This window comes from Enterobacter mori LMG 25706 (assembly GCF_000211415.1).
Lineage (GTDB): Bacteria > Pseudomonadota > Gammaproteobacteria > Enterobacterales > Enterobacteriaceae > Enterobacter > Enterobacter mori.
The window spans coordinates 715,465-773,135 of record NZ_GL890776.1; the positions used below are offsets into that span (position 1 = coordinate 715,465).

Here is a 57,671-nt window from a genome sequence, read left to right on the forward strand (position 1 = left end):
AGTCAGCATCTCATAATTGAGTTCATCCAGAGCAATCTGCGCTTTCTTCTGGTTTTCCAGCAACGCTGTCATTTTCAGCTGTTCCTGTATGAGTAAGCGGTTATCTTTTGCATCAACGCAAAGTAACGTTGCACTGCCTGGGTGAAAATATATCTGAGGGCCATGCTCTCCGTTGACGACAGTGTTTTTACTCACGTTATCCAGGCTACTTTGCCGTGTACCTTTAGTCATTTTCTAACTGTTTGAATTAGCCCTTTACACAGCTTCGATATTCGATTCATATAAGCATCATTAGATCTAAATCTAATAAACCTGAAAATATGGATAATCATTTATTGATCACGCAGCGAAAAACACCAATGTCATAGTCATAATCTTCATCTTCTGGTTTCGTATTAGATGGGGAAGATTGTCTGAAAATCGTTAACGCATACTGATCATCTCCACCAACAGCTCCCCGCTGCACTTTTTTTATTCCTTTAGTTGGCCCTTGCGGGTCTTTCAATTGCGAATGAGAATAATAATCTGATGCATACCAGTCATTTGTCCACTCTTTTCCACTTAATCCCATATCATACAGACCCAGTGGGTTTGGCGAGTATTTGCCAATTGGATAAATTGGAAGCCCCAGCCCATCAGTATATTTATCTAACTCATCATATGTTGGATAATTTCTCCCACGCTCAATCTTTCCATTGTCGGTTGCAAAGGGCATGTATTTTCCTTCTGATCGAGCGGCATATTCCCATTGAGCTTCCGTTGGCAAATCTATTTTCTTACCTGAGCGTTCCCCAAGCCATTGACAATAATCTTTGGCTTTTTCCCAAGTGACATACGCTGAATAACCCCCCCCTTGTAATGAAGGATGTTTTTTAGCCAGAATAAACAATGGCGACTTTTTAATGCCAGTCAAGCTCAAGTATTCATTATAATCATCATTAGTCACTTTGTATTTTGAGATTAAAAAATCACTTAATACAACTTTATGCAATACTTTATCATCTTGCTGAATACTAAAAGGTAATTTCTCTCCAACTAATGGACCAAAGTCTCCCATTAAAAAATCGCCGCCTTTAACCGGGATCATATTTGACACAGATTTTTCCACAAATTTATTGGCAGTGTCTGAACTTTGTTTTAGCGATGCATCATCACAACCAGTCATAGTTAAAACAAAAATAATGTATGCCACATTCACGCAGCTATTTTTCATTTACATTCGCCTTATGCCATTGCTGTATTTGAAGAATGCTGTTGATAAATCAAAGCAGTATACTCTTCAATCTGCTCATCTGGGATATGTTTGAAGGGTTCATCGGGTTCTACAGTATCAGGAAGCCTGTCATAAAGAAGACCAAGATTTCTTTCGTATTGAGATGAGTATTCATCTAATACTCCAAACTCAGTAAGCCCCATAAATTTTAATAGTACCTTATCATTAGTATATACGTCCCCTTTTTCTGCCGCAGGGCTAGTAGTCATATGTTGCATCACATTATTATAGTCAGCTTTACTCTGCACCCATTTAAAACAATACATTACTGCCATTTTCCTCTTCTGCATTACCCCCCATTTTTTGGTGTTTCGCTTTTGGTTTCGAGGGTCAATAACATCCAATGCTGTCACATCTATTAATTGAGCAATAATTGTACCTTTCGTCTCTGGCGGGGTATATTTTAACTGATCCGGATTGGCTATAATACGATTCATCAGTGCAACCCTTTTTTCTTCATTGTCCAGCGCGTTATCAAGTTGAATCAAAACCTCTTGAGCTTCACCTTTAATGCTATTGAACATATCAACGCCAATTTGAATTTTTTCGGCTGCTAAAATTATTGGGATTGCGCACAAAGCTCGAAATGAATCACGAGGCATCATGTCCTCAAGTTTCTGATAATCCACATTCCTAAGCATATACATAAAACCCTTCATAAATGCCGCAAATGAATTCCCATCCACTTCAAAACCTAATGAACCTTTAGCTCCAACTCCCCAGCACAATGCAGCCTTACAATAAATTCTGAACCGACTGTTAATATACGTTACGTAGAAAACAGCAGTTCCTCCGGCCCCGGCCTGAGCGGTTACCCCCAAAGATAAGGTGGCTATTGCTGTGAATTTCTTCTCTTTGGCAACAATTGGCTTATTCTCTTCATGCTTAACATTACTGTCATCATCCGGATGTGGGTCAAACCATTCAATAGCACCGCTGACATTGCCACCTGCCTGAACGCCGGCAAAAGCGCCAATTTCTCCGCCAGCCTGGACATCAGGCTGTGGGATAGTGAGATTAATTTGTCGCTGGCCTGGAGGCGGCGGTGGGGTCAGCCGTGCCGGGCTACCCTTAATCCCATAGCCCTTTGCCATTTCTCCACTAAAATCAGCTTCTACACCCAGCTCAATCCCCAGGCTTGCTCCGGCATTGCCGGATAACACCGCATTAATGGTGTAGCGAATGGCCCCCATGTTACAGACTCCACCTACTGCGCCCGAAGATGCTCTGGCAGGAAACAACAATGCGATACCAAGTCGATCAGGAATAAAAAGTTCAGCGGATGCCTTCGCCTCTCCCAGAGCAAAACTGGCATGACCTTCCATCTTCGCGGAGGCTTTCCCTTCTAAAGGGTTAAATTCTGAAGATAGCCCCGCTCCCTGGCTATAGCGCATCAGTTGAGCCTGTGCACTGATGTCGACATACTGATGGTAAGCTGACTCATCATCTGGTTTATCATTTTCATTGGGCCAGGTAAGCCCTTTATTCATTTTTTTCGCCCAGTCCGTCAGAACAACATTACTGTCTTCTAACAGTTCATCTTCAAATTTAAGACTGAAGGATGCTTTTTTTAATTGTTTCCTGAGCTCTTCGATATCTATTTTCCCTGACCTGACTGTTTTTTTTATCTCATTACCATCCGCATCGATGCCAGTCACTTCTTTATCTTCATATTTAATGAAGCTGGCTTCACCACTTTCCTTATCTACATCGCTGAGTTTGTACTTCCGCCAGTGGCCGCGAATTTTATCAGAGCGAACGTAAGTACTCTTAAATCCGGCAGTCTTCTGAAGGGGGATCAACTCCATAAGTCCGATAGCTGAACCTGTGGAGTTCTCATCGAGCAGCTCTCCCTCAGGAACACTTGCGGTAAGGGCTTTGAGCTCTGCCTTTAATTTTTCGTTAGCGTCATTGAGTTGTTGGTATGTACTCTGTAGCTTACTGTCATAAGCACGTTGTGGTTTTTTACCTGCCTGAGTCAGCATCTCATAATTGAGTTCATCCAGAGCAATCTGCGCTTTCTTCTGGTTTTCCAGCAACGCTGTCATTTTCAGCTGTTCCTGTATGAGTAAGCGGTTATCTTTTGCATCAACGCAAAGTAACGTTGCACTGCCTGGGTGAAAATATATCTGAGGGCCATGCTCTCCGTTGACGACAGTGTTTTTACTCACGTTATCCAGGCTACTTTGCTGTGTACCTTTAGTCATTTTCTAACTCCCTGAATTAGCCACCGAGCAGTTCAATATTGATTTTGCTTTTTGCCGCACCGAATATTTCAGCCGTCTTACCTTCACTGTCAGTGCGCCCTTCATAAACAGAGCCATCAGCAGTGGTGATCCGATATCGCGTGTTTGCCAGGATATCGCCGGACTCCTTATCCTGTGCAACAAAGTTCTCGCTATATCCTTGGGGAAGTTCCGGTTTAGGTGCGTCATAATCCGCACTTCCTATTTTCTGGATATTGGCACATTTCAGTAAAATATTGCCTGGAGCCCCAAGCTCCATATTTCCACCTGCCAGTTTCATAAATGCACCGTCACAGTTAACAACCAGCTCTGTTGCACCCGTGATGACCACTTTGCCTTCCACACTTGTCACCGTTACGTCTTTCTTCGCAATGGCCTCCAGCACATCATCCTGCGCCTGGATTTCCACTTTTCCTTTGGCAGCAAAGAGCTTCATCCCAGCTTTTCGGGCCAGAATACTCACGGCCTCGCCCGCAGCCACCGTAAAGCGCTTCAGAGCACTGATATCAGTATTCTGCTGGGACATAATTCCTACGCTGGCGGTACCAGAAGCTACACACACTGCCTGAGGACTGGTGATACTCACACCTTCAGGCGCATTCAATATGATCCCTGGTTTAGCAAGCTCTTTGAGAGCTGTGTTAAGCGTCTGCTGACTTGCAGTATCTGCTGGTAGGGCGTCAGCCCCTTCAGCAGCTGATGACAAACTTTTTGCTATCGTCAGAGCATTTTCAAGCTGGGTAATAGCCTCTTTCATAGAGAGCATCTTGTCCCCAGCAAACGGCTGTTTATCTGCTGTGATAAACACCCCTGCCCCACCGCGAATGGAAACGTGTCTGTCAGTACGAAGCTCAGCACCTTCGCCGCGAAGTTTCCTGGAAGCGTCTACATTGTGCCCTAAATTAAGTTGGGTCTTACCCCCGTACTCAGTACTGAGCTTAACGTGCTCTTCACCGCGCTTGTCCTCCATCCGCAGCTTGTTCAGCCCAGCTGTTCTGATAACGTTTCGCGTGCTGTTAGCTTCACTCACATGGTCAACGTGACGGGAGTCGTGCATCGCGTGTGCTATATACGGACGATCCGGATCGCCTTCATGGAACGCAATGGCGACTTCAGTGCCCCGTATCAGGGGGAAGTGGAAGCCGTACTTGTCGCCACCGTAAGGTTTGGCAAAACGAACCGGCATACTTTCCATACCCTGACGTTTGTCATCGCGATCGGCATCAAACTTCACCCGGTACATGCCCGAGGCATCCTGCCAGGCGTAGATATCGTTATCTTTGGCGCTGGTGACGCGCGCCATCAGAGTGCCGCTGACCACCGGGCGTTTTTTAGGAGCCGGACGCCAGCAACGGTTTTCGTAATAAGGCATCCCTTCCCACGTCACTAACAGGGCATTCTTACGGCTGGCAGTATAACCCGTGCGGGTAATGATAATGCCGTTGTCCGTTTCGGAGGGTAAAGTCGGCGGGATCGCCACTTCACTGATGGTCAGCACCTGAGCCGGAGAAAGCAGGGCATCATTACTGCATCCGCTGACCGTCGTTTGTCCGGACAGAAAACGCTCATGCTCGAGGCGGGCCCAGAAGTTGCCGGTTTCTGCGGAAGGTGTGATTTTATCGCCACGTTCAAGATGACGCGGCAGGTAGTGATAAACCTCGCCGTAGGTCACACCGTCACCATCACCACGGGTCATGTCCGCAGGTGCAGAGGTCAGTACATTCTGGGCTTCACGGTGATTGTAATCACTGGCGGTGACAGAACGCTCAACGACGTTTTGCCGGACGTTTACGCCCCACACTGAATCGGCTTTATTGTCATTCATCCCTGACGGGCTGTTCAGAGGCAGCGTTTTACCGAAGATCCATGCACTCTGCTTGTCCGCGAAGTGTACCACTTCGGTTTGCGTGTCCGGTTGCAGAGTGAAGAAGTAGAAAATCCCCACTTCGGCCAGCAGACGCTCAATGAACGCGAGGTCACTTTCCTTGTACTGGTTGATCTGCTCGCGCTTTGGATAGCCAGCTTTGAGGGTAAATTCATACTCCCAGCCTTTCAGGCCATGCTCCTGCAATACTTCGGTGACAACTTCCGGTACCGACTTATTAACGAAAAAGCGGTGGGTACGGAACTGCTTGCGCAACAGGGAAAGGAACGGCTCAATAATAATCTGGTATGTTGCCTGGTCGCGTGAACCACTGATACGCTTAAAATGCGTCACCACGCCATGCACCACTTTCTGCCCGGTTAGCCCCATCAATGGCCCGGTCCCCATGGTCAGCGTGGCAGGTTTGGTCAACAGTTGTGCCGAACTAATATTCTGATCGCTGCTGGTGAACAAGATGGTGTAGTGGTAAAGCTCGCTCATGAACTCTTTACCGGTAAAAGTCTCAACATCCAGTGAAGCCGTACAGGATGGAATGTCGAGACGGTAGCGGTTCAACCCGCCCTCCGTAAGAGCAGATAGGGTGTTCTTCAGCGTATCGGTCAGACTCATGATATTGACTCCATGGAATAACCTGCTGTCCATGACGCTATTGCCGACAAGCACATTGCAGGTTTAATCGGGTTACTCAGCGAGTACGAAAAAGGGTGATTACGATTCCAGCCCGAGGGCGCAGGCGAGGATTTTCTTCAGCAAAACGGTCATTTCAAAATTATCTATCGTATATTTCCCATCACCACTAATGTGAATAAAATGCTTAACAAACGTATAAATAAAAGCATCCGAAAAAAACAGCATTTCCATCATAGCCAAAGTAATAAAGATTAAAATTTTTGCAATTTTACATTGAGACACTATTCGGAAACTTGAATTGAGCCATAAGGCCTTGCGAACTCGCGATCCGTCAAAGGAAAATTATACACTTGATTGTCATTAATACCGACACCAACGACAAAACTTCTAGCCCCTTTATTATCAAGCGTTGGATGAAGTACAAATTCAACAATGTATTTAGTGTTATCTTTAAAATGATAAAATGACGAAGGAACACACAATTCATTATTTTGAATTAAAAGTGAGGGCTTATCAAAAAACTCTTGTTTCTTCGGAGGCGTATTCCTTGGGTTTATCGCTATAATGACGAGCCGATAACCTTGCGCATTGTCAATGGAAAAACAAATATTATCATCAATCAACTTAACTTGAGTCGTTTCATCAAACCGAAATCTATCTCCCTGGCCTGGACACCCAGCTAACAGGAAGGCACATATTAAAGTTACAGAACACAAAAATAATCTTCTATATTCTTTAATCACCATGGAAAACCTCTTAATGCCATTTTATAGCATTCCCGAATGACTTCTTCTGAAATATCACCATCAAGAGTGACATTATTCGACCTTCGTAAGATAATCCAATGCTTATAACCATGTGTCTCCAGAATGAAATTATCCGCAATAATCTGCGCCTGCTGCTCCATAGCATATTCGCTTAAAAGACGACCATCGAGGGTGTAATGATAGCTTACCATCCAGCTAACCAGCCCTCTGCCAATAACGTTCATTCCTTGTGCTCGTTGCCAGACATGACTCATTTCATGGATGAACATATGTTGAAGATCGTCAGTTACCTGGGAAAAATCATCGCTATATTGCTCACGAAAATAGATCTCCCCGTCCGGCGTCATCGCCGTATTCTTATCCTGTAAATTGAAAGGGAGGTAACTTTCCCTGTGGATCCATACTTTCGAATAATCAATAGTGGATAAAAAAACAGAGTGTGCCAGCTGTATCTCACCCGTCGTAAGTAGCCTGACACCACCTTCTTTAATTCTGAACGGATCCTGAGTTTCTTCAGTCATGTTTAAACTCCAGCCCAACCCCCTCTTCATCACTCCAGCCTAACGCCAAGTGCTGCGGCTTCTGCCCCGCCGCCATATGACTTAACAGTTGCTGGCTCAGTACCGGCAGTATCTGCTGATTGAGCAGGCTGTCGACGTTGCGCGCCCCGGTGTCAGGCAGCAGACAGGCGACGGTCAGCGCGTCATACAGGTTCTCATCAATGTGCGTGGTCAGGCCGTAGTGACGGTTCAGGCGCCTGCTGACCTGTGACAGCTTCATCTCAACGATGGTACGCATGGCCGCTTCCGCCAGTGGGCGATAAATCACGGTCTGGAAGCGGGCCAGCAGAGCCGGCTGGAAATGGTCACGCAGGATCGGACGCAGCAGCTCGTGCAGGTCGCCTTCGGTGGCGTCCGGCTGTTCATCCAGCAGTTGCATCAGATGGTCGCTGCCGAGATTGGAGGTCATCAGGATGACAGTATTGCGGAAGTCGATTTCGCGCCCTTCGCCGTCGCGCATAAAGCCGCGGTCGAAGACCTGATAGAACAGGTTCATGACGTCGCGGTGCGCCTTTTCCACTTCATCGAGCAGTACCACGCTGTACGGGCGCTTGCGCACGGCTTCGGTGAGGATGCCACCCTGACCGTAACCCACGTAACCCGGAGGCGAACCTTTTAACTGGGAAACGGTGTGCGGCTCCTGGTACTCGGACAGGTTGATGGTAATCAGCGATTTTTCACCGCCGTACAGCACGCCCGCCAGCGCCAGCGCGGTTTCGGTTTTCCCGACGCCACTCGGGCCGATCAGCAGGAACACGCCCTGCGGACCGTTTTCTGACGTCAGCCCGGTTTTGGCTGCCCGCAGGCGCCGGGCGATGGCGGTCAGCGCCACGTCCTGCCCAACCACACGCTTGCCGATTTCGTTTTCCAGGGTCAGCAGTTCGGTTTGCTCGTCTTTCATCAGGGAGGACAGCGGTACGCCGGTCCAGTCGGCAATCACGTTGGCGACGGTGCGTACGTCCACATCCACACAAAGCAGCGGGTTGCTGTGCTGAATGCCATTAAGCGCCTGCTGTAACTCAAGTGTCTCACTCTGACGGGAGATATCCTGGCGGCTTCCCACCAGTTGTCCGGTGAGTTTCAGCTCCTGCCCGTCCTGAGTTTCAAGCTCGTCGAGTGCAACGATAAGGTCGTTCTCTTCCTGCTCAATGACGGTCAGGCGTTCACCATGGTTCTGATTGCCGACAGCAATATCTTCCAGCAGCGCCTGCTTTTCCATTTCCAGCGAAGTGATATCCGAGCGGATGCGGGTCAGCTGTTCCGGCACTATGTCGAGGCTCATACGCACACGCGCAGCGGCGGTGTCGAGCAAGTCAACCGCCTTATCAGGCAACTGGCGGCCAGTCAGGTAACGACGAGAGAGCGTGACTGCAGCGCGAACCGCATCGTCAGTAATATGCACATTGTGGTGCTCAGCGTAGCGGGATTTCAGACCACGCAGCATCAGACACGCCGTATTATCATCCGGCTCGTCCACTTTGACCATCTGGAAGCGGCGCTCCAGAGCAGCATCGCGCTCAAAATATTGTTTGTACTCGGACCAGGTTGTCGCGGCGATGGTACGCAGTTCACCGCGGGCCAGCGCCGGTTTCAGCAGATTTGCTGCATCGGCACCGCCCGCCTGATTACCGGCACCAATAATGGTGTGGGCTTCATCGATAAACAACAATATCGGCACCGGTGACTGCTGCACCGCGTCAATCACGTTTTTCAGGCGCTGTTCGAACTCGCCTTTCACGCCCGCTCCCGCCTGCAACAGGCCGAGGTCGAGGGTGCGCAGCACCACTTGCTTGAGCGATTCCGGTACGTTGCCCCCGGCGATACGCAGCGCCAGGCCTTCGACCAGCGCCGTTTTGCCGACGCCAGGTTCGCCGACCAGGATCGGATTGTTTTTCCGGCGACGGGAGAGAATGTCCACCATCTGGCGAATTTCGGTGTCACGGCCAAACACCGGGTCGATTTTGCCCACTTTCGCTCTGGCGGTGACGTCGAGGGTAAATTTATCCAGTGCATTCTGTAGCGCCGGGTTCCGTTCACCGTCTTTTATCTCTGCGCCGATCGGACGTCCGACAAATTCCACTTCACCACCGTGATTTTGTGCCAGTTCTGCTTCTTGCTGTACATCTGGACGCTCATCAGACTGCGCGTCCAGAAGCCCGCGAAGACGATCAAGCTGGCTCTGGCCGAGCGTAATCAAAGGCCACATACCGTCGCAGCGCGCCAGTTTAGGCTTACCAACCAGCACCATCAGCAGATGGACACTGCGGATGTGCTCTTCGCCGTTAAGGGAGGCAATCAGCCAGGCTTCCTGCATCAGTATCTGGATATCAGCGGACAACTGCGGGCGACTGCGTACCGAACGCGGTTGATTATCCAGCCAGCCGAGCAAATCCTGCCATAGCGCATCCATATCCCACTCGTAGCGACGCGCCAGCACCGTCAGGTCACCTTCCCCTTGCTCCAGCAGCTTCAGAAGCCAGTGCTCCGGCAAAATTTCCGCATGCGCGCGGGTCTGGCAGAGCGAGGCTGCCCCTTCCATCGCACGGGCACAGTAAGGGTTCAGACGTCGCAGCAGGATGGCTGGATTTTCCATGACTTTCTCTCTATATCGGTTCCTGGACACGCTACCGCCCATCGCTGTTTCCCGTGAAGGGGACCAAAGCGCATGAGGTCGGGCTGGCAGATTGTGGGTTTCTTTGCTCAACGCCCGTTTGAGACAGGCACTCAGCAAAAAACTGCGGACAGGAAAACCCTGCCCGCATCAGGATTACGCGGTGGCGCGTTCATTCCATGAGTCGGAATGAATGATGTTGCCGTCTTTGTAGGTCCAGGTGATTTTTTCGTAACGCAGTTCTACGCGCTCAAGATGGTTGTGCTTCTCTTTGGAAGCCTCCTTGATGTCGTACATTTCAGGATTCACTTTCACCACTTTTACGTTCTCGAGTTTGGTGTTGAAGTACTCAACTTCCTGGCCCGCGTCGTTGATTTTGTACCATTTGAATTCCGCAGACTTCAGGGTCTGACCGGTGGTCACGGCTTTGTACAGGTACGGGCTGGACGAATCGATTTCCTTGGTGAATAGGAACGGCGTGTGGATACGGGTACCGGTCAGCTTGCCGGTGTTGTTATCGGTCGGGATGTACAGGTTATGCTCCTGCGCCACCACTTCGATGCTGCCTTCACGGTCCTGAACGTCAACAGATCCTTTGATGTCCGCGCCGCCGTCGTCTTTCAGCCAAAGATAAACAGGAATTGCCATGAAATTACTCTCCATTGTGTAGTGAAGCGCCATCATCCTGCGATGACGCTGAGGTTTTGCCGGGTATCTGACAGGCATTCGCCTGCGGTACCAGACTGATTTCGACACGGCGGTTAAGCGCACGGCCTTCCGGGGTGTCATTGGTTGCGACAGGGCGGCTTTCGCCATAGCCCTGTACCGCAAAACAGCTTTCGGGCACGTCGCCGGTGTCACGCATCCAGTTGCGCACGGACTCCGCGCGCTTAAGCGACAGCACCTGGTTGGATTTGTCATCCCCCGTACTGTCGGTATGGCCCGCCACCACAATCAGCCAGCCTGGTTTCGCCTTAGCGCCTACCAGGGAGTTCACCAGCATTCTGGAGGAGCCTGACTTGAGGTCGTACTTGCCCGAGTCGAACAGCGACATGCTGTCGAGGCGAATGGTTTTCGGACCCCGAATAATTTTCTTAATGACCGGAGGAGGTGGTGACGGAGGTGCCCAGTCGCTGACGGCGGCCTCAACGGGCGGAACCAGACGCAACCCCTGATACAGTCCCAGACGATAACGCAGTGGCTCCCCGCGGCGCTGCCAGTCGTCCAACAATGCGCCATCGGCTCTCAGGCGCTGTTGCGCCCGCAGTTTCGGTGCAACCGGCGTGCCGGTGAGATGGTGGTATAACGCAAGATGATCGCCAACATTACGGATAAGACGCTGGTTGTTCACCCATGACGCCACCATCGCCAGCGCGAGAAAAATCCCGCCCAGTAATCCTGCGTAACGCCAGAACAGCATCCGGCGACTCACACCACGTCGTCGCGGTAACCCTGGCAGCAGCTGTTCAGGCAGTGGCAGTGGCTCTGTAGTCAGGACGACATCCGGTGGCAGCGCGGTCACAGCGGTGATGTGCTGTTGCCAGAGATTGCACTTGGTACCGCTCACCGGAACCATGCACATGCCCTGCACGCAGGGTTTCATCGCCGGTAATTCACCCCTCCTTACCGACAGCAGCTCATTGACCGCGCTGTTCTGCCAGGCAAGCAGACCGTCCAGCCACAGACCCTGACTCAGACGCGAAAGACGCCCGTCTGCACCGGTCTCTCGGATCCACTCAGTCAGTGACACATTGCCCTGACCAGGCTGATACACCTGAATACCGATCCGCTGGCTTACCGTGCTAAACCAGACGGGCTCAGCCTCCGCACAGGCCGCAGGTGGAGATACCCAAGTCACGGTCCACAGCGGAGGGATCATGCCGAATGCCGCACGGCACTGGACGACAGCCCGCTGCCATCCCCGCAGGGACTGGGTAAAATCATCATCGGATGTGTGCAGCTCGGGTACCACCGCCAGCATGACCGAGATTTGCGATACCAGGGCCGGGCGAGCAAGGCTCAGGTGCTGCGCAAAGAGTGGCAGCTGTTCCGCATCCTTCACCCACAGATACCAGCCCTGCCGGGTTTCCCGGAAACGGGCTCCGGACACAAACAGAGGAGTGTTGTCGCCAGAAACAAGGATCACCGCCCCCTGAAAATCTTCCGGCGGTAGGTTTTCATCCGCAATCTCGCGTAGTGCGCTCGCCCGCGCCTGAGAAGCCCGGCGCTGACGCCAGAACATCACCCCGGACACCAGAGCAACAAGCAGGGTGAGTGCCACACGGCTCACCGTTGACAGTGGCCAGAATCCGAGGATGAGCCACAGCGCCAGTACGGCACCCAAGGCAGTTAACAGACTTCGGTACACATCCCGCATCGCTTACCCCGGCCTGACAGTCTGGCTTACCAGCTCGGTAAGCGAGGACGAGAGGAAGAACCAGAGTGCCGCCAGAGCGACAGCAGCCACAGCCCAGGTCAGCCAGTACCAGCGGCGGCCGCTGCGCAAGCTTGATGCGCGGGCAATAATGGGGGCGTCCTGTGCCAGTGTGAAAGCCGGAACCCGTTCAGCGAGTGCGAGAACAACATCTTCCCGTCGCTCATCATCCTGGGCACGATACTGACCAACGAACCCCAGTTGCAGGGTCCGGTACATGCAGGTCAGGACGGAGGAATCAGGGGCGGTTTCTTTCAACAGATTGCGGATCCGTTCCCATAACTCCTCACCGCCATTGAGGGTGCCAAAGAAATGCGCCTGCAGCGGATCACGATGCCAGGCCAGGTAGCCATCATCGGTGGTTCCCCGGTTCATCACGCTCTCATCAAGCAGTGCACACAGGGCATACACCATATGGTCACGGCTGATGTTGCTGTAACCTGCCTCCGTGAGTGCAACCTTCGCATCCTGCACCAGACGACGGGCCCGACGATAGAGCCCTTCTCCGTCACGGACTTCCTGACCGCCCCGCAGCTGGCTGACCATAAGCCAGCCCGGGTAGAAGATACGTTCTGTCTGAATGAGTTCAGATTTTTTCATGTGCGCAGCACCGCAAAGAGTTCAAGTTTCACATCCCCCAGTGAGCGCGGGGTATAGAAGGTGCAACTACCCATTTCAAGCATCGTACGTGCCGCCTCAGTACTCAGATCCAGCGAGAAATACTGGTTCTCAAGACGTAACGGGATAGCAGCTGGAACATGCGTCAGAGGTTTGATAAGCATCCCGCTCAGTGCCACATTCACCACATCCGAAACATCATCAAAGCTGCCCGCTTTACACAGCTGCGGGAATTTCGTCTGAAGCTCATGGTTCGGCATGGATGAGCGTACGGAGAGGTAGAAGTCCGCCCCTTCGCGCAGGCGCGCATCGTGCAGGGCACCTTTCCAGATCTGGTCCTGATGCTCCAGGTGGATACTCACGACCCGCGACGGCAGGCTGGCTTCCAGCAGTTTATCGAGCAGCGTCAGCAACGGCGGGAATACCCGTTCCGGTTCATCGTGCAGATAGGCAGGAATGTCACTGACGTCATGCTCCAGTGAGAAGGTCAGCAGGCTGCCAGCCAGACGGGTCAGTTCGCGGTACAGCAGTTCCGGGTGACGATCCGGTGTCTGCAGTAGTTCCGCCAGCACCGGCTCGGCACTGTTCAGGGCATTGAGAAGCCAGAACAGGGAGACATCCGCGACAGCAAAGTCGGCCATCCTCTCATTGCTTTCGCGTCGCATGGCCATCAGGCGACGGCGACGAACCTGCAGGCGGATCAGCAGGTCACCCAGTTCTACGGTCAGCAACGGGCTTGCAGAAATGGAAAGCATCGGCGGAATGAAATCCGGGTCTCTGCTCCACTGTCCCTGTGCATTACGCACCAGACGGGCTACCGGACAGGTCAGGTAAGCCGTATTTTCCTGACTGGACAGACGCAAGGTCAGAGCATGACGCAGAATGGCGAGTTCTCCACTTTCATGGCCCGCAAGCTCCTGCACCACCACACGTTCGGCTTTCCAGCGACGCGGGCGTTCACTGTCCTGCCCGTTATCGAGATTGCCACCACTGGCGCTCATCAACGGCAGCGCGACAACCACGTCAACAGCCTCACTGCTGGCTGCAATAGACACATCGCAAACCGGAGGAAGATTGTCTGCCAGGTTCGTATCAACAAGAGTACCGTCCTGAAATCGCACCACCAGACGCGTGGCATTCAGGCGCGAGAGCGCCAGTGCAGCATCATCAAATTCCGCCGCAATCACGCCCCATGGATGAGAAATACCCATCCGGGCGACCATACTGGCTACGTGCTCACTCCATCGGGCCTGCTGCTGGAACTGTTGCGGGGCCAGAGCGGCCCCATCCTCCCAAAGCGGGCGGTAAATTTTCATCCCTGATTTCTCCCCGCCTTACGCTTTCGCTTTCGGCATCTGGCTCACCAGCGACAGGTTCACGTCCATGCCTTCCACCTGGAAGTGTGGCACCGCGAACAGCTTCACGCGGAAGAAGCCCGGGTTGTCCTCGATATCTTCCACCACCACTTTCGCATCGCGCAGCGGGTGTGAGGCCTGCAGCTCGTCGCCCGGATCGGTCATTTCAGTCACCAGCCCACGCACCCAGGTGTTGAGTTCAAGCTCCAGCAGACGGCGATCCTTGGTGGTACCGATGTTTTCGCGCTGAATAAGCTTCAGGTAATGCGCAATGCGCGACAGCAGGAAGATGTATGGCAGACGCGCGTTGATGCGGCTGTTGGCGGTGGCATCCGCGGTATCGTACAACGCCGGTTTCTGGGCAGAGTTAGCCGAGAAGAAGCAGGCATAATCGCGGTTTTTGTAGTACGACAGCGGGATAAAGCCCAGGTTGGCGAATTCAAACTCGCGCGTTTCCGGGATCATCACCTCCGACGGGATTTTCACCTGGTTACCGGTGCCAAGGTCATACAGGTGGATCGGCAGATCTTTCACCGCGCCACCGGCCTGCGGGCCACGGATCTGCACGCACCAGCCATTATTGATGAAGCTCTTCACCATGTTCGAGGCGAAGGAGAATGACGCGCTGGTCCACAAATACTTATCGTGATCCGGGCCCTTCACCTGCTCGACATAGTTGAAGCTACGCACCGGCACGGTGTCCGGACCGTACGGCAGACGCCCCAGCACGCGCGGCATCACCAGGCCGATATAGCGTGAGTCGTCGGTGTCACGGAAGGATTTCCACTTAATATACTCAGCGCGATCGAAGTAGTTGCCGATATCTTTAATCGCTGCAACTTCTTCCATGGAGTCTTTCAGGAAGAATTTCGGACCGACGGCACCGATAAACGGCATATGTGCAGCAGCAGACACTTTAGAGATGTTGCGCAGCAGTGCCACGTCCTGCGGACTGGCATCGAACTCATAGGAGGAGATCACCGAGCCAATTGGCTCTCCGCCAGGGGTGTCATATTCGGCGGTATAAGTGTGCCAGTAGAGTCCGCTCTGGATCAGTTCCGGCGCATCTTCGAAGTCCTGACGCAGATCGTCTTTCGAGACGTTCAGAATTTCAGTCTTCACGTTCTGGCGGTAGTCAGTGCTGTCCACCAGCTGCTTCAGGCCGCGCCACAGTGATTCCACCTTCTGGAACTCTTGATGGTGCATTACTGCGTCCAACTGGCGACTGATCTGGAAATCCAGCTCAGCGATGTGGTGGTCAATCAGCGTCTTGTCGAGCTTTTCCACCTGTTGTCCGGACTTGCGGATGCAGTCCATAAACACCTGCATCGCGGCCGTCAGGCGCTCACCTGCCGGAGCGTCAGACAAAGCGGCATCGTCGAGGAAGTCGTTAATATCACCCAGGCTGGATGCCGGGGTCAGATGAATTTTTTCAAACAGGGAGGCGTAAACGCTCTCTTTTTCCAGTACGGTGGTCTGCCCCTGCGCGGAGGCGGTTTCAGAATTTACAGACATCAGCATATTCCCGGTTAATCCATTAAATAACGCACGCCGCTTATTTCGGGGCCAGTGCACTCATTTCGTCGCGTAATTCCTGAGACAGCGCCGGGTCTTTAAGAATTTTCTCGAGTTCTTTTCTGAAAGTAGCGTTATCAAGGAGATTAGATTTCAGATCGCGTAATAAATTACGCATCGCCAGCATGGCACGGAGTTGAGGGATCTGACGGGCCACCTGTTCCGGTTCGAAATCTTTAATATCGGAGAAACTCAGCTTCACGTTCTCTTCCGAACCATCCCCTGCCAGCGTATTCTGCACACTAAGGTTTACTTCCGGGTTAAATTCCGAAAGTACGCTATTAAAGTTATTTTTATTGACGTTGATTTTTTCTCTTTCAGATAATGGACGACTTTCTTTGCCATTACTGAAATCACCGACGGTGAGGAGTTTCAGCGGCAGTTCGACTTTCTTCTGTGCGCCACCAGTGTGCAGAGCCAACTTTAAATTTATGCGTGCCTTCGGCACCTCGTTCTGGAACGTATCGGCCATAGCGGTCCCTTTCCTTAAGGAATGTTTGTTGAAAATAACGACGTTTCTTTACAAATCCATAGTAGAACAAAAAACCATTCAAGATCAACTAAACAGATCATAGATCTGACATAAGACTTTTATTAAGAATTTTAATCCATTAACAATTAGCACATAACGCCATTTAAACAAAAACAAAACACAGCATTAACTTTTTAATTACAGAAGGGTGAAATTAAAATCCACTCGCGATGAAAACATCCTCTTTATATCAAAGAACACGCATATTATTGATATAAATCAATGAATGAATACAGCGGCAGATACCCTCACGCTTGAGGGATTTCTGAATCCGCAAATAACAGCACGATATTTTTCTTAAAAGTATCAGCAATAAAAAAGTCCAATACTGGACAAGAAATAATTCCGAGAACGTAATAAAAATATATTTATCATTCGCGATGTGAATGTATTATTCAAACGAAGACCTTTCCAAATAGTAATCGTACCTCAGATACCTGATAGTAATAGCTCGTAAGAGTCAACGAAAGGTTTATTCCATTTGTGGCGCGATTGTCAATATAAAAACGTCATAATAAGATTCCCCAGGCTTAATTGCTGGGTACCATTCGTCGGATGTCGTTGCGGCGGGAGAGGGTCAAATAAAGAGACTGGCGCTGTAAGCGCGCCAGCTCAGGTTTAGCGGTAGTAGCCTTAGGCTAACAGGCAATGATCAGTGCTTTTCGATATACATCGTCCGGCTATAGGCTACGTCTTCGGGGTTATTAATCGGATAACCTTTCACCCACGGCTTGATCAAACGTCCATTGGTATACTGATAAATCGGGGCTATCGGGGCTTTCTCGGTCAGGATTTTTTCCGCCATGTTGTAATCTTCGTTACGCGCTTTCTCGGTGGTTTCAAGCGTCGCCTGGTTGATAATCTTGTCGTAAGCCGGGTCCTTGAAACGGGAAATATTGCCGCTGTGGGTTGAGGTCAGCAGCGAAAGGAACGTGGAGGGCTCGTTGTAATCCCCTACCCACGACGCGCGGATCACATCAAAATTACCGGTGTTGCGGCTGTCAATGTAGGTTTTCCACTCCTGGTTTTGCAATTTGACATCCACACCCAGGTTCTTCTTCCACATTGATGCCACGGCGATGGCAATTTTCTGGTGGTTTTCTGATGTGTTGTACAGCAGAGTTAGCTTCAGCGGACGCTGCGGACCGTAGCCTGCCGCCTGCAAAAGCGTCCTTGCTTGTGCGTTTAACTCCTGCTGCGACATCTGCTCAAAAGGCGATGTCTCCGGCGTAAAACCTGCCGTGACGTCAGGAGTGAAGTGCCAGGCTGGTTTTTCACCTGTACCCAGTACTTTTTCCGCCATAATACGCCTGTCGATTGTCATGCTCAGTGCCAGGCGCACGCGGGCATCAGCCGTTGGGCCTTTCTGCGTGTTGAACGCATAGTAATAGGTGCCCAGCTGCGGCGGCGTATACACCTGCCCCGGAATATCCTTCAGCAGCTTCTGATACATATTTTTTGGGAACGACTCGGTGATATCAATATCGCCAGCCAGATAACGTTTTGTGGCTGAAGACTCCTGGTTAATAGGCACAAAAGTGACTTTTTTCAGAACCGTTTTGGCGTTATCCCAGTAGTGTGCATTCGGCTCCACCACCAGCTTCTCGTTGACCACACGATCTTTCAGCACATACGCACCGTTCCCCACAAGGCTGCCCGGACGCGTCCACTCTTTACCACTCTCAACATTGGCTTTCTGGACTGGATAAAACGCAAAGTTAGCCGTCAGGTTGCTGAACCAGGGCAGCGGCTTATCCAACTGTACGCGCAACGTTTTGGCATCGACGGCCGTAACGCCAAGCGTATCAGGCGCGGCTTTACCATCGATAATCGCCTGCGCGTTGTTTATACCCGCCAGCGCCGCAAACCACGCAAACGGTGAGGTGGTTTTTGGGTCAACCAGACGCTGCCAGCTGTAGACAAAATCCTGCGCCGTCACGGGCGTGCCGTCAGACCATCGGGCGTTGTCTCGCAGCGTGAAGGTCCAGACACGGTTATCGTTGCTCTGCCAGCGCGTTGCCACGCCGGGGGTCAGTTCCCCTTTTTCATTCTGATTCACCAGACCTTCATAAAGGTCACGGATCACCTGAATTTCAGGCAAACCTACGGCCTTAGCCGGATCGAGCGAAGCCGGTTCGTCTTTAATGTGTCTCACCAGTTCCTGTTTTTGCGCCAGAACAGTGCCCTGCGGCACATTAGCAGCGTACGAAAGTGAAGAAAGTCCGCACAGCCAGAGTGCAGTACAGAGACGCGAAACAGGATGCTTCATAAGATCCCCTTGATTGAATTCAGATAACCAGCAGATGCGTAATTATTTGTTTCCCAAATGAGAAAAGCAAATACCTTCATCCGGAAAGTTGATATCTGGCAATTTTCCGCTAACACGGAAACTATTTGATAAACAGCAAGTTTTGCACAACACTGCCAATAGAGACATTTTTATCAGGATTTCGTATGACAATCACCCGACCAAGAGCGCAACGTGGTGCTTTTCCGCCTGGCGCTGAGCAATATGGCCGTTCTTTTTTTGGTGCATCTTTGATCTGGTTTCCTGCCCCGGAGGCCGATCGTAACAGCGGTCTGATCATTGCCGGTACGCACGGCGATGAGCATTCATCCATTGTCACGCTGTCGTGCGCGCTGAGGACACTGACTCCCGAACTGCGGCGTCATCACGTGATTTTGACCGTCAATCCGGATGGCTGTCAGCTTGGGTTGCGTGCCAATGCGAGGGGGATTGACTTAAACCGCAATTTTCCGGCAGCAAACTGGCGCGCCGGTGAGACGGTGTATCGCTGGAACAGCTCCGCCGAAGAGCGCGATGTGGTCCTGCTGACGGGAGACACCCCCGGCTCGGAGCCGGAGACGCAGGCGTTATGCCAGCTCATTCATAAGATCCACCCGGCCTGGGTTGTCTCGTTCCACGATCCGCTGGCCTGTATCGAAGATCCGCGCCATACGGCGCTAGGTCAGTGGCTGGCTGAGGCATTTGCCCTTCCGCTTGTGACCAGCGTGGGTTACGAAACACCAGGCTCGTTCGGCAGCTGGTGCGCTGACCTGGGACTGCATTGTATCACCGCAGAATTCCCGCCTATCTCGTCTGATGAAGCCAGCGAAAAGTATCTCAAGGCGATGACAGAACTTCTGCGGTGGGAACCTCAGAGATGAAGCACGCCCGTGGTGAAATTCAGCGCGGGTGAGACGTCAACCGCCAGCCATGTCGGGCCATCGAGATCGGCAAAACGCACTTGATTTGCCAGCGGCAGCGCCGCGCCAATCGCCCGGGATGTGCACAACATGCATCCCAGCATGAGGGTAAATCCCTGCTCCTGCGCCGCTTTTGCCAGCGCAAGCGCTTCGGTTAATCCGCCCGTTTTGTCGAGCTTAATATTAACCATCTCATAGCGGCCTTTAAGGCTGTCCAGGCTGTCACGGGTGTGACAACTTTCATCTGCACAGACAGGAAGTGGATGAATGAAATTCGCCAGGGCGGCATCCTCATGCGCCGGTAAAGGCTGTTCGAGCATGGCAACGTCAAGATCGGCCAGCAGCTGACAGCGTGCGGCCAGTCCCTCGCTATGCCAGGATTCATTCGCATCCACAATCAGCGTTGCCTGCGGCACTGCCGCACGAATGGCAACCATCCGTTCACTGATTAATCGATCGTCGAGCTTAATCTTTAATAACGTCGCACCGGAGTCGTAGAGCGCTTTTGCGCTGGCCGCCATCTGTTCTGGTTCACCAATAACGACCGTCTGCGCGGTCACAACCGCCCCCGGCAACGTAATCCCCAGGTGCGAGGACAAGGTTGTCTGCCGCTGCGCGGCCTCCAGGCTCCACAGCGCGCAGTCAATCGCGTTGCGCGCTGCACCGGCGGGCAGTCGCTGTTGCAACGATTCGCGGGTAAGGCCCGTTTGAAGATCGGGAACCAGGGTCATGATCTGGGCCATCACCGAAGCAAGGCTCTCGCCGTAGCGAGGATAAGGTGTGCATTCACCGACCCCCTTAATGCCGTCCTCCTCTATTTCGACCACCACGACGCAGGCTTCACTGCGACTGCCGCGGGAGATCACAAACGGGGTATGCAATGGCCAGGCTTCTTCATAGACCTTTACGCTTCTCATCACTGACTCCTTGTAGCCCGGTAAGGCATAAAAATTGGTTTGCCGTGTTATCCGCGGATGGCATACACTAGCCCCGACGTTAACTATATGTAAACAGGAAGATATCTATGTCACAACTCGTTCATTTCCAGGGCAACCCGGTCACTGTTGCAGGTGCCATTCCGCAGGTGGGTAACAAGGCGCAGGCTTTTACGCTGGTGGCTAAAGATCTGTCTGACGTCACGTTGAGCCAGTTTGCTGGCAAGCGCAAAGTCCTGAACATTTTCCCAAGCATCGATACCGGCGTTTGTGCCGCATCCGTGCGTAAACTCAACCAACTGGCAACAGAAATGGACAACACCGTCGTGCTGTGCATTTCCGCTGACCTGCCGTTTGCCCAGTCTCGCTTCTGCGGCGCTGAAGGTCTGAGCAACGTCATCACCCTTTCTACCCTGCGCAGCCCTGATTTCCTGGAGAAATACGGCGTTGGCATTTCTGAAGGCGCCCTGAAAGGCCTGGCGGCACGTGCAGTTCTGGTCATCGACGAAAACGACAACGTTGTTTTCAGTGAACTGGTAAACGAAATCACCACCGAGCCGGATTACACTGCTGCGCTGGACGCCCTGAAAGCATAATGATTGCTTAGCATTCTATAAAGCTTAGCATTGTCCTGAAACCTCGCGTCGGCGGGGTTTTTTATTGCCCGATGAACTGAATCGTTAAGGCATAAATACTTTTACCTCACACTTTTCATGTAAATATTGTTTAGTAGATAAACAAACAGGAGAAATAAATCTCATTTTTCAGGTTAAAAAACCGTTATTTTCTCACCAGTGAACCCCATCACATTTCCCCTCCCCTCTAAACATTAGATTTGCTGACGTATTCAAATAATCGTTTCAGCAAAAAGGGATAAATATGAAAATTAAACTGGCGTTGACGGTGGTTGCAGTACTGTTTTCAGGTCATGTCTCGGCAAAAACATGGGTGCTGACAAGCGCTGAAAGCGGTGTGGAAAAAGGAAACTGGCGAATTTCGAGTGATGAGCTGAACGCTAAAGGGCCGAACTTCAGCATTGAACAAAAAGTTCTCCGCGGCGGTAAGCAGGAAGGCAGTAAAATCATTGTTATTAGCAGTAAAAATGGCCTCACAATAACGTTGAGTCCAACCCGTGGTATGAATTTACTGCGCGTTGAGGGTTTTGGGTCAAAACTGGGCTGGGACTCTCCGGTTAAAGAGGTCGTTAACCCGGCATTTATCAATCTGGAAAGTCGAAATGGACTCGGCTGGCTGGAAGGTTTCAACGAAATGATGGTTCGCTGCGGCTATGAGTGGACAGGCCACCCGGTAACAGCGGACGGGCAGATTTACACGCTGCACGGTAAGGCGGGGAATACGCCGGTATCTCAGGTTGAAGTCGAGGTCGCTGATGCTGCACCGCATGAAATCCGCATTCGCGGTCTGATTAAAGAGAGCACCTTCAAAAAAGCCGATCTGCAAACGATGACCGAACTGCGTTATGTTCCCGGAAGCAACCAGTTCAGCCTGCATGATGTTCTGACCAACCATGCTGACTACCCGCACGACTATCAAATCATCTACCACAGCAACTTTGGCACGCCGATCCTTGAAGAAGGCGCTCGCTTCCTGGCTCCGGCCGCCAGCGTGAGTCCATTTAACGATTACGCCAAAGCGGGTCTGAACGGCTGGCAAACCTATGCCGGTCCGACAAAAGGGTTTGATGAGATGGTCTTTAATATCACGCCGCTGGCTGACAAAGATCGCCAGACGCTTGCTGCGGTGGTCAACAAAGCGGGTGATAAAGGGGCATCAATTCAGTTTGATACTCGCCAGTTGCCGGTTCTGACGTTGTGGAAGAATACCGACACGTTGAAGCAAGGCTATGTCACGGGTATTGAACCCGGTACCAGCTACGCCTACCCGGTCACGATTGAACGCGAGCAGAAACGCGTTAAGCAGCTGGAACCTGGCGCAAGTACGCAGTTCGATCTCACCTATACCCTCCTTCATAACCAGGATCAGGTGAAAGAGGTGGAGAACAGGATCGCGGCGATTCAGGGTGAGACAAAACCAGACCTCGTTGCCAACCCAATCGCGAAGGAATAAGTGACATTCAAAAGCCTCCATCCGGAGGCTTTTGCTTTTTATTCGTCGCCTTTCTTATGGTTCAGCCCATACTCACGCAGCTTATTCGCAATCGCGGTATGTGACACCCCAAGCCGCTTGGCCAGCTTGCGTGTGCTTGGATAGCTGCGATACAGCTGCGTCAGCACAGAGCGCTCAAAACGACTGGTGATATCGTCGAGCGAGCCTTCCATCGCCTCTTCACCTACCGACACCGTCCCGGCATCGTAATCCGGCAACAGGATATCCTGAGGCCGCAGCTCATATCCTTCCAGTTGAGTCAACGCGCGATACACGGCGTTCTTCAACTGACGAATATTGCCCGGCCAGCCGTAGCGCGTCAGCACCGTGCCCAGATCGGCAGAAAGCTTCGGACGCGGCACCCCCTGCTCATCTGCAAAGCGGGCCACAAACAGTTCCGTCAGCGGGATGATGTCTTGCGGACAATCGCGCAGCGGCGGGATGTTAAGTGTCAGCACGTTCAGACGATAATAGAGATCTTCCCTGAACACCCCCTTTTGCACCAGCTCCACCAGGTTTTTCTGGGTGGCGCAAATGACGCGAACGTCGACGTGGACTTCATGGTCCTCACCCACGCGACGGAAGGTACCGTCGTTCAGGAAGCGCAGCAGCTTAGCCTGCATCCGAGCAGACATCTCGCCGATTTCGTCCAGCAGGACCGAACCGCCGTTGGCCTGTTCGAAGAATCCTTTTTTCCCTTCCGGCGCGTGGCCAAACAGTTCACTTTCAACGGCATCTTCAGGGATCGACGCGCAGTTCAGTGCCAGGTAAGGTTTTGCCGCCCGCGGGCTGGCCATATGTACGGCATGCGCGAGTAAATCTTTCCCGGTTCCCGTATCGCCTGTTATCAGCAAGGGTGCAGTCAAACTGGCGAGCTTACGTGCCTGATCGACTACATGGCGCATTTTTGGGCTGACGGCAATAATCTGGCTGAATGCGCCGACATCCTGGCTGGAAATGTTCTGCAGTTGACGTCCCATACGGACGGTGGAACGCAGCATGATCACGGCCCCCGTGAGGACACGACTGTCGTTTTCCCCTTTCAGGTAGACAGGCGTGATCTCCATCAGGAAATTTTGCCCGTTAATGACGACATGTTCGCTGTGGGTGTTTTGCGGGTTACTGTCCAGCCAGCGCTGGAAGTTAAAGCCGGGGATCAGCTGCGTAGCGTGATGATTGCTGAGTTTCTCCTGACTCTGCGCAAAAAGCTGGCAGCTGGCCAGATTCACGCGCTCAACTTTACTTTTCAAGTCGAGGGACAAGAAAGGTTCAGGCATGGCTTCCAGCAGCGCGCTCAGCGCCAGGTGCTCACGCTCTGACGGCATCCAGGGGATGGTACGGACATCCGTAACGCCAGCGATACGGCGGATTTCCCCCATCAGGCTACTGAAGGTGTTGAATTCAATTTCGGCAAAATTGAGGTAAATTCGCCCGACAGGATCGATCTCAATGCCACGTAAATCAATGCTACGTAAAACAAGAAGATCGAGTAACTCGCGGGTCAGACCGAGACGGTCCTCACAAAAGACTTCCAGACGCATGGGAAATTCACCGTTCTTAGCCATTAACGCTAAAATGATATGTCAGATCACGGTATTCTGGAAGGTGGCTGTCAACAAATATTGACAGCCAGCACGAATAGTAAGCAAGGCCTTTACGGGGTCGGTTTTTTATTGAGCGTTTCTTTCAGTTGCCCAATGAGCTCACGACGGAAATCGCCCAGACGAGGTTTGTCACCATCGATCCATGGCAGCGGACGGCACACTTCCATCGCTTTGATACCTAAACGGGCAGTCAGCAGACCGGCACCAATCCCCTGAGCAGCACGTGCGGACAGACGCGCCGCCAGATCTTGTGACATCCAGTCCATCCCCACTTCACGAACCAGCTCGCTGGCACCGGCAAACGCGATATTCAGCAGCACCAGCTTGAACAGGCGCAGACGGCTGTAATAGCCCAGTTCGATGCCGTACAGATTTGCAATACGGTTAATCAAACGCAGGTTACGCCAGGCGATAAATGCCATATCCACCAGCGCCAGAGGACTGACGGCAATCATCAGCGTGGACTCCGCCGCCGAACGGCTGATTTCACGTCGTGCCTGCGCATCCAGCACCGGCTGCACCAGGTGGGAATAAAGCGTCACCACTTCACGATCGTTCTGAGTCTCATGAATGGCGGCATACCAGCGCTGAAGCGCCGGGTGCGACTTGTCTATACCCGCCTGTGCGGCCAGTTTCTCACAAAAGTCTCGGCCCTTCCCCGTGCCGTGGCTGTGAAGCAGATCCCGGGCGATATCTCGCTCGTGCGCGCGCTGTCGTAAACGCCACAGACGCCGCCACTCGGTAGCAACCGACCCGACACCCGCCCCCACAATCAGCGCACCCGCAGCACATCCCCCCAGCGCCACCCAGTCCTGGGTTTGCCAGGCGTTGATCGTCCACTGAACGCCCTGACCCACCACGCTTACGCTAAATAACGCCAGCCCGGCAGTGACCATCTTCCGCCACAGGCTACGTTTCGGGCGTAAGGCCGCTTCAACCACCGCTTCAGCCGGACCGTCCTCGACGCTGGGCTCTTCAGTCAGCACTGGAGCAAAGTTATCAGCCTGCGCGCCGTTAAAGGTTTGCGCCGTTTTAAACGCCTCCTGATGCTCTTTCTCAAGCGTCCCGGTAAAGTCAATGCGCGGTTTTAACGGTTCCGTCATCGCAATTTATCTCCAATCAAAAATTCCAGAGCCGCATCCAGACGAATGTGCGGTAACGGCCGATCGACGCCCATGGTTTGTGGCCGGAAGGCTTCGAACTGGAAGCCCTGATTTTGCCAAAATGCCTGCCCCGGCAGACGAGCCGGTACCTCCCCCGGATAGACGGTCAACGGTTCGCCGTCGCTGAGACGGTTGCCCCGCAGTGCAGGGATCTTTTCGCCATTAACGTCTATCAACCCGCTCTGTGTCGCCTGAACCGAGGCCAGCCCAAGGCAGTCCATGCCGATCCCTTCAAACGCAGCGTTCTGCCAGGCATCCTGCACCAGCTGCTGCAGCAGCGAGACCAAATTGGCATGCTGATCGACCGTCACGTGGTCGGCCTTGGTGGCGGCAAAGAGCAGTTTATCGATCACCGGCGAGAACAGACGGCGGAACAGCGTGCGCTGTCCATAATGAAAACTTTGCATCAGTTGCGTCAGCGCAAGGCGCATATCGTTAAACGCCTGCGGTCCGCTGTTGAGCGGCTGGAGGCAGTCCACCAGCACGATCTGGCGGTCGAAACGTAAAAAATGATTTTTGTAGAAACCTTTAACCACTTTTTCGCAGTAATAATTGTAGCGCTCGCGCAGCATCCCGGCGTTGGTGTGCTTGTCCGCTTGCGCCAGCTTTGATTCCCCGTATGCATCCACATCCGGCCAGGGGAAGAACTGCAGTGCGGGTGCCCCCGCTAAGTCTCCCGGCAGAACAAAACGGCCAGGCTGGATGAAATGCAGCCCTTCCTGTTTGCACTGATGCAAATACGCCGTCCAGGCCTCGGCAATCGTTGCCAGCCGGTTTTCATCCGCAGGGGCCAGGGGATCTAACCCCTCGCCCAGCTGCCGCCATTTTGCCGACCACCCGGCACGTTGCCCCTGCAATAATCCCGTCATCTGGCGGGACCACGTCAGATAATCCTGGGCCAGCATTGGCAAATCAAGCAGCCACTCACCAGGGTAATCCACAATTTCCAGATAGAGCGTCGACGTATCCTTGAAGTGGCGCATGAGGGATTCATTGGAGCGAAAACGGAGCGCAAGGCGAATTTCACTCACGCCGCGCGTCGGCGTCGGCCATGTCGGCGGGTCGCCATAAAGCTGTGCCAACCCTTCATCATAGGTAAAACGAGGAATGCCGAAGTCGCGCTGAGGCACGCGCTTAACGCCCAGCAAACGCTCTTCGCGCACAGAGCTTAGCAGCGGCAGCCGTGCACCGGCGTGCAGATTCAGCAGTTGGTTCACCATCGCCGTGATGAACGCCGTTTTGCCGCTGCGGCTGAGTCCCGTCACTGCCAGACGCAGATGGCGATCAACACCGCGGTTCACCAGAGAGTTGAGTTCGTTTTTAAGTCGCTTCATCGCCGTCCTTCATTGCGTGGAAACCTGAAATGCATGGCTTCAGAATACAATAAATGGGGGCAGATCGTTGATTATCAATTCTTATTTATTGCTATTGCCGTTTTCTCTCCAGTAAGATGAACGGCATTGCTGTTTGTCTGGAGTGAGAGGTGTATGTCACCCACTATCTATGATATCGCCCGGGTTGCTGGCGTTTCAAAATCAACCGTGTCGCGCGTTCTGAATAAACAAACGAATATTTCTCCTGAAGCGCGTGACAAAGTGTTGAAGGCGATTGACGAATTAAATTATCAACCCAACAAACTTGCCCGCGCCCTGACGTCTTCTGGCTTCGACGCCATTATGGTAATTTCAACGCGTTCAACCAAAACGACTGCCGGTAACCCTTTCTTCTCTGATGTACTTCATACCATTACGGCAAAAGCTGAAGAAGAAGGTTTTGACGTTATTTTGCAGACCTCTAAAAGCAGTGAAGACGACCTGCTAAAATGTGTGAACAAAATAAAGCAGAAAATGATTAAAGGGATCATTATGCTGAGTTCACCGGCCGATGAATCTTTTTTTACTACCCTGGATGCGTATGGCGTACCGGTAGTTGTCATCGGTAAAGTGGAAGGCGATTTTACGAATATTTACTCCGTCGACACGGATAATTTTCATGACAGCGCCACGCTAACAGATAATTTTATTAAAAACGGACGGCATAAAATTGCCTGTCTGCATGCGCCGCTTGATTATCATGTTTCTATCGATCGTCTTTCAGGCTATAAAGCCAGTCTGGAAAAGAATAACATTGCTATTAATCCAGACTGGATAATCGATGGCGGGTATACACATGAGAGCGCGCTTACTGCGGCTATTCAATTATTGTCCTCGACCACGCCACCTAACGCAGTATTTGCGACTGACAGCATGAAGTTACTTGGTCTTTATCGCGCGGCGGATGAGTTAAACCTGATGATCCCAGAGCAGGTTGTGGTTGCGGGATACAGCGATCCGATGCTGTCACTCATTCTCACGCCTGCACCTGGAGGCTTTGATATTCCTACCCGCAAGCTGGGCGAAGAGAGTTGCGATCTGCTGTTTAAGCGTATCGCCGGTCATCCTGCGCCACAAAAGGTACTCGTTGATACCCATTTTTCACTTGCAGCCTCCCTACGGTAATACCAGGGGCGGTTAGCCCCTGGTATTGTGTCGATCAAAATGCGTAATTCACGCCAACGCCCGCATAGTGGAAGCGGTCGCTTTCACCTTCATCATGGTTTTCCCACTCATAGGCGTATTCCAGCGTCATGGATAAACCATTGTTGAAATCGTAAGCGTAGAGGAGACCGAGTCGGTTGAAATCGTGTCCTTCACGCTCAGGATCGTCCTGCCAGTCCCAGTTCGACCAGCGATCAAGCCCAAGGCGGGTATAAGGCGTAAGCGTCGTCTGGCCTAATGAAATGGGCAGATACGCACGAATTTCCTGCGTCAAAAACTCGCCGTTATCACGTGAACTGTCCATATTGAAACCGCGCTCTAAATAGTAATTCACTTTCGCCGCAAAGGTTTCGTTGATGGTCCAGGTAAAGCCCGTTTCGGTTTCGACACGGCTGTCAGAATATCCTGTTTTTTCCAGGTCATTGGCAAACTGATACATGGCAAACCAGCCGCCAAAACGCCAGTCGTCGGTTAATTTAATATCCCAGTCAGGCTGAATTTTATAGCGCTGCATATTAGCGCTGCCGTCTTTCGCCCCCTTTTCATCTTTGAAGTGATATCCATAATTACGGAAACCACCCGTCAGGCCGAGTGTGAAATCATCCGTTCCAATAAAGCGATAGCGCAATTCTAATTCAGGCCGGTCGAAATAGGTTCCGCGTGTCATACTGCTGTAATCAACCGGCCCTTCCTGATACATCGCCATCGAAATTGTCCACGCATCCCAGGTGGCGTTAAACCAGACGGAGGGTTCATACAGACCATCTTTATCGTCGCCCTGACCTTCGACGTTTTCAATTTCATACATTGCACCGATATTAAACGTCCAGTGCTTTGTTGTTTCTTCGGCTTGCGCGCAGCTAACCCCTGCGCACAGCACGAGCGCAGCACTTCGTAGTAGAGTACTCATTAAAATATTCCTTTATAATTAACAAACAAAAAAACCGGAAATTTGCATTTCCGGCAAACACCTTTCTTATCTAATAGCCGCTTCGGTATCCGCGTCGAAGAAATGGCACTTATTCATATCAAACTGGATGCCGATAGTGTCTCCGGCAACGTAGTCATTGGCCGCACCCGCCCGAACAACCAGTTCATGCCCACCGACGGTGGCATAAAGCATAAACTCCGCCCCCGTCAGCTCGGCTACACTTACTTTCGCGGCAATGTCTTCCCCCTGGCGCTGAAGCGTCAGAATATCTTCCGGTCGGATCCCAAACACCACGGCTTTACGCTGATAGCCCGCGGCGTTCAGTGCCGCAAGCTTCTCTTCCGGGATTTCCAGACGCAGCGTTTCCGTCACAAAATAACGGTCGTCTAACGCCCCGCGAATGAAGTTCATGGCGGGTGAACCAATGAACCCGGCGACAAACATATTCGCGGGCTCGTTATACACCTGCTTCGGTGCCCCCACCTGCTGAATAAAGCCGTCCTTCAAAATCACGATGCGTGTGGCCATCGTCATCGCTTCCGTCTGATCGTGGGTCACGTAAATCATCGTGGTATTGAGTTTCTGGTGCAGCTTGCTGATTTCAGCTCGCATCTGCACGCGAAGCTTGGCGTCGAGGTTAGAAAGCGGTTCATCCATCAGGAAGACACCGGCTTCGCGCACTATCGCCCTGCCTAATGCCACACGCTGCCGCTGGCCGCCGGACAACGCGCCAGGTTTACGCTTGAGATACTCACGCAATCCCAGAATTTGAGCCGCCCAGTTAACGCGCTCTTCGATAACCGCAGGCGGGATTTTCTGCATCTTCAGGCCAAACGCCATGTTGTCGTAGACCGTCATATGTGGATAAAGCGCATAGTTCTGGAAAACCATCGCGATGTCGCGAGACTTGGCGGGGACATCGTTCATGCAGACGCCGTCTATCACCAGTTCACCGGCGCTGATTTCTTCCAGTCCGGCGATCATGCGCAGCGTCGTCGATTTACCGCAGCCAGATGGCCCGACGAAGACGATGAACTCCTTGTCCTCAATTTCGAGGTTGAAATCCTTCACCACGTGGCCCTGGTTATCGTAGATTTTCTGAATGTGTTTCAGAGACAGTTGAGCCATTATTAATTCCTTATCAATGCCGTCCGGGACGCCCAGAAATCCGTCAGGCATTTCCAGGTCAGTTCCCGCGTTGAATGAAGTTGTAATCCCGCATGGTTCAGGCCAGGTCCAATCCCAACCGACAACATCCCTGCCGCATTGATCGCTTCAACACCCGCCGCCGCATCTTCGATACCGATGGTCTCTTCAGGACGGACATTCAGCCCTGCGCAGGCAGCGAGGAAGATCTCCGGGTCAGGTTTTGAGCAGGTAATACGAGAAGCATCTGCACAAAAATCAAAAGCCTTATGAATGCCCAACGCCTGTAATATGCCGGGGGCGTTGAGGGAAACGGAGGCCAGCCCAATTTTGATTTTCGCCGCGCGAATATCCGCCAGCACTTCGCGGATACCCGGAAGCAGCGAATCTTGCGTCAACGACGCCAGGGACTGGACATAGAGATCGTTTTTCTTCCCGGCAAGCGCGAGGCATTGCTTGTCGTCAAACGCCCCCTCTTTTCCACCTTGCCGCAGGATCCGCTGCAGGGAATCCATGCGGCTAATTCCCTTTAGCTGCTCGTTGAACACCTCGTCGATGGTGATACCAATCTCCTGTGCCACGCTACGCCAGGCCAGAAAATGCAGATGAGCGGTATCGGTGATCACGCCATCCAGATCAAATACAACTGCATTAAGCGTCATAGCGCCCCTCCGTGGTAGCGGTCCCATTCATTGGCGTAAGAAAATCCGTCCGTGCAAAGACCTGCAGCCCCGAGACGTTAAGGGTTTTACCCCATAGCGTTAACGCGACAGGTGCAGAGGATTCAACGGTCAACGCATCATGTTCAAAAGAGAAACGCATTTGCGCGTTTCGCCACCGCAGCGGGAAGCTCAGTTTTCGCCAGTGGGCAGGCAATTTCGGCGCGAGATGAAGTTCCCCTTCCACAATCTGCACCCCGGCAAAACCCTGAATAACGCCCGACCAGATGGCACCGGTCGCGGCGGCGTGAATACCGTCATCGCTGCTGTGCGGGTCGTCACCCAGGTCGATGGCGACACCGTCACGCCATAAAACATATGCCCCTTCAGTGTCGCCGCAACGCGCAGTCACGACCCCGTGAATGGCCTTGCTCAGCGACGAGTCATGGATGGTGCGTGGCTCGTAGAAAGCCAGGTTGGCAGCACACTGTTGCGGTGTAAACCTTTCCGGCAGCAGGTAGTTGAGCATCACCACATCGGCCTGTTTGAGGATCTGCATCTCATTCACTTCAGCGCGAGAGTAATCAAGCAGAATAGTTTGTTTACCCGCTTTTGCTTTATAGCGACTCAGATCGATAGCCGGTTTCGTCATGAAGGTATCATCCTGAGGAAGGACACCTTCGGCATTCGCCTCCGGGAGCCATAAACGCGTCAGAAAACGGGTGGCATTTGCCAGGAAAACGGCATCGTCACGACCAAACATCGACATAAACTGGCGGGCACAGGCGACGTTATGCCAGGCCAGATAGTTGGTGTAAGCGTTGTTGTTAACGTGTTCGGTGTATTCATCCGGCCCGATCACATCATGGATTTCCAGACGACCGTTGGCTTCGACAGCACGTCCCATCCAGAACGTCGCCGTCTCCGTCAGTAACGTCAAACCTTCATTGCGCATAAAAGCGTCATCCCGTGTCGCCTGCCAGTAAGCGACAACGGCCCACGCGATATCCGCCACAATGTGGTGTTCGGCCAGTGCAGAGGCCACTTTCTGACGTGTGCCCGTACGAATGTTGATTGCCGCAAATTCCGGCGTCTCTTCCTGACCGCTCGCGGCGCTTTCCCACGGGAACAATGCGCCAGGCCAACCGTGACGACGCGCCTTTTCGCGTGCGCCGGAGAGGTTAAGCCAGCGATAGCGCAGCAGGTTGCGGGCAATCTGTGGACGGGAGAACAGATGGAAAGGCAGGAGGAAAATTTCGGTATCCCAGAAGATGTGACCTTTGTACCCTTCCCCGGTCAAGCCTTTGGCGGCGATACTGCTTCGCTCGTCATGCGCTGGCGTCATGGTTGTCAGATGCCAGACAGCATAATCAAGCGCCATCTGATCCTGTTTGTCCGTTGATGTCACGTCAACCCGCGCGTCACGCCAGACGTTCTCCCAGGCACGCGCGGAGTTCTCCAGCAGCGATGCGTAACCTTTTGCCGCACACACTTTGAGATCGGCCAGCGCATTGCGCGCATAAGTTTCCTGCGAGAGCGTTTTGTCCTTGCGGTGAGTGATCCACACCAGTTTTTCAAGTGTGACAGTGTCACCGGCAGGAAGCGTCAGCGAATGATGTGCCATTACGCGACGATTTTTCGCGCTAAAGCAGCTATCGCTGCTGTCCGACGACAGACGGCAGCTTGTAGAGATTACCACCTCTGCAGCGCGATCCTGGGTTTCATAGACACCCTGCAGGTAATGCTGGTCAAAGACTCTGACAGAAACTTCATCCAGATGCTGTCTGCCGCTGTTGGTTTGGGTCGCATCAATACCTGTTTTCAACACCACCTGGGATGCAGCATCCAGCGGCGTGATCGACAGTTGCATTGCCGCCAAAGGTAGTTGATCGAGTGACACAAAGCGACGGCTATCCAGACGATAGCGATTCCCATCGGGCGCGCGCCAGAGAACCGTGCGACGCAGTTCGCCGTTGGCAAAATCCAGCTCGCGCTGCCAGCTCAGGATATCCCCTGACAGGAGGGTAAAATTCACACCGTCCAGTTCAACCTCGATGCCTGTAATATCCGGCAGGTTGATCAGTTCATTGGTCTCGTTCCGACCTGCGCGATGATACAGCCCCGCCAGATACATTCCTCTGGTTTGCTGGGTATAGTCTTCCTCATGCGCAGCGCGAATGCCCATATAGCCATTGCCGCAGGCCATAACAGAAGCGAATTTGTTCAGGCTGTGTGGACAAAAGCCCGGGTCGGTTAATACAGACACGTTCAGCATAACGTCACGCTTTCCCCTGTTTCTGCTGATTCATAAAGCGCGGCAACAAGCTGCTGGATAACCAGCCCCTGCTCCGCATCAGCAATCATGACCGGCTCTCCCTGCACATGACGAACAAAGGCGTCCATACTGCGCAAATGGCGTTGGTCGTCAGCCTCTTCGCGCTGCGTGAGGCTCCGTAATACCCCGGCCTCGTCAGTGTAAATGTGTGCCGGGAACAGCGTTGCCCCGGCCTTTTCACCGCAGAATGAGACATTCATGATCGACTGCTCGCGAATATTCAGGGCAAACGAGGTATCCAGACGCAGGATGCCGCCGTTGCAGAATTCAATTGTGCCGAACAGCGCATCTTCGACGGTAAACTGCGCCGGATCCCACTCGCCAAACTGGCCACTGTTTTTCCTGTTTCCCAGTCGCTGGAAGCTGTGCGCCGTGACCCGTTTTACTGCCGGGAACCCCAGTATATACATGGCGGCATCCAGCATATGAATGCCGATGTCGATCAACGGTCCGCCGCCCTGCAACGATTTGTTCGTAAAGACGCCCCAGCCCGGCACGCCGCATCGACGCAGCGCCTGCGCCGTCGTGAAGTAGATCTCGCCCAGGACGCCATTCAACACCGACTCACGCAGCAATTGCGTATCGCGTGCAAACCGGTGGTGAAAATCATACGCCAGCACTTTTCCCGCCTTACGGGCAGCGGTACGCATCTGTTCGGCCTGCTGTGCCGTCATGGCGGGCGGCTTTTCGCACATGACATGGCATCCGGCGTCGAGCGCCGCCATAACATGTTCAAAGTGAAACCGGTTAGGCGAACAAACGCTCACCACATCCGGCCTGACCGTCTCCAGCATGGTTCGCGTATCCTGCCATGAAGACGGGATCCCATGACGTTCCGCAAACGCCTGTGCCTGTTCAGGGCGGCTGTCCATGACAGCCACCATCTGAACATCACTGCGCGTGGCGTAATACGAGGCATGAACTTTGTCCGCGACCTGTCCGGCGCCAATGATGGCTACGCGCAGAGGCGAAGATGTTGAAGCACTCATCACGCATGTCATCCTTAGCACTCACGCAAATAGGTGAGCGAATCCAGATAAGCCTGCGCAGGATTGTCAGCGCGAACGCGGCACTCATAGACCACGTAGCCCTGATAATCGTCAGCACGCAGCCGATCGAACAGGCTAGCAAAATCGAGGCTGCCGCTGCCCGGCTGGTAGCGGTGGTTATCCGCAATGTGCACATGCCCCAGCAGATCGCGGTTCTGGTGCAGCGCATCCGCAAGCGAGTCTTCTTCGATGTTCATATGATAGAAATCACCGATGATCTGCACGTGTTTGAGCGCATTCTCTTCGATGTAACGACGCGCATCCGCCAGGGTGTTGATCATATGGTCCTGATAGCGGTTCAGCGGCTCCAGGTATACCGTCGTCCCGGTGCGTGCGGCCACTTCATCCAGCCAGCGCAGGGAGGCGCTGACTGCTTTGCGGTCACCGTCCAGGCTGCGTGGAGAGGTCATCGGCGGCAGACGGAAGGTAAACATCCCCCAGGCTGCAGGGACGATAATACCCTTCCCGCCCACCTCAGCCAGCGCTTCCAGAATACGTTCAATCTGCTGTAAACCGTTAAGACGGCGTTCCTCGATAAAGTCACCGATCCAGCCGTCGTATCCACCGCAGGCCGTCGTCACCGGCAGGCCAGTCGCGTTAATAGCCGCTTTCACCTCATCGAGATTATCTACAAGCAGTCGGCCATCAATTTCGTAGCCATCAAAACCCATCGCTTTGATGTACTCGAATTTTTCCATGATGTTGGTCGGGAAAAAGGCCTGATTTTGTGTTGCGATCTTCATTGCTTGCTCTCCTTAGCTTAAAAAGTGACGCCCATTTTGATGCTCAGTTCAGGGTGCCGATCGACATATTTCATATAGCTCTCGGGGCTAGTGATGAAGGTGACAACCGGGTCGATCAGATCCTCGCAATTGAGATAACCGTTCATCAGCAATTCCCAGCAGGTTTCTTCAATACGCTTGCGGCTCCAGCGCGGGAAATCCGGATTGGGTTCACTGCAGGCACGGGAGAAGACAATTTTCGCATTATTGAAATGCGCTTCACGACCAAGGTTGAATCCTGCTGCAAAGGGTTTGGCGAACGCCACGTAGGAGATCGTTCCGCCGTAAGCGAGACCGCGCAGAGCAGATTGCAGCGCATCGGCAAAACCACTGGTTTCGATGATGACATCCGCCCCCTGCTTATCGGTCAGTTTTTTAATTTCAAGACCGACATCGGTACCGATTGGGTTCAGGCAGTGGTCCGCGCCATGACGGCGAGCAATCTCACAGCGATGTTCAATAGGATCAACACCGATGACCACTGACGCGCCAGCTTTCTTCGCCAGCTGAATCGCGATCTGACCAATCGCCCCCAGCCCGACAACAACCACAAAATCACCTACACGGACATTGGCATCACGCACACCGCTCATGGCGAATTGCGCCGGATCGTAGCAAACGGCATTTTTCCAGGACGAACCCTGCGGCATTTTGCGCAGCTTGTAGTTGTTAACTGCGTTAACGATGACCGTTTCCTGCAATGGACCGTAGCAGCAGACGCTGTCGCCGATCTGGTATTCCGTCACGTCAGCCCCGCATTCGATAATGTCGCCGACAATCATGTTCCCCAGCTGGAATTTGCCGAACTCAATACCGCGGGCCGCGCCCTCTTCACGTGGCGTGAACATCTGCCACTCGGCGTTGAACTCTTCATCGATAAATGGGCTTGCCGCGCGGAAATCCACCACTTCTGTACCGTGCTTCGGGGCACCAAAGCGCGCGCGGATCTTCACTTCGTGAACGGCAACAGGACGATCTTCATATTCCACCAACGCCGCCACACGAGGCGCTGTCGCAACTAACTTTTTCATGACTTACTCCTTGTTAAAATTGGCCGCCTCAGCCCTTCACGCCACCGGCGGTCAAACCACTTTTAATAAAACGTTCAGACAGCGCGTACATGATGACCACAGGCAGTGCCGTCACCAGCGATGCCGCCATCATGCGACCCCAGATGTAATCTGGTGTGCTAAAGAGCGTGTTCAGCCCTACCGGCAGGGTGAAATTGCTGGCGCTGGACAGGAAAATGGAGGCAAACAGATAGTCGTTCCACGCCACCATGAAGCAGTAGACAAACACCGACACCAGACCGGAAATCGCCAGCGGCACGGTGATGCGGAAGATGATTTGCAGCCGGTTAAGGCCGTCCATCATCGCGGCTTCTTCTATCTCATCCGGAATGGTGTCGAAGTAACTGCGCAGCATGAATACCGCCGTCGGCAGCGTCTGGGTCACCATGGTGATAATCAGCGCCAGTGCGGTATCGTAGATCCCGAGTGCAGTGATGATTTTGAACAGCGGCACCACCAATAAAATCCCGGAGAACATGTAGACGGTGTAAAAACTCGCATTGATCGTCGTGCGTCCTTTAAAACGCAGTTTGGACAAGGCGTAGGCACCTAATGTACCGAGAAACACCGCAATCACTGATGAAGTCAGCGACACCACCATGCTGTTGCGAAAGTAATCCACAAACGGGAAAATCAGTGGGTTAAAGATGTCGACGTAATGCTGTAACGTCCACTCCTGCGGCAGAATCGTCGGATGCAGCGAGATCGCCTCTTTGGCGCTTTTAAACGACGTCATCAGCATCACGAAGAACGGGAACAGCGTGATGATGAGGAACATCGCCAGCCCCAGATAAAAACCGATACGGCCCAGCACGCGTTTATTTGTTGCCATTGAGGTTTACCCTTTTTCTGGTCAGCAGAATGACGGCGAAGATGATCACGAACAGGACCACGGAGATAGCGGCGGCTTTACCCAGATCGTTGAAGGCAAAGGCCGTTTTATAGAGATAGACGCCCAAAATATCGACCTTCGTTGTCAGCAGATAGACATCCGCAAACATGTAGAACATCCAGATGGTTCGCAGCGTAACCACCGTTGCCAGAACCGGCATGATCGCGGGCAACGTGACAATGCGAAAACGCTGCCAGGCATTCGCGCCATCCATTTCAGCCGCTTCATATAACGACTTATCAATGGTCTGCAAAATGGCCAGAAACGAGATGAACGCATAGGGGAAATAGCGCCAGATGGCAAACAGCACCACCAGCACAAAACTGCTGCCGGGGTTGTCAAACCACAGCGGTGCCTGGTCATACAGATGCAGCAGGTCAACGCCCAGATAGTTCACAATGCCGTAGCCGTTGTTGAACATGTACTTCCAGGCAAACACCAGCGAAATTGACGGCGTAACGTAGGATAAAATCACCAGTGAACGGGCCGTTTTGCGCAGGCGAAATTCACGGTTAAAGAAGATTGCGACGGCCAGCCCAAGGCCCGTACTGCCCATAACGACCAGCGCGGTGTACCAGAACGTCATCCACAGCGAGTGCCAGAACGCAGCATCGCTCAGAATGCGGATGTAGCTATCCACCCCAACAAACACGGCATCGATGCGCGGGTTGAGCGGCAAGCGTAAGAAACTGATTTCAATGTTGGAAATCATCGGCCAGGCCACAAGGCCCCCCAGCAAAATCAGGCTGGGGGCCAACAGCAGCATGGCGAAAGGCATATCTGAACGACCCGAAAACAACGTCTTCATAATTCCCTTCGCAAAGCGCTCCTATCGTTGTGAAATCAAGTCAGTCAGTCGCTTCTGGCTGTTGCTTAACGTTGCACTGAGATCTTGTTGACCTACCGTGACGTTATGCACCATAGAACTGATAATGCCGGAACCCGTGACATCGCCCATGCGGGTGAAGTTTTTGTCACCCACGGCACCAAACACCTGCACGTTCGGGAACTGGGCGATCAGCTCGTAAGGCAGTTGCCCAAACGCTTTAATCACATCGTTGTTTTTCCAGGTTTCAGTGCCCACAACCCGTTTGTTCACGGGCAACGCTGCACCAGGCGACATCATGACCCAGTCTGTTGCGTTCTGAGCCTGCTCCATCCAGGCGACAAATTTCTCTGCCGCTTTGGTTTCCTCTTCGGTTTGACCTGTGGTGATCGTCAGTGATGTGATCATGCCGTAGACCGCAGAGGATTTTTCAGTAGGGACCACAAAGCCCAGGTTCGCGGGATTGCCGTCTTTGAAGACCGCCGGAAGGATGTAGGTGGAGTAAACGGCCATCGGCGCGGAGCCGTTCATAAAGGCGTCTTTGATCTCCATGACATCGTTTGATCCAGGCATGGTGGTTGCCGCCAGCGCTTTATAAAAGGCCAGCGCTTTCGTCATCTCTGGCGTATCAATCTCCACGTCACCTTTCGCATCAAAGACGTTTGCGCCACCCGAAAGGGCGAACTGGGAGAATGCCTGTTCCGTCATCACACTTTCTGCCGTTGGCAACGCAATGCCGTAGTGTTTCTTGCCCGGATCGTTGAGTTTCTGACTGGCTTGCAGCAACTGCTCCCAGTTATGCGGCTCTTCAATGCCCGCAGCCGCCAGGATGTCTTTGTGGTACCAGACGCCGGACAGCCAGGCACTGACAGGAACGCCGGTCCACGCCGTGCCGTCTTCAGTACGAACCACGCGAAGAATGCCGTCGTAGAAGGTGTCTTCCCCTACGGCTTTAATCGCTTCACCGATCGCGTCCCGATCCAGCAACTGCTCTTTGTCCATCACCTTTGCGTAGTCATGGCTGACTTCGATCACTTCCGGCAATGCGCCGGTACGGGCCAGAGTGATGACCTTGGTGTTGTAGGCATCCTCTTCCACCGGTACCTGTTTCACCGTGATGGTTGGGTTTTCCTTCTCGAATTTCTCAATCAGTTTCGTAATGACGGCCTGACGTTCCTGCTCCACCGACGAATGCATAAATTCAATGGTGACGTTCGATGGCTTGTCGTCCTTACATCCTGATATCAGGGCGCACGAAACCAGTGCTGACAGCAGCACAATTTTAGTCATCTTCATTTTTGAGGTCCTTTTTAGTTTTCTTTAATCCACATCACCTGCCATGGATTAAGGGTCAGAGTCGTACCGCTAATATTCTGTTTCGCAATCAGCTCCGTACCGGATATCCCTTCAGAATTCACGGTCTGAATATGTTGGCTAAAGTTAAATAATGCCGTTATTCGCTCACTCTTTTCGGTCACGCGAATAATTTTAAGAATATGTTCACCGGTTGTTTCGAAAAGTGCGTGACTGTCTGGATGAAATATCTGCTCCGCTCTGCGAATCGCAATCAATTCGCTTAGCTGTTTAAATATTTTATGGCGGATGCCTGTTTTGTTTGAGAGTTCTGAATCAATCTCACTGACAATGTATTTTTTGCGGTTAATTGCGCGATTATATCCTAGTCGCTCAACGCCTTCATAATCATTACGTGAGCCCAGCGCACTCTGAATATAAATGGCAGGTACGCCAGGAAAACTCAATAAGACCGCATGCGCCAGAATAAAGCGTGCAATACGTTCGTTATCAGGTGCATTTTTTGGGCTTAATGCGTCCAGATAGGTAACATTAATTTCATAAGGACTTCGGGTGCCATCAGGGTTATTTTTCCAGTTGACCAGAGCCCCTTCCTGCTGAAGTTTTTCCACCAGCGAAAGGATGTCGGATTCAGGTAAAATCCCGCGTAACGGATTCAGACCGATACCATCATGCGAAGCTAAAAAATTGAACCAGGTGGTTTTCGTGGAAGGGAGTTCCAGCGATGAGGCCCACTGGCTCAGGGTGCGGACATCCTGACGATGGATGGCATGCAACACCAGCGGCGGTAAAGAGAACTGATACACCATCTGCGCTTCATTTTCGCCGTTGCCGAAATAAGAGATGTTGTCTTTATGCGGTACGTTTGTTTCGGTGATGATGACCGTTCCCGGTGCCACAGCCTCGGTAATCGCGCGAAAGAGCTGGATGAGCTGGTGGGTTTGTTCCAGATGGATGCAGTGTGTTCCGGGGATTTTCCACATAAAACCCACGGCATCGAGACGGATGTAATTCGCCCCTTCCATCAGGTAATGAAGCAGTACATCCACCATCGCAATTAACACGTCCGGCGAAGCAAAGTTCAGATCGATCTGGTCTTCGCTAAAGGTGGTCCACAGGTGGCGGACGCTGCCGTCATGGAGCGTAAAAGGCGTCAGAAGCGGTAACGCTCGCGGGCGCGTCACGGCGGATAAGTCTGTTTCCGGATCGACAGAGATAAAGAAATCTTCATAGCCAGGCGTTTGCTGAAGATAGTTTGCAAACCATTGGCTTTTTGCCGACATATGATTGCACACGTAATCAAACATCAGGCTGGTGGACTGTTTTAATTCAGCAATATCACTCCAGGTTCCGGTTTCTGGTGCCACTTCATGATAATCGATAACAGAGAAACCATCGTCAGAGGACCACGGATAAAAAGGTAAAAGATGGACATGAGAAAAGGAATGAGAAAGCCACTTATTATAAAAACGGGTAAACACCGGCAGCGCTTTCTCCCCTGTTGCCGAAAACTGATCGGCATAGGTAATGAGGACGAGATCTTTTTCATCCCAGCCGGATTTACGTTTTTCCGTAATAAGAGAAGCGGCATTACCGATTTTTTCCAATAACACCTTGCGGTGTGTATCAGTAAAAGTTTCCCCGTAAATAAGATCAATGAGTTTATTAATTTTTGCGTTCACTTTGTTTTCCATGGTAGCGGTCCCACGGATCGCAATCTACTCCCATGGAAAATATCTGTCAACGGACCAGGAAGCATAAAATCGCCCTGACAAAGCAGCGCAGAGGCAGTAATGTGAGCTACAGCAAAGAAACAATAAAAAGACGGAGAGGAAGGCAGAAACGCCGCTAGCCCTTCTCTCGGGTGAGAAAGGGCTAACGTAATCGGGAAGGGTCAGGAAAAGTATCGACGAGAAACGCGTTTTGCCAGTTTCTGCAGCATCGGTTCCAGCGCCACGGCAAGCAGCATTCTGACCGGTTTACGGGCAACAGATTTTATCGCCCAGCCCGCCACACCGGCCGGACCGTAACGCAACGCTGTCAGCAGGACCAGTTTACCTGCGATTTTCAGGCCGGGTTTTACCTTCTGACCGGCCTGTTGCCAGTTTTGTTTCATTAATGTTCTCTCTTAAAGCTGATGAAAACGGCTTCTCAGCGTAAAGGTATCAGAGGTGATATAGCGTTCCATTTCCCGCAGCCGCTTTTCCCCTTCAGCCAGTTGATCATCAACGGCGTTGAGCAGATCGCTGCTGGTCGGGGCGCCTTCCGCCGCCAGTTCACCGTCAGGCATGGGATCGAGCACAAACGACAGAACGATATAGGCCACCAGAGTAATAAAAGCCAGACCAAAGAAAATCGACAATACCGTCACCACACGCACCAGTTTCACCGGTACATCGAGATAATGGGCCAATCCAGCACAAACGCCGCGTACCATGCCCTGCTGCGGGATGCGCCACAATTTTTTGTTCAGGTTCAGTCCAGACATTAACGCTCCCTCCAGTTCGGATGTTCTGCATCCAGGATAGCTTCCAGCGCCTGAATGCGATCGCGCATCTTATTCGCCTGATCGGTAAGCTGCACAAGGCGTTGTTGCTCACTCTGAGAAAGCTCTCCACGCGAAGAACGGTTACTGTAGTGCAGCCATAACCAAATCGGCAGAACGAACAGCACGAAGATGGTCAGGGGAATTGCCAGAAAAAGCGCGCTCATGTGTACTCCTTGTTTTATGATGCGGCACGCTCAGGTGCCGCACGAATTATTACTGGTTGTCTTGCTTCATTTTGGCTTTCAACGCCGCCAGCTGCTCGCTGATTTCGTCGTCGGCTTTCAAATCGGCAAACTGCTGATCCAGCGTTTTCTGCTTACCGATACTGTGACTTTCCGCTTCCGCTTCCATGTGGTCGATACGGCGTTCGAAAGATTCGAAACGGGCCATCGCTTCGTCCAGCTTACCGCTATCCAGCTGACGGCGAACGTCACGGGAAGAGCTTGCCGCCTGGTGGCGAAGCGTCAGCGCCTGTTGACGAGCGCGGGTTTCGCTGAGTTTATTCTCAAGCTCGCCGATCTCTTTCTTCATACGAGAGAGCGTGTCATCAACCAGCGTCACTTCGTGTTCGAGCGCGGTTACAACATCTGACAACTTCTGTTTTTCAATTAGCGCGGCACGAGCGAGGTCTTCTTTATCTTTACGTAACGCCAGTTCGGCTTTTTCCTGCCATTCGTTGAGCTGGGTGGTCGCCTGCTCAATGCGACGCGTGAGCTGCTTTTTCTCAGCCAGCGCACGAGCGGAGGTGGAACGCACTTCAACCAGCGTGTCTTCCATTTCCTGAATCATCAGACGCACCAGCTTCTGTGGATCTTCCGCTTTCTCAAGCAGTGAGTTGATATTGGCGTTCACGATGTCGGCAAAACGAGAAAAAATACCCATAATCAAATCCTCATATTTCTGTTATCGGGCGATGCCCTGCTACAGAGATAATACAAATCCCATGCCAACTTTTTATCTCATTGATATTATTAGATGTGATTGATATTTGCACATTATGGCACTATCCTCACCTGGTGAATATCACTAAGGAGTGGTTAATTTCATCATGACCGGATACAAAGACAACTTACTGGGTGAAGCGAACAGTTTTCTTGAAGTTCTTGAACAGGTTTCGCGCCTGGCGCCTCTCAATAAACCGGTACTCATTATCGGCGAGCGCGGTACGGGTAAGGAACTGATAGCCAACCGTCTCCACTATTTATCCGGGCGCTGGGATGGGCCATTTATTTCACTAAACTGCGCGGCGTTGAATGAGAATCTGCTCGACACTGAACTGTTTGGTCATGAAGCGGGTGCGTTTACCGGTGCACAAAAACGCCATCCCGGACGGTTCGAGCGTGCAGATGGCGGCACACTGTTCCTCGATGAACTGGCGACAGCCCCAATGCTGGTTCAGGAAAAGCTGCTGCGCGTCATTGAATATGGCGAGCTGGAGCGCGTCGGCGGAAGCCAGCCGCTGCAGGTTAACGTGCGTCTGGTCTGCGCGACCAACGCCAATCTGCCGGAAATGGTGGCGGAAGATACATTTCGCGCAGACCTGCTCGACAGGCTGGCGTTTGACGTCGTACAACTGCCGCCGCTGCGTGAAAGGCGCAGCGACATCATGCTGCTGGCAGAGCAGTTTGCCATCCAGATGTGCCGTGAGCTGGGTCTGCCTCTTTTCCCCGGCTTCAGCGATTACGCCACAGAAACCCTGCTCGGCTACCCGTGGCCGGGGAATATTCGTGAACTGAAAAACGTGGTAGAGCGTTCGGTTTATCGCCACGGCAGTAGCGAAACCGAACTGGACAACATTATTCTCGACCCGTTTAAGCGCAACGCTCGGCCCGCTGTTGTGCCTGTCGATAACACTGACGCGCCGTCTCTGCCGCTTGATTTGCGTCAATTTCAGCATAAACAGGAACAGCAGTTACTGGAACAGAGCCTCCAGCAGGCGAAATATAACCAGAAACAGGCGGCTGATTTGCTGGGTCTGACCTACCATCAATTAAGGGCATTGCTCAAAAAGCATCAAATGCGCTGACATTATCAGCACTTATCTGCAGACATTTTTACGAAGCAGGTGTAAGTGCGATACACTTTGCAGATCGAACCTAAAAACCTTAAAAATTATGCGTCTGGTTTTATCGTCCTTGTTGGCACTCGGTCTGTTCAGCAACCTGGCTGTTGCTGCGCCTGAGCGATCTGCGCTCCCTGATATTCGCGATAGCGGATTTGTCTATTGCGTCAGCGGGCAAGTTGATACCTTTAACCCGCAAAAAGCGGGTAGCGGCCTGATTGTCGATACGCTGGCCGCACAGCTGTACGATCGTCTGCTTGATGTTGATCCGTATACCTACCGCCTGGTGCCAGAGCTTGCTGAGAGCTGGGAAGTGCTGGATAACGGCGCAACCTACCGTTTCCATCTCCGCGATGATGTCGACTTCCAGCGCACGCCATGGTTTACCCCAACTCGCAAACTGAACGCGGATGACGTGGTGTTTACCTTCCAGCGCATCTTTGACCGTCACCATCCGTGGCATAACGTTAACGGCGAAAACTTCCCCTATTTCGACAGTCTGCAGTTTGCCGATACCGTCAAAAGCGTGCGCAAGCTGGATAACCGGACGGTGGAGTTCCGGCTGGTTCGCCCGGATGCCTCTTTCCTCTGGCATCTGGCAACGCACTATGCGTCAGTGATGTCGGCAGAATACGCGGCTACGTTGACGAAAAAAGATCGCCAGGAACTGCTCGACCGCCAGCCTGTCGGCACTGGCCCGTTCCAGCTGGCAGAGTATCGTGCCGGACAGTTTATTCGCCTGCAGCGTCACGAACATTTCTGGCGCGGCACGCCGCTGATGCCCCAGGTGGTTGTCGATCTGGGCTCTGGCGGTACAGGACGTCTTTCGAAGCTGTTAACCGGTGAGTGCGATGTGCTTGCCTGGCCAGCAGCCAGCCAGCTGACCATTCTGCGTGACGATCCGCGTCTGCGCCTGACATTGCGTCCGGGGATGAACATTGCCTATCTGGCGTTCAACACCGACAAACCGCCGCTGAACAATCCTGCCGTTCGCCACGCGCTGGCGTTAGCAATCAATAACCAGCGTCTGATGCAGTCGATTTACTACGGTACCGCAGAAACGGCGGCTTCTATTTTACCGAGAGCCTCCTGGGCCTACGACGGCGAAGCTAAAATTACGGAATACAATCCGGCGAAAGCGCGCGAACAGCTCAAGGCTCTGGGAGCGGAAAACCTGACGCTGCAACTCTGGGTGCCGACCAGTTCACAGGCGTGGAACCCAAGCCCGCTGAAAACAGCGGAACTGTTGCAGGCCGATATGGCGCAGGTGGGCGTTAAAGTGATCATCGTCCCTGTCGAAGGTCGTTTCCAGGAGGCTCGCCTGATGGATATGAACCATGATTTGACGCTGGCGGGCTGGCCTACCGACAGTAACGACCCGGACAGCTTCTTCCGCCCGTTGCTCAGCTGCGCCGCGATTAACTCGCAGACCAACTACGCGCACTGGTGTCATCGGGAATTTGATGCCGTGTTACAAAAAGCGCTCGCCTCACAACAGCTTGCGTCGCGGATAGAAGCCTACGACGAAGCTCAGAATATTTTGGCTCGGGAACTCCCGGTGCTCCCGCTGGCCTCATCCCTGCGCTTGCAGGCCTATCGGTACGATATTAAAGGGCTGGTACTGAGTCCGTTTGGCAACGCCTCCTTCGCAGGGGTCACTCGTGAAAAAGAGCAAGAGGTGAAGAAACCATGATCATATTTACCTTGCGCCGTCTGCTGTTGCTGTTGGTTACGCTGTTCTTTTTGACCTTCGTGGGCTTTAGCCTGAGCTATTTCACGCCCCACGCCCCGCTTCAGGGGTCGTCACTGTGGGATGCGTGGCTGTTCTGGTTTAACGGCGTACTGCACTGGGACTTCGGGGTTTCCAGCATTAACGGACAGCTGATCTCAGAACAGTTGAAAGAGGTTTTCCCGGCGACCATGGAACTGTGCATCCTGGCTTTTGGCTTTGCTTTGATGGTGGGCATTCCCGTGGGGATGCTGGCGGGCATTTATCGCAATAAATGGCAGGATAAATTTATCAGCGCCATTGCGCTGCTCGGCTTTTCAATCCCGGTATTTTGGCTGGCGCTGTTGCTCACCCTCTTCTTCTCTCTGACGCTGGGCTGGCTGCCGGTTTCCGGGCGATTCGATCTGCTTTATACGGTTAAAACGGTGAGCGGGTTTGCCATCATCGATGCATGGCTTTCGGATTCGGTCTGGCGCGATGAGATGATCATGAGTGCGCTGCGTCATATGGTGCTGCCGGTTCTGACTTTAGCCGTTGCGCCTACCACCGAAGTGATCCGCCTGATGCGCATCAGCACCATTGAGGTGTTCGATCAAAACTACGTCAAAGCGGCCGCCACGCGCGGGCTGTCGCGTCTGACTATTCTGCGTCGCCATGTGCTGCACAATGCGCTGCCGCCGGTTATTCCCCGCCTGGGATTACAATTCTCTACCATGCTCACGCTGGCGATGATCACGGAGATGGTCTTTAGCTGGCCGGGCCTGGGGCGCTGGATGATCAACGCCATTCGCCAGCAGGATTACGCAGCGATCTCCGCCGGTGTGATGGTGATTGGCTCACTGGTGATTATTGTGAACGTTCTTTCCGATATTTTGGGTGCCATGGCCAACCCTCTGAAGCATAAGGAATGGTATGCCTTACGATAGCGTATACAGTGAAAAGCGCACGCCCGGTGCGCTACGTACCGTGTGGCGTAAATTCTATGGTGACACCACGGCTATGATCGGCCTTTACGGCTGCGCTGGCCTGGCCTTGCTGTGCGTGTTGGGTTCGTGGTTTGCACCCTATGGCATCGATCAGCAGTTCCTTGGCTATCAACTTTTGCCGCCTTCGTGGTCCCGCTATGGTGAAGTCTCCTTCTTCCTCGGGACTGACGATCTTGGACGTGACGTGTTAAGCCGCCTTCTGAGCGGCGCGGCCCCGACGGTGGGCGGTGCGTTTGTGGTTACGCTGGCGGCCACGATCTGCGGCCTGGCACTGGGCATTTTTGCAGGCTCTACTCACGGCCTGCGTTCGGCGGTGCTGAACCACATTCTGGATACCCTGCTCTCTATTCCATCTTTGCTGCTTGCCATTATCGTCGTGGCGTTCGCTGGGCCACATCTGTCACACGCGATGTTTGCCGTCTGGCTGGCGATCCTGCCGCGTCTGGTTCGCTCGGTATACAGCCTGGTGCATGACGAGCTGGAAAAAGAGTACGTTGTCGCGGCCCGTCTGGACGGCGCGACCACGTTTAATATTTTGTGGTTTGCCGTATTGCCAAACCTTGCTGCCGGACTGGTCACAGAGATCACCCGCGCCCTGTCGATGGCTATCCTGGACATCGCCGCGCTGGGTTTCCTCGATCTGGGGGCGCAACTGCCCTCCCCTGAATGGGGTGCAATGCTCGGTGATGCCCTGGAGCTTATCTATGTCGCACCGTGGACGGTCATGCTGCCAGGGGCAGCCATTATGGTGAGCGTACTGCTGGTTAACCTGCTGGGCGACGGCATTCGCCGTGCGATTAATGCGGGGGTGGAATAATGCCGTTACTTGATATCCGCAACCTGACAATCGAATTCAAGACCGGTGAAGGCTGGGTGAAGGCAGTGGACCGCATCAGCATCACGCTTGCTGAAGGCGAAATCCGCGGGCTGGTTGGAGAATCTGGCTCCGGTAAGAGCTTGATCGCCAAAGCCATCTGCGGCGTGGCGAAGGACAACTGGCGCGTCACCGCTGACCGCATGCGCTTTGATGATATCGACCTGCTGCGCCTCTCCCCTCGGGAACGCCGCAAGCTGGTGGGTCATAACGTGTCGATGATTTTCCAGGAGCCGCAATCCTGTCTTGACCCATCCGAGCGCGTGGGTAAACAGCTGATGCAGAACATCCCCGGCTGGACCTATAAAGGACGCTGGTGGCAGCGTTTTGGCTGGCGCAAGCGCCGTGCCATTGAGCTACTGCACCGTGTCGGGATTAAAGATCACAAAGACGCGATGCGTAGCTTCCCTTACGAACTGACCGACGGCGAATGTCAAAAAGGTGATGATTGCCATCGCGCTGGCAAACCAGCCACGCCTGCTGATTGCTGATGAACCCACAAACGCGATGGAGCCCACCACGCAGGCGCAAATTTTCCGCCTGCTGACGCGTCTTAATCAGAACAATAACACCACCATTTTGCTGATCAGCCATGACCTGCAGATGCTGAGCAAATGGGCGGATAAAATTGACGTGATGTATTGCGGTCAGACGGTCGAAACTGCCGTCAGTGAAGATCTGGTAAATACACCGCATCATCCATACACCCAGGCACTGATCCGCGCGATACCGGATTTCGGTAGCGCGATGCCGCATAAAAGCCGTCTGAATACTTTGCCGGGTGCCATTCCCCTGCTGGAGTCGTTGCCTACTGGCTGCCGTCTGGGGCCACGTTGTCCCTACGCTCAGCGTAAATGCATTGAGACGCCGCGTCTCACAGGGGCGAAAAGCCACCTTTACGCCTGTCATTTCCCGCTGAACATGGAGAGAGAGTGAAATGGTCGAAACCTTACTGGAAGTTCGTAACCTGAGTAAGACATTTCGCTACCGCACAGGGCTCTTTCACCGCCAGACCGTAGAGGCGGTAAAGCCGTTGAGCTTCACGCTGCGCGAGAAACAGACGCTGGCGATCATTGGCGAGAACGGTTCCGGAAAATCCACGCTGGCGAAAATGCTGGCGGGCATGGTTGAGCCAACCGATGGCGAAGTGCTGATTGACGATCACCCGCTAAAATTTGGTGACTACTCTTTCCGCAGCCAGCGCATCCGCATGATCTTTCAGGATCCGTCTACTTCCCTCAATCCGCGCCAGCGAATTTCGCAGATCCTGGATTTCCCGCTGCGGTTGAATACCGACCTGGAGCCTGAAGCCCGACGTAAACGCATCGTCGAAACGCTGCGTTTAGTCGGACTGCTTCCCCATCCTGTAAGCTACTACCCGCACATGCTTGCACCGGGTCAGAAACAACGTCTGGGGCTGGCACGCGCGTTGATTCTGCGTCCTAAGGTGATTATTGCCGATGAAGCCCTTGCCTCGCTGGATATGTCGATGCGTTCGCAGTTAATTAACCTGATGCTGGAATTACAGGAAAAACAGGGTATCTCTTATATCTACGTGACCCAGCATCTTGGCATGATGAAACACATCAGCGACCAGGTCATGGTGATGCACCAGGGTGAAGTTGTCGAACGAGGAAGTACGGCTGATGTGCTGGCCTCCCCGCTGCACGATTTGACAAAACGGCTCATCGCCGGGCATTTCGGTGAAGCATTGACCGCCGATGCGTGGAGAAAAGATCGATAAGCACGAGATAGACGCTCCTGACGCAGCACTGAACTAAATTACTCAGCTGAATTAAGGATTAAATAGTTTATATACGCTATTTAATCCTTTGCATTTTCGTCTCCACCCCCGCTCCATATTTCACACAAAATAAATCAATAGTTCCCCTCCAGAATATCCAGAAATTACGGAGGAGAAGAAATGAATAACGCCACTTACGTTCTCAAATACACTGAATATCTAATAAGAAAATGCCGCTCTTTTTTAATCACAGACCTGCATTTCCATACTACCAGGCTTAAAAAAGCCTCAGGAAGAATCCCAGACATTCAATCACCCACTACGTTGAGTGAAAAAATATGTCATCGTCTGGTCTATGATCATAATAACCTCTACACAATGCTCGCCGATAAACTCGCCGTTCGGGCATACGTATCCTCCAGAACAAAACGAGTGAAAACGGTGCCCCTAATTGGCGTTTATTCCCGGGCGTCTCAGATTGATTTTTCAGCACTCCCTGACAAGTTCGTCCTTAAGTGCAACCATGACAGTGGCAGCACAATAATATGTACAAACAAAGCGCAATTTAACTATAGGGCAGCGTGTATAAAACTGAGTCTCGCGCTAAAGAAAAATTTGTATTACACCACGCGCGAATGGCAATACAAAAACATTGCGCCGAGTATACTTTGTGAGCCACTCATCGATCTCTTCGATGATGCTGACAGGGATATAACGCCCGAAATGCTCAGGATCCATTGCTTTCATGGCGTTGCCCACTATATTGAAGCGGATTTTACGGATGATAACGGCAAAGGTTTTATCAACGTTTATGACAGGCACTGGAACTTACAACCCTTTCAGATGGAATATCCGAATACTTCAGCAGATCCAGGCGAACCGGTCTTGTTCCGACAGGCATTGTTGGCATCCCAGGAGCTGGCGGCTGGAATTGACTACTGCCGCGTTGACCTTATGCTAAAGAAAGATGAAATCTATTTCAGTGAAATAACCTTAAGCCCAAGACGCGGTAAACTGACGATTACCCCGCAGGAATGGGATGCTAAGTTAGGAAAAATATGGCATTTATCGCGGGCAGGAACATTTGACCTGCCGCTGAATCTCACGAGTCGGGCCAGGTGAGTTTAAATATCGAATGGTTTTGCGTCGATAAGGTATAGGTAACATCGCCATCATGAGCCAGCATGATGGCTTTTACCACCGACAGGCCCAAACCACAGCCTTCCGGGTTCAAATGTCTGGTGCCATTATCGCGCTGAAAGGGCTGAAATAAAAAATCATGAAACTCCCTGGGGATGCCCGGTCCCCCGTCCTGAATAAGGATATAATTGCCTTTATCAGAAACGCCATTTTTCACGATGAGTTTGCGCGAGGTTGAATAGTGTAAGGCATTGTCAAATAAAACGGTCAGACACTGATTGATGCGTAATGGATCGAATACGCATTGCTGATCTCTCAGTTCAGTATTGACGGTAAATGCCTTACGGTTGAACTCGGGCATGAATGTATCGAGTGCATCCTGTATTGTCCCTTTTAGATCCGTTCTGGACTGATATAAGGTGTATCCCGCCCCGCCACCCGAACTGATAACCCGGAGATCTTCAATCAGACGGGTTAACCCTTCCGTCTGCTTGAGAAGATTATTAAACAGAACCGGCTCCGGGGTAAAAACACCGTCAACCAACCCCTGAAGCCGTCCGCGTAAGATCGTGACCGGGGTTCTCAGCTCGTGTGCAATAGCGGCATTCCAGGATTTCCTCTGAATATCCAGCGTCTGTAATTTTTCCGCCATTTCATTGAAATCCGTCACAAGGTGATTGATCTCACCAAGCCGGGAACTGGTACAAAATGCCCGGGCGTCCAAATCGCCCTGAGAAATCTTTTTCAGGCTGGACGCTACTGCGTTAAGCGGGGTGAGTATTCGCGATGAAAGTTTGACCGTGAAAAAGAGTGCAATAATCAGACTAACCGTTGTCACGGTCCCAATCCATACCCAGTCCCACATCGTCATCTGCTCGTCATCGCCCGCAGCAGCGCCACCCGGGAGATGATCCAGAATAAAGGAGTAAAAAAACCAGGAGCCCAGTATGGCGATGGCAATTATCGTAAACGTCAGCAACAGCATATACGTTAAGATCTGACGGCTCAGGACAGACTCTTTGTTCATTTCTTTTCCCCAAGCCGATAGCCCATACCTCTGATGCTCTCGGGAACACCGTAAAGGCCAGCAAGCTCCAGTTTTTTACGCCACTTGCTCATATGGCTGTCAACCGTTCTGTCGAGAGTATCACCTTCCGGCAGACACGCGTTGAGTAACTCTTCGCGCGAGCAGACCCTTCGCGGATATCTCACCAGCCAGGTAAGTAATTTAAATTCGGTCGTCGTTAATACCGGGGAGATAACCTCTTCGCCCACGGTGACTTCCACGTAGAAGTCATCCGGATAGACCGTAATAAATGGCGTTCTGAGCGGCAGGGAACCCGCATGCTGTAGCGTGGGTTTCGTCCTGCGCAGCACCGCCTCAACCCGTGCGACAACTTCTGAAGGATTGAAGGGTTTGATCACGTAATCATCCGCGCCCAGTCTCAGCCCCATGAGTTTATCGACATCCTGATCAAGAGCAGAAACCATAATAACGGGGACAGAACTTTCCTGACGAAGCGTGGTAAGTACGCTCCAGCCGTCACATAGGGGCAGATGAATGTCCAGCAAGATGAGATCCGGTTTATGGAGGCGATTAAGCGTTATTGCCTGCTCGCCCTGGCTGGCCCTAAGCGTTTTCATTCCCGAGCGTTCTAAGTAGCTCATGAGTATATCGGCGATTTCATCTTCATCTTCAACGACAAGGATCAGTGTATTTTTGTACATTTTATCTCCGTGGGTGAAATCCCTTTGAGCACGCTATCAGACATCTTTAGCACAATAAGACACAGTCTTCGGGAAAAAGTGCCGTGGTCACAAAATTTTCCGGGGTGGATTTAAATTCCCTGTTATTTCTCCACACAGCATACACATTCAGGCAATAAAGACTCGACAATGCCTGTTCAAAATAGCTGTGCAGGCATATGCCGTCTTTTCATCGATCGTAACTAATTAATCCTGTCCCTTAAAGACATTCTGAAGTTGGCTGAGATAATGAACATGGAACTCTCTAAATATTTTCACCCTAAAAAAATCGGCATATATTCCCTGTTCCTGATGCTGTCCTGGGGATTATTATATATTTGGCTAGTGCTGATACACAGACTGGACGAAAAAGTCGCCTCGACACTACCCTCTTCCCCCATCATGTATGGCTGCATCGCATTGTCGGTTGTCTCTTTGACAATCCAAAATAAAGCTGGCGCGCTGACTGAACTACTTGTCATCGCCTTCTGGTTAATGGTGATTTTTGTTTATCTCATTATTACGTTCACCGTGCTGTTAAACGTGATGCCCGACATCGAAGATCTGATTTTTTATTACGAGTGTTATTTGATCATTTTTTTTGGCGGAACACCGCTGTACCTCATTATGAGAATGATTTGAATCTGAGCTCCACACGTCCTCCACAAACCACCCATATCCTCTAAACAGGCACGCGGTAGTCTCTCTACCTCATTTTTTTCACAAAAATAATACACTGAAAAAGTCTGACACGACTTACCCATAATGATGAATCGTAATAATAATCTCCGTTCTTCGGAATCTGTCGGTGTGATGCACTCGCTTAAAAAACTCGCGATACGGCACCGAAAAAAATTGGTTGTCACTTTCTTGCTGGTGGTGGCCGAAAACGTCACTTTTTTACTTTATCCCGTTCTGGCAGGTATCACGATAAATGCCATCCTCGCAGGTGAGACGCTTAACGCCGCGCTGTATGGCCTGATGGTACTTTGTATGTGGTTCATCGGCGCGGCCAGACGGAGCGTAGACACCCGCACGTTTGCACGCATTTATGCCGGACTCGCGGTATCCGTCGTCCTGGCACAGCGCAAATATCAGCTAAACCATTCGGCAATCGCCGCCAGGGTAACGCTCTCGCGCGAATATGTGGATTTCTTTGAAATGCACCTTCCCCTGCTTATTACATCGCTGAGTTCACTTTTTGGTGCTGCAATCATGTTGCTGTTTCTTGAATTTTGGGCCGGCGTCATGTGCTTTGCGATTGTACTTATCCTCCTGGGATTTGTTTCCGGATATGCCCGTAAAAATGAATGGCTTTTCATGCGCCTGAATAATCGGCTGGAAAAAGAAGTGGATTATGTTCATCAGGCGGGTACGGCCACCCTTCACCGACATTACTCCACGCTTGCGCGTTTACGTATCGCATTATCTGACCGCGAGGCGTGGGGTTATTTGTGGGTTGGCGTACTTGTTGCCGCACTTTTTACGCTGACTATCGTCTGGATGACGCGCTCAACCGGCATCACCGCCGGACATATCTATTCCGTGATGACCTACATGTGGATGTTCGCGACGAGTCTCGATGACGCACCGCAGCTTCTTGAGAAGTTTTCGCAACTCAGGGACATCGGTAAACGCGTTTCCACTGATGATGAAATTCACGTAACTGGACGTTAATTTAATGCCTCATTTTTTTATTGAACGCCCCGTTTTTGCCTGGGTAGTGGCGCTTTTTATCGTTCTGGCGGGACTTCTTTCTATTCCCCGTTTACCGATTTCGCAGTATCCGGCGGTGGCACCACCGGGAATCATTATTTCCGTCAGTTACCCGGGGGCCAGCCCCGATATCATGAATACGTCGGTGGTGTCGTTAATAGAACGCGAAATCTCTGGAGTCGATAACTTGCTCTATTTCGAATCATCCAGTGACACAACCGGTTCAGCATCAATTACCGTCACCTTTAAACCAGGCACGGACATCAAGCTGGCGCAGATGGACCTGCAGAATCAGATTAAGATCGTTGAGCCTCGTTTACCTCAGGCGGTAAGACAAAACGGCATTAACGTAGAGGCCGCTAATTCTGGATTCTTAATGATGGTGGGGCTGAAGTCCGCGACAGGTCAATTTGAGGAAGCCGATTTAAGCGACTACTTTGCCAGAAACGTCAGTGACGAGCTTCGTCGCGTGCCCGGCGTAGGGAAAGTTCAGCTATTTGGCGGCGAAAAAGCGCTGCGCATATGGTTGGATCCAACGAAGCTCCACAGCTATGGGCTTTCGGTAAGTGATGTTCTTACCGCTGTTGGCCAGCAAAATGCCCTGGTTTCGCCCGGTAAAACGGGAGATGAGCCAGCATCTGAAGGACAAGGTGTAACGTATCCCATCACCGTAAAGGGACAGCTCTCTTCGGTCGAGGCGTTCAGGAATATCACCCTGAAATCTGACGCATCCGGCGCCCGCCTGAAACTGTCCGACATTGCGCGGATTGAATCTGGCCTGCAAAGCTACGCCTTTGGTATCCGCGAAAATGGCGTGCCCGCAACGGCGGCGGCAATCCAGCTGTCGCCTGGCGCGAATGCAATGAGTACGGCTTCAGGCGTACGGGCGCGCATCGACGAGCTTTCCCGGGTGTTACCCGACGGAATGGCGTTTACGATCCCCTTCGATACCGCGCCGTTTGTAAAACTTTCTATCATGAAAGTTGTTCAGACATTTGTGGAAGCGATGATCCTCGTCTTCCTGGTTATGCTGCTGTTTCTGCACAAGATACGCTGTACGCTTATCCCGGCGATCGTTGCTCCCGTCGCACTTCTTGGCACCTTCACGGTGATGCTGTTGAGCGGCTACTCCATCAATATTCTGACGATGTTCGGCATGGTGCTGGCGATAGGGATTATTGTTGATGATGCCATTGTGGTCGTAGAAAGCGTTGAACGACTGATGGAGGAAAAAAGCCTGTCCCCGCGTGACGCCACGCGGCAAGCCATGCAGGAAATCACCCCGGCGATTATAGGCATCACGCTGGTGCTAACCGCCGTCTTTATCCCCATGGGGTTTGCTGAAGGTTCCGTCGGGATTATCTACCGACAATTTTGTATTTCCATGGCGGTCTCCATACTGCTGTCCGCGTTTCTTGCCCTGACACTGACACCTGCCCTGTGCGCAACGTTACTCAAGCCGCATAGGGCAGGAAAGAGCGGAGGTGGAGGGTTCGCGGCAGGGTTTAACGCACGCTTCCGTTCGCTCACGGTCTGTTACGAAGCCGGGCTGGGTGCCGTTCTGAAGCGAAGCGGACGTATGCTGTTGCTGTACGTTGCGCTTTGCGCTGCGCTGTTTTTAGGAATATCTACGTTACCGTCGTCCTTTCTGCCGGACGAAGATCAAGGCTACTTTATGTCCTCAATCCAGCTGCCTTCTGATGCCACGATGCAGCGCACCCTCAACGTGGTTAAAAAGTTTGAAGAGAAAATTGCGGCCCGGCCGGATATTGAAAGCAACATAATGATCCTGGGGTTTGGGTTTTCAGGTTCGGGACCGAATTCGGCTATGGCCTTCACCACGCTGAAGGACTGGAAAAATCGGCAGGGTTCGACGGCTCAGGAAGAAGCCGACCATATACAGGCCAGCATGGCGAACGTCTCGGATGCCGTCACGATGAGCCTGCTCCCGCCGGCCATTTCGGATATGGGCACCTCTTCGGGGTTCACCTGGTACGTGCAGGACAGAGCAGGACTGGGCTACGAGACGTTAAAGCGTGCTGCCGACGCGCTGGTCCTGCACGCTAATCAGCGCCCTGAACTGAGTGACGTCTACATAGACGGTCTGCCGGAAGGAACAAGCCTCGCGCTCCAGGTTGACAGAGAAAAGGCGGAAGCGATGGGCGTCTCATTTGATGAAATCAACCAGACGCTCTCCGTCACCCAAGGCTCAAATTACGTCAATGACTATACGAATAACGGCCGCGTTCAGCAGGTGATTATTCAGGCCGATGCGCCCTACCGAATGCAACCTGAACAGATACTGACACTATCAGTGAAAAACCGGTTGGGGCAGATGGTACCGGTATCTACGTTTGCCACGCTTTCCTGGAACGTTGCGCCGCAGCAGTTGACGCGTTACCAGGGATATTCTGCTATTCGCATTACCGGAAATGCGGCTTCGGGAGAGTCCAGCGGCACCGCAATGAAAATTATGGAGAGTTTGTCCAGAGATTTACCTCAGGGCATGGCGGGCGAGTGGGCCGGAAGTTCATTACAGGAGCGAAAATCGGAGTCTCAGCTTCCGGGCCTTATCGTCCTGTCGATCCTGGTCGTATTTATGGTACTCGCCGCCCTGTATGAGAGCTGGTCTATTCCTTTTGCGGTCATGCTGGTCGTTCCGCTGGGTCTTATCGGCGCGGTGATAGCTGTGTCTGTTGCCGGCATGACGAATGACGTTTTCTTCAAGGTCGGCCTGATTACGCTTATCGGCCTGTCAGCCAAGAACGCCATTTTAATTGTTGAATTTGCCAGGCAACTCCATCGCCAGGGGCAGCCCCTGCTGGCGGCAACCATTCATGCCGCCAGCCAGCGCCTGCGCCCTATTCTGATGACCTCGTTAGCCTTTACTTTAGGGGTTGTTCCCTTGATGCTGGCCAGGGGGGCGAGCGACAGTACGCAGCATGCCATCGGTACCGGCGTATTTGGAGGCATGATCAGCGGTACGCTTCTCGCGATCTTCTTCGTACCCGTTTTCTTTATCGTCATTGCGCGTTTCGTCGACAACATCAGGAAAGCGTGAATACCCTGGTGGGATCACCCTTCCTCTCTGGTTGGATGAGGCGAAGCTGTTGCCGGGTGATATACTGGACGAATGCTGAAATTTTGAGCCCCCGCGAGTCCGCGGTGCATTCTTCGGGGCAGGCGTCTTCGGAGAAGTGCGAGAAATATCGTGACACAAGGGGCTGTGAGTGGGCTATAATTTCGAGCTAATTTCGAATGATTTTGAAATACTGCCTGTAACGCTATGAATTACAAGGCAAAATTAGCAATGAATATAAGGATTAAAGCTATGGGTTTTCTTTCCGGTAAGCGCATTCTGGTGACTGGCGTTGCCAGCAAACTGTCCATCGCATACGGCATCGCACAGGCAATGCATCGCGAAGGCGCTGAGCTGGCGTTCACCTACCAGAACGACAAGCTGAAAGGCCGTGTTGAAGAGTTTGCCGCGCAGCTGGGTTCCAGCATTGTTCTGGAATGTGACGTTGCACAAGACGAAAGCATCGATGGCATGTTTGCTGAACTGGCTAAAACGTGGGAGAAATTCGACGGTTTCGTTCACTCCATCGGTTTCGCGCCTGGCGATCAGCTGGACGGCGACTACGTGAACGCGGTTACCCGTGATGGCTTCAAAATCGCTCACGACATCAGCTCCTACAGCTTCGTTGCGATGGCAAAATCCTGCCGCGCGATGTTGAACCCGGGCGCAGCCCTGCTGACCCTGTCCTACCTGGGCGCAGAGCGTGCTATCCCTAACTACAACGTGATGGGTCTGGCTAAAGCCTCTCTGGAAGCCAACGTTCGCTACATGGCGAATGCAATGGGTCCTGAAGGCGTGCGCGTTAACGCCATCTCTGCAGGTCCTATCCGCACCCTGGCCGCTTCCGGTATTAAAGATTTCCGTAAAATGCTGGCACACTGCGAAGCGGTTACCCCGATTCGTCGTACTGTGACCATTGAAGATGTGGGTAACTCTGCAGCTTTCCTGTGCTCTGACCTTTCTGCGGGTATCTCCGGCGAAGTG

At 52.4% G+C, this 57,671-nt stretch carries 49 protein-coding genes and 1 pseudogene (2 of these 50 only partly in view); 15 read left to right on the top strand and 35 right to left on the bottom strand.

Annotated features, from left to right (window positions below; genetic code table 11):
- The 14 genes from ENTMO_RS26270 to ENTMO_RS0113300 all read right to left on the bottom strand — a co-directional run.
- On the bottom strand, positions 1 to 195 hold the 5' portion of the coding sequence (locus ENTMO_RS26270) for a hypothetical protein (RefSeq protein ID WP_162829264.1). 69 nt of this gene lie to the left of the window's left edge; the window shows 195 of its 264 coding nt (coding positions 1–195); it begins with the start codon at positions 193 to 195; the stop codon falls past the left edge of the window.
- Between the two features lie 133 nt (positions 196 to 328).
- Positions 329 to 1,213, bottom strand: coding sequence for a formylglycine-generating enzyme family protein (locus tag ENTMO_RS0113235; RefSeq protein ID WP_010431617.1), 885 nt, complete (start codon positions 1,211 to 1,213; stop codon positions 329 to 331).
- Between the two features lie 11 nt (positions 1,214 to 1,224).
- Entirely contained in the window at positions 1,225 to 3,480 is a 2,256-nt protein-coding gene (locus tag ENTMO_RS25760; protein WP_010431619.1) for a hypothetical protein, read from the bottom strand.
- A 16-nt stretch (positions 3,481 to 3,496) separates the two neighbouring features.
- Complete coding sequence (locus ENTMO_RS0113245; RefSeq protein ID WP_010431621.1) at positions 3,497 to 6,013, bottom strand: type VI secretion system Vgr family protein; 2,517 nt, start codon at positions 6,011 to 6,013, stop codon at positions 3,497 to 3,499.
- Between the two features lie 302 nt (positions 6,014 to 6,315).
- On the bottom strand, positions 6,316 to 6,780 hold the full coding sequence (locus ENTMO_RS0113255) for a putative T6SS immunity periplasmic lipoprotein (protein WP_010431624.1): 465 nt from the start codon (positions 6,778 to 6,780) through the stop codon (positions 6,316 to 6,318).
- Entirely contained in the window at positions 6,774 to 7,322 is a 549-nt protein-coding gene (locus tag ENTMO_RS0113260) for a hypothetical protein (RefSeq protein ID WP_010431626.1), read from the bottom strand. Before ENTMO_RS0113260 ends, ENTMO_RS0113255 begins: the two co-directional genes overlap by 7 nt.
- A complete protein-coding gene (gene tssH, locus ENTMO_RS0113265; RefSeq protein WP_010431630.1) occupies positions 7,315 to 9,954 on the bottom strand; it encodes a type VI secretion system ATPase TssH in 2,640 nt (879 codons plus the stop codon). Before tssH ends, ENTMO_RS0113260 begins: the two co-directional genes overlap by 8 nt.
- Before the next feature lie 174 nt (positions 9,955 to 10,128).
- Positions 10,129 to 10,620, bottom strand: a complete 492-nt coding sequence (gene hcp / locus ENTMO_RS0113270) for a type VI secretion system effector Hcp (protein ID WP_010431633.1) — start codon at positions 10,618 to 10,620, stop codon at positions 10,129 to 10,131.
- 4 nt (positions 10,621 to 10,624) lie between these two features.
- Positions 10,625 to 12,349, bottom strand: a complete 1,725-nt coding sequence (locus tag ENTMO_RS0113275; RefSeq protein ID WP_010431635.1) for an OmpA family protein — start codon at positions 12,347 to 12,349, stop codon at positions 10,625 to 10,627.
- Positions 12,350 to 12,352: 3 nt separating this feature from the next.
- Positions 12,353 to 13,006 (bottom strand): type VI secretion system protein TssL, short form, encoded by a 654-nt coding sequence (gene tssL / locus ENTMO_RS0113280; protein WP_010431637.1) that lies wholly within the window; start codon positions 13,004 to 13,006, stop codon positions 12,353 to 12,355.
- Positions 13,003 to 14,340 carry a type VI secretion system baseplate subunit TssK gene (tssK, locus tag ENTMO_RS0113285; protein ID WP_010431638.1) on the bottom strand — a complete coding sequence of 446 codons (1,338 nt, stop codon included), beginning with the start codon at positions 14,338 to 14,340 and terminating at the stop codon, positions 13,003 to 13,005. Before tssK ends, tssL begins: the two co-directional genes overlap by 4 nt.
- Positions 14,341 to 14,358: 18 nt before the next feature.
- Entirely contained in the window at positions 14,359 to 15,900 is a 1,542-nt protein-coding gene (gene tssC / locus ENTMO_RS0113290) for a type VI secretion system contractile sheath large subunit (RefSeq protein WP_010431639.1), read from the bottom strand.
- A 34-nt stretch (positions 15,901 to 15,934) separates the two neighbouring features.
- A complete protein-coding gene (tssB, locus tag ENTMO_RS0113295; protein ID WP_010431643.1) occupies positions 15,935 to 16,426 on the bottom strand; it encodes a type VI secretion system contractile sheath small subunit in 492 nt (163 codons plus the stop codon).
- 712 nt (positions 16,427 to 17,138) lie between these two features.
- Complete coding sequence (locus ENTMO_RS0113300) at positions 17,139 to 18,755, bottom strand: peptide ABC transporter substrate-binding protein (RefSeq protein WP_010431646.1); 1,617 nt, start codon at positions 18,753 to 18,755, stop codon at positions 17,139 to 17,141.
- Between the two features lie 185 nt (positions 18,756 to 18,940).
- Between ENTMO_RS0113300 and mpaA the strand changes: the two genes are divergently transcribed.
- Positions 18,941 to 19,654, top strand: coding sequence for a murein tripeptide amidase MpaA (gene mpaA / locus ENTMO_RS0113305; protein WP_010431649.1), 714 nt, complete (start codon positions 18,941 to 18,943; stop codon positions 19,652 to 19,654).
- On the opposite strand, the gene ycjG is transcribed toward mpaA, so the two are convergent.
- Complete coding sequence (ycjG, locus tag ENTMO_RS0113310) at positions 19,645 to 20,610, bottom strand: L-Ala-D/L-Glu epimerase (protein WP_010431653.1); 966 nt, start codon at positions 20,608 to 20,610, stop codon at positions 19,645 to 19,647. The two genes, mpaA and ycjG, sit on opposite strands and share 10 nt — an antisense overlap.
- Before the next feature lie 107 nt (positions 20,611 to 20,717).
- On the opposite strand from ycjG, the gene tpx reads away from it, so the two are divergent.
- Together tpx and ENTMO_RS0113320 are read left to right on the top strand one after the other, a co-directional pair.
- Positions 20,718 to 21,224 (top strand): thiol peroxidase, encoded by a 507-nt coding sequence (tpx, locus tag ENTMO_RS0113315; protein ID WP_010431657.1) that lies wholly within the window; start codon positions 20,718 to 20,720, stop codon positions 21,222 to 21,224.
- A 283-nt stretch (positions 21,225 to 21,507) separates the two neighbouring features.
- Positions 21,508 to 22,716 (top strand): aldose 1-epimerase family protein, encoded by a 1,209-nt coding sequence (locus ENTMO_RS0113320; RefSeq protein ID WP_010431660.1) that lies wholly within the window; start codon positions 21,508 to 21,510, stop codon positions 22,714 to 22,716.
- A 38-nt stretch (positions 22,717 to 22,754) separates the two neighbouring features.
- Here the strand turns inward: ENTMO_RS0113320 and tyrR are convergent, their stop codons facing one another.
- From tyrR to ENTMO_RS0113335, 3 genes are all read right to left on the bottom strand, one after another.
- The gene (tyrR, locus tag ENTMO_RS0113325; protein ID WP_010431664.1) at positions 22,755 to 24,296 is read right to left on the bottom strand and encodes a transcriptional regulator TyrR; all 1,542 of its coding nucleotides are present in this window, start codon (positions 24,294 to 24,296) and stop codon (positions 22,755 to 22,757) included.
- 113 nt (positions 24,297 to 24,409) lie between these two features.
- Positions 24,410 to 25,462, bottom strand: coding sequence for a YcjF family protein (locus tag ENTMO_RS0113330; protein WP_010431667.1), 1,053 nt, complete (start codon positions 25,460 to 25,462; stop codon positions 24,410 to 24,412).
- Positions 25,459 to 26,856, bottom strand: a complete 1,398-nt coding sequence (locus ENTMO_RS0113335; RefSeq protein WP_010431670.1) for a YcjX family GTP-binding protein — start codon at positions 26,854 to 26,856, stop codon at positions 25,459 to 25,461. The genes ENTMO_RS0113330 and ENTMO_RS0113335 overlap by 4 nt, the downstream gene beginning before the upstream one ends.
- A 153-nt stretch (positions 26,857 to 27,009) precedes the next feature.
- Between ENTMO_RS0113335 and ENTMO_RS0113340 the strand changes: the two genes are divergently transcribed.
- Entirely contained in the window at positions 27,010 to 28,020 is a 1,011-nt protein-coding gene (locus ENTMO_RS0113340; protein ID WP_010431673.1) for a LacI family DNA-binding transcriptional regulator, read from the top strand.
- 34 nt (positions 28,021 to 28,054) lie between these two features.
- On the opposite strand, the gene ENTMO_RS0113345 is transcribed toward ENTMO_RS0113340, so the two are convergent.
- The 15 genes from ENTMO_RS0113345 to pspA all read right to left on the bottom strand — a co-directional run bounded on the left by ENTMO_RS0113345 (position 28,055) and on the right by pspA (position 42,493).
- Positions 28,055 to 28,969, bottom strand: coding sequence for an OmpG family monomeric porin (locus ENTMO_RS0113345; protein WP_010431675.1), 915 nt, complete (start codon positions 28,967 to 28,969; stop codon positions 28,055 to 28,057).
- Between the two features lie 66 nt (positions 28,970 to 29,035).
- Positions 29,036 to 30,118 carry an ABC transporter ATP-binding protein gene (locus tag ENTMO_RS0113350; RefSeq protein ID WP_010431677.1) on the bottom strand — a complete coding sequence of 361 codons (1,083 nt, stop codon included), beginning with the start codon at positions 30,116 to 30,118 and terminating at the stop codon, positions 29,036 to 29,038.
- A 2-nt stretch (positions 30,119 to 30,120) separates the two neighbouring features.
- On the bottom strand, positions 30,121 to 30,798 hold the full coding sequence (pgmB, locus tag ENTMO_RS0113355; RefSeq protein ID WP_010431679.1) for a beta-phosphoglucomutase: 678 nt from the start codon (positions 30,796 to 30,798) through the stop codon (positions 30,121 to 30,123).
- On the bottom strand, positions 30,788 to 33,070 hold the full coding sequence (locus ENTMO_RS0113360) for a glycoside hydrolase family 65 protein (protein WP_010431681.1): 2,283 nt from the start codon (positions 33,068 to 33,070) through the stop codon (positions 30,788 to 30,790). Before ENTMO_RS0113360 ends, pgmB begins: the two co-directional genes overlap by 11 nt.
- The gene (locus ENTMO_RS0113365) at positions 33,064 to 34,122 is read right to left on the bottom strand and encodes a Gfo/Idh/MocA family protein (RefSeq protein WP_029485095.1); all 1,059 of its coding nucleotides are present in this window, start codon (positions 34,120 to 34,122) and stop codon (positions 33,064 to 33,066) included. Before ENTMO_RS0113365 ends, ENTMO_RS0113360 begins: the two co-directional genes overlap by 7 nt.
- An 11-nt stretch (positions 34,123 to 34,133) precedes the next feature.
- Positions 34,134 to 34,922, bottom strand: a complete 789-nt coding sequence (locus ENTMO_RS0113370; protein WP_010431684.1) for a sugar phosphate isomerase/epimerase family protein — start codon at positions 34,920 to 34,922, stop codon at positions 34,134 to 34,136.
- A gap of 17 nt (positions 34,923 to 34,939) precedes the next feature.
- Entirely contained in the window at positions 34,940 to 35,992 is a 1,053-nt protein-coding gene (locus tag ENTMO_RS0113375) for a zinc-dependent alcohol dehydrogenase (protein ID WP_010431686.1), read from the bottom strand.
- Positions 35,993 to 36,020: 28 nt separating this feature from the next.
- Positions 36,021 to 36,863 (bottom strand): carbohydrate ABC transporter permease, encoded by an 843-nt coding sequence (locus ENTMO_RS0113380; RefSeq protein WP_010431688.1) that lies wholly within the window; start codon positions 36,861 to 36,863, stop codon positions 36,021 to 36,023.
- Positions 36,850 to 37,731, bottom strand: coding sequence for a carbohydrate ABC transporter permease (locus tag ENTMO_RS0113385; RefSeq protein WP_010431691.1), 882 nt, complete (start codon positions 37,729 to 37,731; stop codon positions 36,850 to 36,852). Before ENTMO_RS0113385 ends, ENTMO_RS0113380 begins: the two co-directional genes overlap by 14 nt.
- Positions 37,732 to 37,752: 21 nt before the next feature.
- Positions 37,753 to 39,045, bottom strand: coding sequence for an ABC transporter substrate-binding protein (locus tag ENTMO_RS0113390; RefSeq protein WP_010431694.1), 1,293 nt, complete (start codon positions 39,043 to 39,045; stop codon positions 37,753 to 37,755).
- 14 nt (positions 39,046 to 39,059) lie between these two features.
- On the bottom strand, positions 39,060 to 40,757 hold the full coding sequence (locus tag ENTMO_RS0113395) for a sugar phosphorylase (protein ID WP_029485096.1): 1,698 nt from the start codon (positions 40,755 to 40,757) through the stop codon (positions 39,060 to 39,062).
- Between the two features lie 200 nt (positions 40,758 to 40,957).
- Positions 40,958 to 41,179, bottom strand: coding sequence for a phage shock protein PspD (gene pspD, locus ENTMO_RS0113400; RefSeq protein WP_010431696.1), 222 nt, complete (start codon positions 41,177 to 41,179; stop codon positions 40,958 to 40,960).
- A 12-nt stretch (positions 41,180 to 41,191) separates the two neighbouring features.
- The gene (pspC, locus tag ENTMO_RS0113405; protein WP_010431697.1) at positions 41,192 to 41,551 is read right to left on the bottom strand and encodes an envelope stress response membrane protein PspC; all 360 of its coding nucleotides are present in this window, start codon (positions 41,549 to 41,551) and stop codon (positions 41,192 to 41,194) included.
- Positions 41,551 to 41,775, bottom strand: a complete 225-nt coding sequence (pspB, locus tag ENTMO_RS0113410) for an envelope stress response membrane protein PspB (protein WP_010431698.1) — start codon at positions 41,773 to 41,775, stop codon at positions 41,551 to 41,553. Before pspB ends, pspC begins: the two co-directional genes overlap by 1 nt.
- Positions 41,776 to 41,824: 49 nt before the next feature.
- Positions 41,825 to 42,493, bottom strand: a complete 669-nt coding sequence (gene pspA / locus ENTMO_RS0113415; protein ID WP_010431699.1) for a phage shock protein PspA — start codon at positions 42,491 to 42,493, stop codon at positions 41,825 to 41,827.
- A gap of 166 nt (positions 42,494 to 42,659) precedes the next feature.
- On the opposite strand from pspA, the gene pspF reads away from it, so the two are divergent.
- From pspF to ENTMO_RS0113450, 7 genes and pseudogenes are all read left to right on the top strand, one after another.
- Positions 42,660 to 43,637: a phage shock protein operon transcriptional activator gene (pspF, locus tag ENTMO_RS0113420; RefSeq protein ID WP_010431700.1), complete on the top strand. Its 978-nt coding sequence runs from the start codon at positions 42,660 to 42,662 to the stop codon at positions 43,635 to 43,637.
- An 88-nt stretch (positions 43,638 to 43,725) separates the two neighbouring features.
- A complete protein-coding gene (gene sapA / locus ENTMO_RS0113425; RefSeq protein WP_010431702.1) occupies positions 43,726 to 45,366 on the top strand; it encodes an ABC transporter substrate-binding protein SapA in 1,641 nt (546 codons plus the stop codon).
- Positions 45,363 to 46,328 (top strand): putrescine export ABC transporter permease SapB, encoded by a 966-nt coding sequence (gene sapB / locus ENTMO_RS0113430; RefSeq protein ID WP_010431704.1) that lies wholly within the window; start codon positions 45,363 to 45,365, stop codon positions 46,326 to 46,328. Before sapA ends, sapB begins: the two co-directional genes overlap by 4 nt.
- The gene (sapC, locus tag ENTMO_RS0113435; RefSeq protein WP_010431706.1) at positions 46,315 to 47,205 is read left to right on the top strand and encodes a putrescine export ABC transporter permease SapC; all 891 of its coding nucleotides are present in this window, start codon (positions 46,315 to 46,317) and stop codon (positions 47,203 to 47,205) included. Before sapB ends, sapC begins: the two co-directional genes overlap by 14 nt.
- Positions 47,205 to 48,198 (top strand): annotated as a pseudogene (gene sapD / locus ENTMO_RS24145) (putrescine export ABC transporter ATP-binding protein SapD). The gene sapC and the pseudogene sapD overlap by 1 nt, the downstream one beginning before the upstream one ends.
- A 1-nt stretch (position 48,199) precedes the next feature.
- Positions 48,200 to 49,006 (top strand): putrescine export ABC transporter ATP-binding protein SapF, encoded by an 807-nt coding sequence (gene sapF, locus ENTMO_RS0113445; RefSeq protein WP_010431708.1) that lies wholly within the window; start codon positions 48,200 to 48,202, stop codon positions 49,004 to 49,006.
- 180 nt (positions 49,007 to 49,186) lie between these two features.
- Positions 49,187 to 50,128 (top strand): ATP-grasp fold amidoligase family protein, encoded by a 942-nt coding sequence (locus tag ENTMO_RS0113450; RefSeq protein WP_010431710.1) that lies wholly within the window; start codon positions 49,187 to 49,189, stop codon positions 50,126 to 50,128.
- Here ENTMO_RS0113450 and ENTMO_RS0113455 read toward each other — a convergent pair.
- Both ENTMO_RS0113455 and ENTMO_RS0113460 read right to left on the bottom strand, forming a co-directional pair.
- Positions 50,109 to 51,173, bottom strand: coding sequence for an ATP-binding protein (locus tag ENTMO_RS0113455; protein WP_010431712.1), 1,065 nt, complete (start codon positions 51,171 to 51,173; stop codon positions 50,109 to 50,111). The genes ENTMO_RS0113450 and ENTMO_RS0113455 overlap by 20 nt on opposite strands.
- Positions 51,170 to 51,874 (bottom strand): response regulator, encoded by a 705-nt coding sequence (locus tag ENTMO_RS0113460; protein ID WP_010431714.1) that lies wholly within the window; start codon positions 51,872 to 51,874, stop codon positions 51,170 to 51,172. Before ENTMO_RS0113460 ends, ENTMO_RS0113455 begins: the two co-directional genes overlap by 4 nt.
- A 273-nt stretch (positions 51,875 to 52,147) precedes the next feature.
- Between ENTMO_RS0113460 and crrC the strand changes: the two genes are divergently transcribed.
- The 4 genes from crrC to fabI form a co-directional block, all read left to right on the top strand.
- Positions 52,148 to 52,534, top strand: coding sequence for a colistin resistant protein CrrC (gene crrC / locus ENTMO_RS0113465; protein WP_010431716.1), 387 nt, complete (start codon positions 52,148 to 52,150; stop codon positions 52,532 to 52,534).
- Positions 52,535 to 52,657: 123 nt separating this feature from the next.
- On the top strand, positions 52,658 to 53,569 hold the full coding sequence (locus ENTMO_RS0113470; RefSeq protein ID WP_010431717.1) for an ABC transporter six-transmembrane domain-containing protein: 912 nt from the start codon (positions 52,658 to 52,660) through the stop codon (positions 53,567 to 53,569).
- Between the two features lie 4 nt (positions 53,570 to 53,573).
- Positions 53,574 to 56,669 (top strand): multidrug efflux RND transporter permease subunit, encoded by a 3,096-nt coding sequence (locus ENTMO_RS0113475; protein ID WP_010431720.1) that lies wholly within the window; start codon positions 53,574 to 53,576, stop codon positions 56,667 to 56,669.
- Between the two features lie 270 nt (positions 56,670 to 56,939).
- A protein-coding gene (gene fabI, locus ENTMO_RS0113480) for an enoyl-ACP reductase FabI (protein ID WP_010431723.1) crosses the window boundary here: on the top strand, positions 56,940 to 57,671 show its 5' portion. The gene runs 57 nt beyond the window's last position; 732 of the gene's 789 nt are visible here — the first part of the coding sequence; it begins with the start codon at positions 56,940 to 56,942; its stop codon lies off the right edge, out of view.

Coding starts and splice junctions, on each gene's coding strand:
- ENTMO_RS0113235 (WP_010431617.1), bottom strand. CDS start 1,213: ATGAAAAATAGCTGCGTGAATGTGGCATACATTATTTTTGTTTTAACT.
- ENTMO_RS25760 (WP_010431619.1), bottom strand. CDS start 3,480: ATGACTAAAGGTACACAGCAAAGTAGCCTGGATAACGTGAGTAAAAAC.
- ENTMO_RS0113245 (WP_010431621.1), bottom strand. CDS start 6,013: ATGAGTCTGACCGATACGCTGAAGAACACCCTATCTGCTCTTACGGAG.
- ENTMO_RS0113255 (WP_010431624.1), bottom strand. CDS start 6,780: ATGGTGATTAAAGAATATAGAAGATTATTTTTGTGTTCTGTAACTTTA.
- ENTMO_RS0113260 (WP_010431626.1), bottom strand. CDS start 7,322: ATGACTGAAGAAACTCAGGATCCGTTCAGAATTAAAGAAGGTGGTGTC.
- tssH (WP_010431630.1), bottom strand. CDS start 9,954: ATGGAAAATCCAGCCATCCTGCTGCGACGTCTGAACCCTTACTGTGCC.
- hcp (WP_010431633.1), bottom strand. CDS start 10,620: ATGGCAATTCCTGTTTATCTTTGGCTGAAAGACGACGGCGGCGCGGAC.
- ENTMO_RS0113275 (WP_010431635.1), bottom strand. CDS start 12,349: ATGCGGGATGTGTACCGAAGTCTGTTAACTGCCTTGGGTGCCGTACTG.
- tssL (WP_010431637.1), bottom strand. CDS start 13,006: ATGAAAAAATCTGAACTCATTCAGACAGAACGTATCTTCTACCCGGGC.
- tssK (WP_010431638.1), bottom strand. CDS start 14,340: ATGAAAATTTACCGCCCGCTTTGGGAGGATGGGGCCGCTCTGGCCCCG.
- tssC (WP_010431639.1), bottom strand. CDS start 15,900: ATGCTGATGTCTGTAAATTCTGAAACCGCCTCCGCGCAGGGGCAGACC.
- tssB (WP_010431643.1), bottom strand. CDS start 16,426: ATGGCCGATACGTTCCAGAACGAGGTGCCGAAGGCACGCATAAATTTA.
- ENTMO_RS0113300 (WP_010431646.1), bottom strand. CDS start 18,755: ATGAAGCATCCTGTTTCGCGTCTCTGTACTGCACTCTGGCTGTGCGGA.
- mpaA (WP_010431649.1), top strand. CDS start 18,941: ATGACAATCACCCGACCAAGAGCGCAACGTGGTGCTTTTCCGCCTGGC.
- ycjG (WP_010431653.1), bottom strand. CDS start 20,610: ATGAGAAGCGTAAAGGTCTATGAAGAAGCCTGGCCATTGCATACCCCG.
- tpx (WP_010431657.1), top strand. CDS start 20,718: ATGTCACAACTCGTTCATTTCCAGGGCAACCCGGTCACTGTTGCAGGT.
- ENTMO_RS0113320 (WP_010431660.1), top strand. CDS start 21,508: ATGAAAATTAAACTGGCGTTGACGGTGGTTGCAGTACTGTTTTCAGGT.
- tyrR (WP_010431664.1), bottom strand. CDS start 24,296: ATGCGTCTGGAAGTCTTTTGTGAGGACCGTCTCGGTCTGACCCGCGAG.
- ENTMO_RS0113330 (WP_010431667.1), bottom strand. CDS start 25,462: ATGACGGAACCGTTAAAACCGCGCATTGACTTTACCGGGACGCTTGAG.
- ENTMO_RS0113335 (WP_010431670.1), bottom strand. CDS start 26,856: ATGAAGCGACTTAAAAACGAACTCAACTCTCTGGTGAACCGCGGTGTT.
- ENTMO_RS0113340 (WP_010431673.1), top strand. CDS start 27,010: ATGTCACCCACTATCTATGATATCGCCCGGGTTGCTGGCGTTTCAAAA.
- ENTMO_RS0113345 (WP_010431675.1), bottom strand. CDS start 28,969: ATGAGTACTCTACTACGAAGTGCTGCGCTCGTGCTGTGCGCAGGGGTT.
- ENTMO_RS0113350 (WP_010431677.1), bottom strand. CDS start 30,118: ATGGCTCAACTGTCTCTGAAACACATTCAGAAAATCTACGATAACCAG.
- pgmB (WP_010431679.1), bottom strand. CDS start 30,798: ATGACGCTTAATGCAGTTGTATTTGATCTGGATGGCGTGATCACCGAT.
- ENTMO_RS0113360 (WP_010431681.1), bottom strand. CDS start 33,070: ATGCTGAACGTGTCTGTATTAACCGACCCGGGCTTTTGTCCACACAGC.
- ENTMO_RS0113370 (WP_010431684.1), bottom strand. CDS start 34,922: ATGAAGATCGCAACACAAAATCAGGCCTTTTTCCCGACCAACATCATG.
- ENTMO_RS0113375 (WP_010431686.1), bottom strand. CDS start 35,992: ATGAAAAAGTTAGTTGCGACAGCGCCTCGTGTGGCGGCGTTGGTGGAA.
- ENTMO_RS0113380 (WP_010431688.1), bottom strand. CDS start 36,863: ATGGCAACAAATAAACGCGTGCTGGGCCGTATCGGTTTTTATCTGGGG.
- ENTMO_RS0113385 (WP_010431691.1), bottom strand. CDS start 37,731: ATGAAGACGTTGTTTTCGGGTCGTTCAGATATGCCTTTCGCCATGCTG.
- ENTMO_RS0113390 (WP_010431694.1), bottom strand. CDS start 39,045: ATGAAGATGACTAAAATTGTGCTGCTGTCAGCACTGGTTTCGTGCGCC.
- ENTMO_RS0113395 (WP_029485096.1), bottom strand. CDS start 40,757: ATGGAAAACAAAGTGAACGCAAAAATTAATAAACTCATTGATCTTATT.
- pspD (WP_010431696.1), bottom strand. CDS start 41,179: ATGAAACAAAACTGGCAACAGGCCGGTCAGAAGGTAAAACCCGGCCTG.
- pspC (WP_010431697.1), bottom strand. CDS start 41,551: ATGTCTGGACTGAACCTGAACAAAAAATTGTGGCGCATCCCGCAGCAG.
- pspB (WP_010431698.1), bottom strand. CDS start 41,775: ATGAGCGCGCTTTTTCTGGCAATTCCCCTGACCATCTTCGTGCTGTTC.
- pspA (WP_010431699.1), bottom strand. CDS start 42,493: ATGGGTATTTTTTCTCGTTTTGCCGACATCGTGAACGCCAATATCAAC.
- pspF (WP_010431700.1), top strand. CDS start 42,660: ATGACCGGATACAAAGACAACTTACTGGGTGAAGCGAACAGTTTTCTT.
- sapA (WP_010431702.1), top strand. CDS start 43,726: ATGCGTCTGGTTTTATCGTCCTTGTTGGCACTCGGTCTGTTCAGCAAC.
- sapB (WP_010431704.1), top strand. CDS start 45,363: ATGATCATATTTACCTTGCGCCGTCTGCTGTTGCTGTTGGTTACGCTG.
- sapC (WP_010431706.1), top strand. CDS start 46,315: ATGCCTTACGATAGCGTATACAGTGAAAAGCGCACGCCCGGTGCGCTA.
- sapF (WP_010431708.1), top strand. CDS start 48,200: ATGGTCGAAACCTTACTGGAAGTTCGTAACCTGAGTAAGACATTTCGC.
- ENTMO_RS0113450 (WP_010431710.1), top strand. CDS start 49,187: ATGAATAACGCCACTTACGTTCTCAAATACACTGAATATCTAATAAGA.
- ENTMO_RS0113455 (WP_010431712.1), bottom strand. CDS start 51,173: ATGAACAAAGAGTCTGTCCTGAGCCGTCAGATCTTAACGTATATGCTG.
- ENTMO_RS0113460 (WP_010431714.1), bottom strand. CDS start 51,874: ATGTACAAAAATACACTGATCCTTGTCGTTGAAGATGAAGATGAAATC.
- crrC (WP_010431716.1), top strand. CDS start 52,148: ATGGAACTCTCTAAATATTTTCACCCTAAAAAAATCGGCATATATTCC.
- ENTMO_RS0113470 (WP_010431717.1), top strand. CDS start 52,658: ATGATGAATCGTAATAATAATCTCCGTTCTTCGGAATCTGTCGGTGTG.
- ENTMO_RS0113475 (WP_010431720.1), top strand. CDS start 53,574: ATGCCTCATTTTTTTATTGAACGCCCCGTTTTTGCCTGGGTAGTGGCG.